Source organism: Microbulbifer maximicatervae (SeqCode) (genome assembly GCF_052467955.1).
In genome coordinates, this window is record NZ_CP174329.1 from 517593 (window position 1) to 574841 (window position 57249).

The 57249-nt window shown below is 51.9% G+C and carries 55 protein-coding genes and 1 tRNA gene (2 of these 56 running past the window's edge); 27 read left to right on the plus strand and 29 right to left on the minus strand.

Features of this window, described 5'->3' with window-relative positions; all coding sequences use genetic code 11:
- The 4 genes from metK to ACJJI5_RS02215 all read left to right on the plus strand — a co-directional run.
- Positions 1-128, plus strand: partial view of a methionine adenosyltransferase gene (gene metK, locus ACJJI5_RS02200; RefSeq protein ID WP_445355407.1) — the 3' end only. It extends 1093 nt beyond the left edge of the window; only the last 128 of its 1221 coding nucleotides appear in the window; its start codon lies beyond the left edge, outside the window; it ends in the stop codon at positions 126-128.
- Positions 129-235: 107 nt separating this feature from the next.
- On the plus strand, positions 236-1612 hold the full coding sequence (gene ahcY / locus ACJJI5_RS02205; protein WP_369974263.1) for an adenosylhomocysteinase: 1377 nt from the start codon (positions 236-238) through the stop codon (positions 1610-1612).
- A 64-nt stretch (positions 1613-1676) separates the two neighbouring features.
- Positions 1677-2516, plus strand: a complete 840-nt coding sequence (gene metF, locus ACJJI5_RS02210) for a methylenetetrahydrofolate reductase [NAD(P)H] (RefSeq protein WP_444895699.1) — start codon at positions 1677-1679, stop codon at positions 2514-2516.
- A 76-nt stretch (positions 2517-2592) separates the two neighbouring features.
- Positions 2593-3309: an RluA family pseudouridine synthase gene (locus ACJJI5_RS02215; RefSeq protein ID WP_444895700.1), complete on the plus strand. Its 717-nt coding sequence runs from the start codon at positions 2593-2595 to the stop codon at positions 3307-3309.
- A 93-nt stretch (positions 3310-3402) separates the two neighbouring features.
- Here ACJJI5_RS02215 and ACJJI5_RS02220 read toward each other — a convergent pair whose 3' ends face one another.
- Positions 3403-6324 (minus strand): TonB-dependent receptor plug domain-containing protein, encoded by a 2922-nt coding sequence (locus tag ACJJI5_RS02220; RefSeq protein WP_444895701.1) that lies wholly within the window; start codon positions 6322-6324, stop codon positions 3403-3405.
- 1205 nt (positions 6325-7529) lie between these two features.
- Positions 7530-9884, minus strand: a complete 2355-nt coding sequence (locus ACJJI5_RS02225; RefSeq protein ID WP_445356298.1) for a Tex family protein — start codon at positions 9882-9884, stop codon at positions 7530-7532.
- A gap of 294 nt (positions 9885-10178) precedes the next feature.
- Between ACJJI5_RS02225 and ACJJI5_RS02230 the strand changes: the two genes are divergently transcribed.
- The 6 genes from ACJJI5_RS02230 to ACJJI5_RS02255 all read left to right on the plus strand — a co-directional run bounded on the left by ACJJI5_RS02230 (position 10179) and on the right by ACJJI5_RS02255 (position 17172).
- Entirely contained in the window at positions 10179-11429 is a 1251-nt protein-coding gene (locus tag ACJJI5_RS02230; protein ID WP_445355408.1) for an efflux RND transporter periplasmic adaptor subunit, read from the plus strand.
- A complete protein-coding gene (locus ACJJI5_RS02235; protein ID WP_445355409.1) occupies positions 11429-14560 on the plus strand; it encodes an efflux RND transporter permease subunit in 3132 nt (1043 codons plus the stop codon). Before ACJJI5_RS02230 ends, ACJJI5_RS02235 begins: the two co-directional genes overlap by 1 nt.
- 131 nt (positions 14561-14691) lie before the next feature.
- Positions 14692-15438 carry a 16S rRNA (uracil(1498)-N(3))-methyltransferase gene (locus ACJJI5_RS02240; protein WP_445355410.1) on the plus strand — a complete coding sequence of 249 codons (747 nt, stop codon included), beginning with the start codon at positions 14692-14694 and terminating at the stop codon, positions 15436-15438.
- A 44-nt stretch (positions 15439-15482) separates the two neighbouring features.
- Positions 15483-15848, plus strand: coding sequence for a hypothetical protein (locus tag ACJJI5_RS02245; RefSeq protein ID WP_282930692.1), 366 nt, complete (start codon positions 15483-15485; stop codon positions 15846-15848).
- Between the two features lie 14 nt (positions 15849-15862).
- A complete protein-coding gene (locus tag ACJJI5_RS02250) occupies positions 15863-16510 on the plus strand; it encodes an HAD family hydrolase (RefSeq protein WP_445355411.1) in 648 nt (215 codons plus the stop codon).
- Between the two features lie 86 nt (positions 16511-16596).
- Positions 16597-17172, plus strand: coding sequence for an OmpA family protein (locus tag ACJJI5_RS02255; RefSeq protein WP_445355412.1), 576 nt, complete (start codon positions 16597-16599; stop codon positions 17170-17172).
- Between the two features lie 43 nt (positions 17173-17215).
- On the opposite strand, the gene ACJJI5_RS02260 is transcribed toward ACJJI5_RS02255, so the two are convergent.
- The gene (locus ACJJI5_RS02260; RefSeq protein WP_445355413.1) at positions 17216-18919 is read right to left on the minus strand and encodes a phytoene desaturase family protein; all 1704 of its coding nucleotides are present in this window, start codon (positions 18917-18919) and stop codon (positions 17216-17218) included.
- Between the two features lie 151 nt (positions 18920-19070).
- Between ACJJI5_RS02260 and ACJJI5_RS02265 the strand changes: the two genes are divergently transcribed.
- The 3 genes from ACJJI5_RS02265 (at position 19071) to ACJJI5_RS02275 (ending at position 21382) form a co-directional block, all read left to right on the plus strand.
- Complete coding sequence (locus ACJJI5_RS02265) at positions 19071-19277, plus strand: ParD-like family protein (protein WP_413663773.1); 207 nt, start codon at positions 19071-19073, stop codon at positions 19275-19277.
- Complete coding sequence (gene map / locus ACJJI5_RS02270; protein WP_445355414.1) at positions 19270-20055, plus strand: type I methionyl aminopeptidase; 786 nt, start codon at positions 19270-19272, stop codon at positions 20053-20055. Before ACJJI5_RS02265 ends, map begins: the two co-directional genes overlap by 8 nt.
- A 679-nt stretch (positions 20056-20734) precedes the next feature.
- Positions 20735-21382: an SOS response-associated peptidase family protein gene (locus ACJJI5_RS02275; protein WP_282930700.1), complete on the plus strand. Its 648-nt coding sequence runs from the start codon at positions 20735-20737 to the stop codon at positions 21380-21382.
- Here the strand turns inward: ACJJI5_RS02275 and ACJJI5_RS02280 are convergent, their stop codons facing one another.
- The 4 genes from ACJJI5_RS02280 to ACJJI5_RS02295 all read right to left on the minus strand — a co-directional run bounded on the left by ACJJI5_RS02280 (position 21383) and on the right by ACJJI5_RS02295 (position 25286).
- Positions 21383-22036 (minus strand): DUF6058 family natural product biosynthesis protein, encoded by a 654-nt coding sequence (locus ACJJI5_RS02280; RefSeq protein WP_445355415.1) that lies wholly within the window; start codon positions 22034-22036, stop codon positions 21383-21385.
- 106 nt (positions 22037-22142) lie between these two features.
- Positions 22143-22940 (minus strand): prolyl hydroxylase family protein, encoded by a 798-nt coding sequence (locus ACJJI5_RS02285; RefSeq protein WP_445355416.1) that lies wholly within the window; start codon positions 22938-22940, stop codon positions 22143-22145.
- A gap of 34 nt (positions 22941-22974) precedes the next feature.
- Complete coding sequence (locus tag ACJJI5_RS02290) at positions 22975-24306, minus strand: aldehyde dehydrogenase family protein (protein ID WP_445355417.1); 1332 nt, start codon at positions 24304-24306, stop codon at positions 22975-22977.
- A 65-nt stretch (positions 24307-24371) separates the two neighbouring features.
- The gene (locus ACJJI5_RS02295; RefSeq protein WP_445355418.1) at positions 24372-25286 is read right to left on the minus strand and encodes a CmcJ/NvfI family oxidoreductase; all 915 of its coding nucleotides are present in this window, start codon (positions 25284-25286) and stop codon (positions 24372-24374) included.
- Position 25287: 1 nt separating this feature from the next.
- Here ACJJI5_RS02295 and ACJJI5_RS02300 point away from each other — a divergent pair, with 1 nt between their 5' ends.
- From ACJJI5_RS02300 to ACJJI5_RS02310, 3 genes are all read left to right on the plus strand, one after another.
- On the plus strand, positions 25288-26319 hold the full coding sequence (locus tag ACJJI5_RS02300; RefSeq protein WP_445355419.1) for a LysR family transcriptional regulator: 1032 nt from the start codon (positions 25288-25290) through the stop codon (positions 26317-26319).
- A 56-nt stretch (positions 26320-26375) separates the two neighbouring features.
- Complete coding sequence (locus tag ACJJI5_RS02305; protein WP_445355420.1) at positions 26376-27356, plus strand: YHYH protein; 981 nt, start codon at positions 26376-26378, stop codon at positions 27354-27356.
- A 189-nt stretch (positions 27357-27545) separates the two neighbouring features.
- Complete coding sequence (locus tag ACJJI5_RS02310; protein WP_445355421.1) at positions 27546-28883, plus strand: dicarboxylate/amino acid:cation symporter; 1338 nt, start codon at positions 27546-27548, stop codon at positions 28881-28883.
- A gap of 37 nt (positions 28884-28920) precedes the next feature.
- Here the strand turns inward: ACJJI5_RS02310 and ACJJI5_RS02315 are convergent, their stop codons facing one another.
- From ACJJI5_RS02315 to ACJJI5_RS02370, 12 genes are all read right to left on the minus strand, one after another.
- Complete coding sequence (locus tag ACJJI5_RS02315) at positions 28921-29049, minus strand: DUF1810 family protein (RefSeq protein ID WP_445355422.1); 129 nt, start codon at positions 29047-29049, stop codon at positions 28921-28923.
- 178 nt (positions 29050-29227) lie between these two features.
- Complete coding sequence (locus tag ACJJI5_RS02320) at positions 29228-29851, minus strand: GDSL-type esterase/lipase family protein (protein WP_445355423.1); 624 nt, start codon at positions 29849-29851, stop codon at positions 29228-29230.
- A 380-nt stretch (positions 29852-30231) separates the two neighbouring features.
- On the minus strand, positions 30232-30669 hold the full coding sequence (locus ACJJI5_RS02325; protein ID WP_413663762.1) for a DUF1810 domain-containing protein: 438 nt from the start codon (positions 30667-30669) through the stop codon (positions 30232-30234).
- A 101-nt stretch (positions 30670-30770) separates the two neighbouring features.
- Positions 30771-31568, minus strand: a complete 798-nt coding sequence (locus ACJJI5_RS02330) for a hypothetical protein (protein WP_445355424.1) — start codon at positions 31566-31568, stop codon at positions 30771-30773.
- Positions 31569-31789: 221 nt separating this feature from the next.
- A complete protein-coding gene (locus ACJJI5_RS02335) occupies positions 31790-32215 on the minus strand; it encodes a hypothetical protein (protein WP_445355425.1) in 426 nt (141 codons plus the stop codon).
- 17 nt (positions 32216-32232) lie between these two features.
- A complete protein-coding gene (locus ACJJI5_RS02340; RefSeq protein WP_445355426.1) occupies positions 32233-32718 on the minus strand; it encodes a hypothetical protein in 486 nt (161 codons plus the stop codon).
- 619 nt (positions 32719-33337) lie between these two features.
- Positions 33338-33413, minus strand: a tRNA-Phe gene (locus ACJJI5_RS02345).
- Positions 33414-33539: 126 nt separating this feature from the next.
- On the minus strand, positions 33540-33815 hold the full coding sequence (locus tag ACJJI5_RS02350) for an oxidative damage protection protein (RefSeq protein ID WP_282930759.1): 276 nt from the start codon (positions 33813-33815) through the stop codon (positions 33540-33542).
- A 15-nt stretch (positions 33816-33830) separates the two neighbouring features.
- On the minus strand, positions 33831-34916 hold the full coding sequence (gene mutY, locus ACJJI5_RS02355) for an A/G-specific adenine glycosylase (protein WP_444898274.1): 1086 nt from the start codon (positions 34914-34916) through the stop codon (positions 33831-33833).
- Between the two features lie 79 nt (positions 34917-34995).
- Positions 34996-37155, minus strand: a complete 2160-nt coding sequence (locus tag ACJJI5_RS02360) for an AsmA family protein (protein WP_445355427.1) — start codon at positions 37153-37155, stop codon at positions 34996-34998.
- Positions 37156-37320: 165 nt separating this feature from the next.
- Positions 37321-39423 (minus strand): TonB-dependent receptor, encoded by a 2103-nt coding sequence (locus ACJJI5_RS02365; RefSeq protein ID WP_444940438.1) that lies wholly within the window; start codon positions 39421-39423, stop codon positions 37321-37323.
- Between the two features lie 82 nt (positions 39424-39505).
- Entirely contained in the window at positions 39506-39820 is a 315-nt protein-coding gene (locus ACJJI5_RS02370) for a hypothetical protein (RefSeq protein ID WP_413663756.1), read from the minus strand.
- Between the two features lie 101 nt (positions 39821-39921).
- Here ACJJI5_RS02370 and hisB point away from each other — a divergent pair, with 101 nt between their 5' ends.
- From hisB to hisF, 4 genes are read left to right on the plus strand one after another with little or no spacing between them, the layout of a single operon-like run.
- Complete coding sequence (hisB, locus tag ACJJI5_RS02375; protein WP_282930763.1) at positions 39922-40509, plus strand: imidazoleglycerol-phosphate dehydratase HisB; 588 nt, start codon at positions 39922-39924, stop codon at positions 40507-40509.
- Positions 40509-41162 (plus strand): imidazole glycerol phosphate synthase subunit HisH, encoded by a 654-nt coding sequence (hisH, locus tag ACJJI5_RS02380; protein ID WP_445355428.1) that lies wholly within the window; start codon positions 40509-40511, stop codon positions 41160-41162. The genes hisB and hisH overlap by 1 nt, the downstream gene beginning before the upstream one ends.
- 48 nt (positions 41163-41210) lie before the next feature.
- Complete coding sequence (gene hisA / locus ACJJI5_RS02385; RefSeq protein WP_445355429.1) at positions 41211-41942, plus strand: 1-(5-phosphoribosyl)-5-[(5-phosphoribosylamino)methylideneamino]imidazole-4-carboxamide isomerase; 732 nt, start codon at positions 41211-41213, stop codon at positions 41940-41942.
- On the plus strand, positions 41942-42703 hold the full coding sequence (gene hisF / locus ACJJI5_RS02390) for an imidazole glycerol phosphate synthase subunit HisF (protein ID WP_282930766.1): 762 nt from the start codon (positions 41942-41944) through the stop codon (positions 42701-42703). Before hisA ends, hisF begins: the two co-directional genes overlap by 1 nt.
- Before the next feature lie 47 nt (positions 42704-42750).
- Here hisF and ACJJI5_RS02395 read toward each other — a convergent pair whose 3' ends face one another.
- The 3 genes from ACJJI5_RS02395 to gpmI all read right to left on the minus strand — a co-directional run bounded on the left by ACJJI5_RS02395 (position 42751) and on the right by gpmI (position 47156).
- Complete coding sequence (locus ACJJI5_RS02395; protein ID WP_413663753.1) at positions 42751-44109, minus strand: S41 family peptidase; 1359 nt, start codon at positions 44107-44109, stop codon at positions 42751-42753.
- Positions 44110-44481: 372 nt separating this feature from the next.
- Entirely contained in the window at positions 44482-45609 is a 1128-nt protein-coding gene (locus ACJJI5_RS02400; RefSeq protein WP_445355430.1) for a murein hydrolase activator EnvC family protein, read from the minus strand.
- The gene (gpmI, locus tag ACJJI5_RS02405) at positions 45609-47156 is read right to left on the minus strand and encodes a 2,3-bisphosphoglycerate-independent phosphoglycerate mutase (protein WP_445355431.1); all 1548 of its coding nucleotides are present in this window, start codon (positions 47154-47156) and stop codon (positions 45609-45611) included. The genes ACJJI5_RS02400 and gpmI overlap by 1 nt, the downstream gene beginning before the upstream one ends.
- A 216-nt stretch (positions 47157-47372) precedes the next feature.
- Between gpmI and ACJJI5_RS02410 the strand changes: the two genes are divergently transcribed.
- The 6 genes from ACJJI5_RS02410 (at position 47373) to smrA (ending at position 50780) form a co-directional block, all read left to right on the plus strand.
- Positions 47373-47789 carry a rhodanese-like domain-containing protein gene (locus tag ACJJI5_RS02410; protein ID WP_282930770.1) on the plus strand — a complete coding sequence of 139 codons (417 nt, stop codon included), beginning with the start codon at positions 47373-47375 and terminating at the stop codon, positions 47787-47789.
- Between the two features lie 30 nt (positions 47790-47819).
- Positions 47820-48080, plus strand: coding sequence for a glutaredoxin 3 (gene grxC, locus ACJJI5_RS02415; protein ID WP_282930771.1), 261 nt, complete (start codon positions 47820-47822; stop codon positions 48078-48080).
- Between the two features lie 160 nt (positions 48081-48240).
- Complete coding sequence (secB, locus tag ACJJI5_RS02420; protein ID WP_282930772.1) at positions 48241-48732, plus strand: protein-export chaperone SecB; 492 nt, start codon at positions 48241-48243, stop codon at positions 48730-48732.
- A gap of 133 nt (positions 48733-48865) precedes the next feature.
- Entirely contained in the window at positions 48866-49318 is a 453-nt protein-coding gene (locus ACJJI5_RS02425) for an acyl-CoA thioesterase (protein WP_282930773.1), read from the plus strand.
- A complete protein-coding gene (locus ACJJI5_RS02430; protein WP_282930774.1) occupies positions 49311-50174 on the plus strand; it encodes an SDR family oxidoreductase in 864 nt (287 codons plus the stop codon). Before ACJJI5_RS02425 ends, ACJJI5_RS02430 begins: the two co-directional genes overlap by 8 nt.
- A gap of 18 nt (positions 50175-50192) precedes the next feature.
- On the plus strand, positions 50193-50780 hold the full coding sequence (gene smrA / locus ACJJI5_RS02435; RefSeq protein WP_444892318.1) for a DNA endonuclease SmrA: 588 nt from the start codon (positions 50193-50195) through the stop codon (positions 50778-50780).
- Between the two features lie 90 nt (positions 50781-50870).
- Here smrA and ACJJI5_RS02440 read toward each other — a convergent pair whose 3' ends face one another.
- Positions 50871-51431, minus strand: a complete 561-nt coding sequence (locus ACJJI5_RS02440; protein ID WP_282930776.1) for an META domain-containing protein — start codon at positions 51429-51431, stop codon at positions 50871-50873.
- A gap of 64 nt (positions 51432-51495) precedes the next feature.
- A complete protein-coding gene (locus tag ACJJI5_RS02445) occupies positions 51496-51969 on the minus strand; it encodes an META domain-containing protein (protein WP_445355432.1) in 474 nt (157 codons plus the stop codon).
- A 177-nt stretch (positions 51970-52146) separates the two neighbouring features.
- Here ACJJI5_RS02445 and pyk point away from each other — a divergent pair, with 177 nt between their 5' ends.
- Entirely contained in the window at positions 52147-53583 is a 1437-nt protein-coding gene (gene pyk, locus ACJJI5_RS02450; RefSeq protein ID WP_282930778.1) for a pyruvate kinase, read from the plus strand.
- A gap of 40 nt (positions 53584-53623) precedes the next feature.
- Here pyk and ACJJI5_RS02455 read toward each other — a convergent pair whose 3' ends face one another.
- The 5 genes from ACJJI5_RS02455 to hutU form a co-directional block, all read right to left on the minus strand.
- On the minus strand, positions 53624-53800 hold the full coding sequence (locus ACJJI5_RS02455; RefSeq protein WP_413663747.1) for a hypothetical protein: 177 nt from the start codon (positions 53798-53800) through the stop codon (positions 53624-53626).
- A gap of 239 nt (positions 53801-54039) precedes the next feature.
- Positions 54040-54540: a hypothetical protein gene (locus ACJJI5_RS02460; protein ID WP_444906914.1), complete on the minus strand. Its 501-nt coding sequence runs from the start codon at positions 54538-54540 to the stop codon at positions 54040-54042.
- A gap of 95 nt (positions 54541-54635) precedes the next feature.
- A complete protein-coding gene (locus ACJJI5_RS02465) occupies positions 54636-54968 on the minus strand; it encodes a hypothetical protein (RefSeq protein ID WP_282930781.1) in 333 nt (110 codons plus the stop codon).
- 280 nt (positions 54969-55248) lie between these two features.
- Positions 55249-56799, minus strand: a complete 1551-nt coding sequence (gene hutH, locus ACJJI5_RS02470; RefSeq protein ID WP_444915217.1) for a histidine ammonia-lyase — start codon at positions 56797-56799, stop codon at positions 55249-55251.
- 267 nt (positions 56800-57066) lie between these two features.
- Positions 57067-57249 carry the end of a urocanate hydratase gene (gene hutU / locus ACJJI5_RS02475; RefSeq protein WP_445355433.1) on the minus strand. 1494 nt of this gene lie beyond the right edge of the window, so 183 of the gene's 1677 nt are visible here — the last part of the coding sequence; its start codon lies off the right edge, out of view; its stop codon occupies positions 57067-57069.

The window sequence follows — 57249 nt, forward strand, 5'->3', positions numbered from 1 at the left end:
GCGATCCGTTTACCCACACTTACAACTGGATCGACAGCAACGGCCAGGAACGCAGTGAGAGCTTTACTGCTTTCCCATGGGAAAAAACCGATAAAGCAGATGCGCTCCGCTCCCAAGCCGGCCTCTAAGTTTCAGAAATAAATATTCATGCCCGCGCCAAAAGCGCGGGCACACAAAATATGCTGGGTACCACTCGGCAAGCTGATAATTTTTGGACTCAAAAACGATGAATCAAATGAGCACTGAATTTAAAGATTACAAAATCGCGGATATTTCCCTGGCCGAGTGGGGGCGCCGTGAAATTGAAATTGCAGAAGGTGAAATGCCGGCACTGATGACTCTGCGTGAGAAATACCGCGCAGAGCAGCCGCTGGCGGGTGCCCGTATCATGGGTTGTATCCACATGACGATCCAGACTGCAGTGCTGATCGAAACTCTGGTCGCGCTGGGTGCTGAAGTTCGCTGGTCCTCCTGTAATATTTTCTCCACTCAGGACCACGCCGCTGCCGCTATTGCTGCGCGCGGAATCCCCGTATTTGCCTGGAAAGGTGAAACTGAAGAAGAGTACGAGTGGTGCCTTGAGCGCACTATTGGTGCCGATGTTGCCGGCTGGCAACCCAATATTATTTTGGATGACGGTGGCGACCTCACCGAATTGCTGCACCGCGAATACCCGCAACTTCTCGATGCTTGCCACGGTGTGAGTGAAGAGACCACCACCGGCGTACACCGCCTGCAGGATATGCTGCGCGAAGGCACCCTGAAGATTCCTGCGATCAACGTCAATGACGCTGTGACCAAGAGCAAGAACGACAATAAATACGGCTGTCGCCACAGCCTCAACGACGCCATCAAGCGCGCCACTGACCACCTGCTCTCTGGTAAGCGAGCGCTGGTTATTGGTTACGGCGACGTAGGTAAAGGTTCCGCAGCATCCCTGCGCCAGGAAGGCATGATCGTACGGGTTTCTGAAGTGGACCCGATCTGTGCGATGCAAGCTTGTATGGACGGCTTTGAGCTGGTTTCCCCCTACATCGACGGCGTTAATACCGGTACCGCTGAGGGTATTAACAAGCAGCTGCTGGCCAATACAGACCTGATTGTTACTACAACTGGCAACGTAAACGTTTGCGATGCCCACATGCTTTCCGCCCTGAAGAGTGGTGCGGTGGTTTGTAATATTGGTCACTTCGATAATGAAATCGACACCGCCTTTATGCGTGAAAACTGGGAGTGGCAGGAAGTTAAGCCGCAGGTACATAAGGTAGTTCGCAATAGCGAAACCAATGATCACTTGCTGCTGCTGTCTGAAGGCCGCCTGGTAAACCTTGGCAACGCTACTGGCCATCCGAGTCGCATCATGGATGGCTCTTTTGCCAACCAGGTTCTCGCCCAGATCCATTTGTTCAAAGAAAAGTTTGCCGACTTACCGGCAGATCAAAAAACTTCAGCGCTGTATGTAAAAGTACTGCCCAAGCACCTGGATGAAGAAGTTGCACGCTATATGGTTGAGGGTTTTAGTGGTGTTATTACCCGTATGACCGAGCAACAAGCTAACTATATCGGTGTTTCAGTTGAAGGTCCGTTCAAACCTGAAAGTTATAAGTACTAATAGCCCCTAACTAAAAGGTGCCGGCATCGCCGGCGCCTGAATTGTGCGGGGTTGGAGAAATATAATGAAAGACTCCATTCGCATAAGTTTCGAATTTTTCCCTCCTAAAACGCCAGAGGGTCGCGAGAAGCTATACAAAACTCGCGAAGCGCTCCAGGCATTTAATCCTGAATTCTTTTCTGTTACCTATGGCGCCGGTGGTACCACGAGAGAGACAACGTCGAGTATTGTGACCAATATGCGGCGAGATGGTATTTCAATTGCCCCTCATTTATCGTTTGGTGGTGATAATGAAGAGACAATACTGGGTTTGTTAAATGAATATAAAGAGGCGGGGATTAATCGAATAGTTGCACTGCGTGGTGATATGCCGTCGGGCATGGGTGCAGTGGCGCAACTGGTTTATGCGAATGAATTAGTCGCCTTTATTCGTCGACATACCGGTGATCAATTTCATCTTGAAGTAGCTGCCTATCCAGAGATCCACCCGGAGTCGAACAGCTATGATGACGATATTCGCTATTTAAAAGGTAAATTTGAGGCAGGTGCTAATAGCGCACTGACTCAATATTTTTATAACCCGGATTCCTATTTTTACTTTATTGATCAGTGTGAAAAGGCGGGTATCGATGCGCCCATTTATCCAGGCATTATGCCGATAGCTAATTTTGCCAACCTTGTGCGTTTCTCTCGCAATTGTGGTGCGGAAATCCCAAGATGGTTGGTTAAGCGCATGGAAAGTTATCGTGACCCAGAGGATGTTAGGAAGCTTGGGTTAGAGGTTGTAACCGACCTCTGTGAGACCTTATTAGAGGGTGGCGCACCGGGCTTACATTTTTATACGATGAATCAGGTTGAAACTTCTACACATATTTTGAACGCCCTTGGTTTAGTGCCCAGATAGATTTGACTTGAAATAGGAAGATTTTTTGCCGTAGGGAGGGGCTAAAACTTATAGATATATTTTCAGGGCATTATTAATGCGTAAGTATAACCCTCCCACGGAGCCTTACCTTTCCGTGGTTTATGAAGATTCTTACCTACTGGTAATGGACAAGCCAAGCGGGCTCCTCAGTGTACCTGGCCGGGATCCTGCCAATAGGGATAGTTTGGCAAGCAGGGTTCAGGAGCGTTACCCGGAAGCACTTACAGTACACCGCTTGGATATGGATACTTCGGGGTTAATTGTAATGGCGCGCAATGCTGAAGTGCATAAATCTCTTAGCGCACTGTTCCAAACTCGCCGGGTTGATAAAACTTATTATGCTCGAGTATGGGGTGTACCAAAAAGTGTTAGCGGCGAAGTGGATTTACCCCTCATTTGTGACTGGCCAAATAGACCAAGGCAAAAAGTAGACTTTAAGGAGGGAAAACCGTCGCTGACTCGCTGGAAAAAAGTTTCAAGTTCAGGTAACAGCAGTTTAATTCAGGTAAAGCCAGTTACTGGTCGTTCACACCAAATCCGGGTGCACATGAAGGCTATAGGGCATCCTATACTGGGAGATCGGTTTTATGCTCATTCAGAGGCATTATTATCGGCGCCGAGATTACTTTTACATGCTAGTAATCTTGATTTTTTCCACCCCATTATCGGCAAGTTAATTAGCTTTAAGAGTGAGTTAGGTGAGGTTTTTGAGAGAAACCTAAAAAAAACTGATTTGAATAGTGGAGAAAGATCTAGGTTAGCTAAATCGTGATCGGGAACCTTTCGACTTTGCTTGGCGACTGATTTAAGTATTATCGAGAGAGGCCCTAAGTGAATTACTTAGGACCCCTAAATCCTCTAGGTTTTATTGTATTGAATAATTAAACCCGACATAGAAGCTGCGACCTAAGGTGTCATACATGCCTGAGCCTTCACCAGTTCCAGAGAGGCCCGAGGGTGGCTCTTTATCAGTGAGATTATTCACACCACCATATACTTCAAGATCTGAGAAGGTGTAGCGGGCCTGAATATCGTGATACCGCATACTTGGGGTCTTGTATGGACCTTGAAGGTCGGTACGATCATCCGTTTGAATCAGTAGCATATCGGCGATATAGCGACTGCGCCAATTTACCTGGAGCTCACCATAGTTGTAGGTGAGGTTCGTGATGTAAGATTGACGAGGGTCGCCTAATTCACCATCTACTTTATCGGCGGTGCTTGGGTCTTCCTGGAATGGGTAATCATCCCGATCCAATAACTTCGTGCCCACCAGGCTAAAGTCTACGGAGCCCCAGTTTGCATCGGCAGAGAAAGGTGCGGCTAAGTCAAAGCTATAATCAAGCTGATAGTCAATTCCTCGAGCGGTTAAGCTGGCGATATTCAGCCCGGTAGAAGTGATAGAAATAATTTCGCCGGTCTCTGGATCGCGAGGGGCCAGTGAGCAGTACACATTGTTGATGCTAGCGCTATCGACACAGCGGTCCACAATGTCTTGACCGGAAATGTAGGAAATAGCATCAGTAATCTCCATATCCCAGTAGTCGAAGGTCAGGGATAGGCCGGGAATAAAGCGCGGGGTTAACACCACTCCATAGGTGTAAGTATCTGCGGTTTCCTCGGTCAGTTCCGTGTTACCACCCGAATAGCCTGGGAGGCGTGCGGAATCTGTCGCTGAGTGATAATCGGCTGCAAGCCCTAGGTCCGCGCAGCGCGCGGCCCTTTGGGTTGGGTCGCTCGCATTATCGATCTTGTCGTAGCTACAGGGATCTTCGACAGGGAAGAAGTTCTGGCCCAGTGGAGAATACAGTTCTTCGATACCAGGGGCTCTTACAGACTCAGAGATTGTCGCACGGAGGCGCACATCTTCCGTGATTGTCCAGTCAAGTGATGACCCCCAGGTGGTAGTGGTCCCAACAGTGCTGTAGTCGGAGAAACGCGCCGAGCCATTCAGCACCAGGCTTTCTACTAGTGGTACATCCGATATCAGAGGGGCAGAAAACTCGCCATAGACCTCGGTGACATCATAATCGCCAGAGGTAGCAGAGAGGGCATTCATGAAAGTCTCGCCATCCTTGATTACTTGGTCGTAATCTACTTTCGAGGTCTCCTCTCGATATTCTGCACCGAAAGCCGTGGAAAATGCGCCGGCCGGTAATTCAAACAGATCTCCGGTGATATTGGCGGAGTAGATAGTTTGCGTCATTTCCTCTGTTGAGCCGGTATCTTGCAGCATAAAGTAATCGATTGCTTCTTGGCTGTTTAATCCGGAGCCGAAGAGATTGATCGGTATACAGCCGTTGGCCTGGGCCTCCTCACTGCGGCAAACCACTTCACCAGTTGCGGGATCTACGACAGCATCAACGGCGTCAAAATAGCGCTCATTATGGCGGTTGTTGGAGTAGTCGACCTCTGCATCGTAACGGCCATAAATTGCGGATAATTCATAGTGCCAGTCTCCGGCGAAGTCCCCCTCAAGGCCCAGCACATAGCGCTGTACTTCCCGTTCAGCAACGTCACCGCGCAAGCCTAAATCGACATTGTGGCGGTTGTACCAGAAGCTGTCCATACCGGCCTCATCCAGAAGGCCTTTAAGCTCAGTTGGAATAAAGGCGTTATCAGCGGAGATAACTAAATCGCCAAGGTAATCGAAGGAAGCTGTACTAAATGTGATGGCTTTACTGAAGCTGTATTTCGCTTCAGCAAAAACACGCATACTCTCATTGATATCAAAATGCGCTTTTGAGAAGAAGTTTTGCGACTCAAGCTCTGGGTACATTTGCGTACTGTTTGTGAAATTAGAGCCATCTCCTCCAATAGAAGTTGATTCTCCTAGAGGCGCTTCCCCCGGGTTAAAGGCAACAAATTGCCCGTCCTCAGTAAAGGTATAAGGCCCTGATTCCATGCCCATAATAGGTATATAGCTGTCAGGAAATTGCCAAACAGTTGTAATTGGATGGGCTCCCCAAATTACTCCGGTATCGCTCAGAAAATTGTTGGTGGTGTTATAGACAAGAACTGAGTCCGGGATACCGTCATTGGGCTCTGCATTAGGGTCATCCTGCCAGCCGGGAGATCGCGCCACCCAGGGTCTGTCTTTGCCGAAAACTTCAGCGGTCTCTGAGTGTTGGAAGCTTAGGGCCACATTACCGCGCCCATCGGCAAAGTTGCTACCCCAGGTTACGCTATATTCACTCGCCTCACCGCCGTCCAGTTCTGGCTGCATATGATGTACACTGACTTTAAGGCCTTCAAAGTCATCACGGGTAATAAAGTTAACAACCCCTGTTACAGCATCGGCACCGTAAACAGCTGATTGGCCTCCAGTAACTGTATCGACTCTTGCTAAAAGATCTTCGGGGATTGTATTAATATCGACTGCAGAGGTTCCGATACTGGAACCGACGTGGCGGCGGCCATCTTGTAATACTAGGGTACGTGAAGTGCCCATTCCACGTAAATCCAGCAAGCTTAGGCCTGAGGTGCCGATATAGCGGCCAGCATTACTATTGCTGAAAGTAGAACGCAGTGCGGGGAGTTCGTTCAGAAAATCCCCAAGGCTGATAGCTCCACTATTTTTGATATCTTCAATCGATACGGAAGTAATGGGGCTAGCAGTTTCGAGGTTCATCTTCTTGATACGAGAACCCGTAACTACAACCTCTTCTAGGGCCTCAGATTCACTAATATCAGTATCGATTTTATTTTCTTGTGCGAAAGCGGGTGCCCCACCGACGGCAAAAATAATTGCCGCACTCAGAAAGTTCAGTTTGAACTTCTGTTCCATAAATTCCTCCAAGGATCCAGTGTGTAATTGTAATTTTGTATTCCTGCATGTTTTTATTGCATCAATATGATTGCAGGATATAGGTGATAATAACGCTATCCTCTGTGAGTCTCGAGATCCTCAAGAAAAATGGAGTGTCTATCATGTTTTTTTGATATTTGTTGGTTATTTATTGCCGAGAATTTGTTTTTAGTGTGTTGTTTTTGTGGATAATTCGGTTTTTTGGGGATGTTTAGTTCTGGGTAGATTGCAAAGTAAGTTGCTTTTTTAGTGTTGTGGCCAATATTTATGTAGATGCGCTAATCTAGCATGATTAAAAATCATGTTTTAACGAGTGTTTTATTTAAAACAATATGCCGAAAGTGAATTTTATGACACTTGTGACTTTCTGAGGGGGGTAAGATCAAATTGACTTTAACAATATTTGCGTTACCCCTTTGTTGGCTGTTTAGTTACTCCTAAATCATAAGCTGCTGACTGTAGGTTGGAAGCTATACTGTACTCATGAGTATATGCACGATCCATTTGCTCTGCTTACCCGCAGATCGGGAGCAAGTGCTAAAGTTGGATTAAATCTGTGGTGTTTCTGACCCCCTAATATTTAATAGATCTCAGTATTTTATACTTCTTCAAGGTCCATTTAATCGCGTTTTTTTGAGTTAAGTGTTGAAACTTAATCGGCTCTTTCGATGATTTTGGGATGAAAATGTTTCTAGTGCTTATCTCACTTAAATTTTCTTGAAATATTATTCTGAGCAGCCAAGAAGCTCTCTTTTGGAGTTCACCTCTACATTTGTATTATGACCGATCTCAATTTTTAAGGCTTTACTTTATTTGGATATTTTTTTCTGGGGATGGTGGGGTTGGCTTGTAACTTTTTTTCTGGAAAGAAAAGTATATCGAGTGTGCTGATTTGTACTTTATTTTTCCGTGTACCCTCTTTTAGGGTGAAATTATATTTCAATATATTTTAGGGGGCTATTTAGAAAAATATTTTCTTAAGCGTCATGATCTTTATTTGGGTGGTGCTAGAAGGCAATTTTTTATTTTTCGTATAGGTTATAGTGAGTTTAGCCTAGCCATAAGTCAGACAACTATAAATTGCCTATTTGCCAGCTATTATTTTATTGGTTTACTTTGTATTTAAGTGGCTAATTTTGATATAGCAAGTTAAGGGCGACAATGTCACCCTTAACTTGCTATATTTATTTTTTATTCTTCATTGCCGCCATCAAAATATCACCCATGCTGCCACGGCTATTACCTTGGCCCCCTTTCTGAGAGCGGTTGCCCTGCTGCTTGTTATAGCGTTGGGCTTGGCGGTTTTCGCGCTGGTCACCCTTTTTAATACCGCCACTACCCTGCTCTCCGGGCTCGTCAGATAAACGCATGGAAAGGCCGATACGTTTGCGGGCAACGTCCACTTCCATCACTTTAACTTTGACAATATCACCGGCTTTTACGACTTCGTGAGGGTCTTTAACGAACTTCTCTGAAAGTGCAGAGATATGTACCAGGCCATCCTGGTGAACACCGATATCCACAAAGGCACCAAAGTTGGTGACGTTGGTAACGGTCCCCTCGAGTACCATTGCCGGGCGCAGATCTTTAATTTCCTCTACGCCCTCTTCAAATTTGGCCGTGCGGAATTCCGGGCGCGGGTCGCGACCGGGTTTTTCCAGTTCGGCGATAATATCGGTAACGGTAGGTACACCGAATTTTTCGTCGGTATAGTCTGCTGGGTTCAGTCGGCGGAGGAAGCCGGAGTCGCCGATAAGGCTGTTAATTTCACGGCTATTTTTCTCGGCAATGCGTTTAACCACGATATAGGACTCGGGGTGCACACCGGATTTATCCAGCGGGTTTTCACCGTTATTAATACGCAGGAAGCCGGCGGCCTGTTCAAATGCCTTGGGTCCTAAACGCGGAACTTCCATCAGTTGCTTGCGATTTTTGAAAGCGCCGTTCTGGTCGCGGTAGCTGACAATATTGTTGGCAATAGATGCAGTCAGGCCGGAAACCCGAGCCAGCAGCGGTGCAGAGGCGGAGTTCAGCTCAGCGCCGACACCGTTTACACAGTCCTCAACCACGGCATCCAATGAGCGAGCCAGTTGAGTCTGGGAAACGTCGTGCTGGTACTGGCCTACACCAATGGACTTGGGTTCGATCTTCACTAGCTCTGCCAACGGGTCCTGCAGGCGGCGGGCGATGGAGATAGCTCCACGGATAGTAACGTCAAGATCCGGGAATTCCCGCGCAGCAAATTCAGAGGCGGAGTAAACGGAAGCACCGGCTTCGTTAACCACAACTTTTTGAGCCGTCAGCTTATATTGCTTAATGGTTTCCCCGACAAATTTGTCGGTCTCGCGGCTGGCGGTGCCGTTGCCAATGGCGATCAGGCCCACATTGTATTTATTACACAGGGCGGCAATAACCGCTGCAGACTCCTGGTGGCGATTCTGTGGTGGGTTGGGGAAGATGGCGGTGTGATCGAGTATTTTGCCGGTGGCATCGACCACGGCGACTTTGACCCCGGTGCGCAGGCCTGGGTCGAGGCCGATGGTGGCTTTTTGCCCAGCCGGAGCTGCCAGCAGCAGATCTTTCAGGTTGCGGGAGAATACCTTGATGGCTTCCTCTTCTGCCTTCTCGCGCAGTTCACCCATCAGGTCAGTTTCCAACGCGGTCAGCAGCTTGATTCGCCAGGTCCAGCGCACTACTTCGCCGAGCCATTTGTCCGCAGGGCGGCCTTCATCGGTGATATCCACATGGCGGGCAATCATGGCTTCGCAGGGATGGCTGGCGGTTGGGGAGCCCCCCTCTTCTTCAGCGAGGCCCACGCTGATGGCGAGCACGCCCTCGTTGCGGCCGCGGAATATAGCCAGGGCACGGTGGGAGGGCACCTTGGACCAGTCTTCGGCGTATTCAAAATAGTCGCGGAACTTGGCCCCTTCCTCTTCTTTGCCTTCGAGCAGTTTGGATTTCACCTGCCCATCGCGCTTGAGGAATTCACGCAGCTTGCCCAGCAGCTCGGCATCTTCGGCAAAACGTTCCATCAGGATAAATTTGGCTCCATCCAGAGCGGCTTTGATGTCTTTGACGTGAAGGGTGGCGTCTTCGTTGTCGGTGTTGAGGTATTGCTCTGCTTCAGCTGCGGGGTCGAGGGAGGGGTTGTTGATCAGTGCATCGGCCAGCGGTTCCAGACCAGCCTCGATGGCGATTTGCCCTTTGGTGCGGCGCTTGGGTTTGTAGGGGAGGTAGAGGTCTTCGAGGCGATTCTTGGTGTCGGCACTGTTAATTTGTTGTGACAACTCTGGAGTTAGCTTGCCCTGCTCATCGATGCTTTTCAGGATGGCAGCGCGGCGCTCTTCCAGTTCGCGCAGGTAGCGCAGTCGGTCTTCCAAGGTGCGCAGCTGGGTGTCGTCCAGGGCCCCTGTCACCTCTTTCCGGTAGCGCGCAATAAATGGGACTGTGGCTCCTTCATCGAGCAGGGATACTGCGGCGGTAACCTGTTGTGGTCTGACATTGAGTTCTTCGGCGATGCGAACGTTGATATCCAGCATTTGATGTTTACATCCGTTTTCCGGGAAATTTCGTACCGTTAAGGGCGATGTTGGACCAGTAAGTAGCCTTTCAGTTTCCGTGGTATTTGGCGGGTAAACGAGAGGGCCCTTACAGGAGTAATTTTGGGTCGGCATTATGCGTTACCCGAGCGCAGCGAGGAAGGTTTGCGGCAGGACACAAACTTGTGCGGCAGTCTGCATCCAAATTGCCTCTTATGTGCGTCGAACTCCAGTAGAATGCGTACTAACTAAAATTTGACCAATTCAGGTCAGGGAACGGGGTAGAGGGTACCTGTGAAAGTCTCGAGTAAAAACAAGCTGTTATTCATTGTATTGTTAGTCGGGGTGGCTGTTATTGCTGCGGTGGTTGTATTGAAACCGAAGCCGGAGGAAAAACCGCCAGAGGTGGTGGTACCGCCAATGGCCGATGTTCTCTATATAGAGCCCCGTCGCCAGACACTATTGGTACCCAGCCAGGGAACCGTTCATGCCCGCCATGAAATCGATGTGATCGCGCGAGTCGGTGGTGTGATCGAAAGCGTGGATGAGGCATTTGTTCCCGGTGGCTTCTTCAATAAAGATGCCCGTTTATTACAGCTTGAGCAAGCAGACTATCGCTACCAGGTCACTCGCGCAGAATCGCAACTGGCAAATGCCAAGTCCGCCCTGGCTCAGGAGCAGGGCCATGCCAAGCAAGCTAAGCGCGAGTGGCGTGACCTGGGATCTGAAGCGGCCAATGCCCTGTTCCTGCGCAAACCCCATCTCGAAGCTGCCCAGGCTGCAGTGGAAGCCGCGAGAGCTGACCGCGACCAGGCAAAACTGGATTTGGAGCGCACATCACTCAAAGCCCCCTTTGCAGGTCGTGTAGTTGAGACTTTTGTCGACCTGGGACAGTACATTACCCCCGGCACTCCTCTGGCAAAAATTCACAGCACCGGTATCGCTGAAGTCCGCCTCCCTCTGACCGACCAGCAACTGGCGTTGCTCGATCTTCCCCTGGGGAAAACTATTGAGAATGGCCCCGCTGTGCGTCTGAAAGCTGTTGTGGCTGGACGTGAGCACGAGTGGCGTGCGCAATTGGTGCGAACCGAAGCGAGTATCGATCCCAACAGCCGCTTTATTTTTGCTGTTGCCCAGGTGCAAAAGCCCTATGAAGGGGATGTTCCGCTGATGAATGGCCTGTTTGTTGAGGCGGATATTGCCGGCAGAACCTTTGATGATGTTGTGGAGTTGCCCCGTCAGGCGCTGCATGAAGGGGATCATTTGTTGGTGCTGAATGACGAGAGTCAGCTGATCTACAAAACTGTTGAGCTGTTACAAACCATAGGTGACAGAATCTGGCTCCGTGGGGATATCGCAATGGGTGACCGAGTGATTGTTTCAAGCTTGGGCTACTCCCGTGAGGGTATGGTCCTTACCGCTAACCCCCTCAATGAGCGGCCAGCGGGCCTGGGGAGTCTTCATGAGGATTCAGCAGATCCCTCTACAGTATCCGCTGCTGGTGATGCCGGTGGTGTTAGCAATGCTTCCCAGGGAGGCAAGTAATGAGCGGAATCATCCCGTGGTTTGCGCGCAATAGCAAAGCCGCAAACCTGCTGATGATTATGATAATCATCGGCGGAATCTCTGGCCTTATGAGTATCGACCGGGAGGTGTTTCCCTCGCTGCAGCTGGGGATTGTAGAGGTTAATATCTCTTACCCCGGCGCCGGTCCGGCAGAGGTGGAGCAGCAGGTAACCGTTCGGGTTGAGGAAGCTATCTCCGAAGTAAAGGGTATTAAGGAGGTAAATTCTGCTTCCCGACGGGGTAGTGCCTCTATTGAAATCCAGGCGATGGATGGCTACGACGAGCTGCGATTGCTCAACGATATTAAGGTTCAGGTGGATAGTATCAACACCTTTCCCGACGGTATTGAACGTCCCGTTATTCGCTTGATTGAAGCCAACGCCGAGTTAATGATGATCGCTATCGGTGGGCCAGTTTCTGAGCGTCAGCTCAAGGAAACCACCCTGGATTTGCGCGATAAGCTCAACCTGATTTCCGGTGTGCGCAGAGTTGATGTTTGGGGTGATCGACCAGACGAGTTATCCATTGAAGTTTCCGAGCTGGATTTACGTCGTTACAACCTGAGCTTTAACCAGGTTGCCGACGCGGTACGCCGCTCCTCCCTGGATTTGCCTGCCGGCATGGTGCGCTCGGACCGCGGTGATATTCAGGTGCAAACTCGTGGCCAGGCTTATACCGCCGAAGACTTCGAGCGTATCCCCGTAGTTAGCCGTGCCGATGGTTCTGTATTGTTACTGCGCGATGTAGCGACAGTGCGCGATGGCTTTGAGGAATATAACAACGTTATTCGCTTTAATGGCAATCCAGCCATGAACCTCCGCATTATTCAGGGCGAGCCCCTGGATGTGGTGAAAACCGCTGAGCGAATCAAAGCGTTCCTGGAGGAGACTCGCGAGCAATTGCCTCCGGGTATGGAATTGGATGTCTGGTTCGACTTCTCCAAGGCATTTGAAGGCCGCATGAATCTGCTGACTATTAATGCCCTGAGCGGTTTTGCCATGGTGTTTGTCATGCTGATGCTGTTCCTGCGCCCGGCACTGGCCATGTGGGTAACCGTGGGCATTGTTGTCGCTTTCCTGGGTGCTTTCTGGCTGTTGCCGGTGACCGGCGTCAGCCTAAATATGCTGTCACTGTTCGCCTTCCTGTTAATACTCGGGATTGTGGTGGACGATGCCATCATTGTGGGGGAGGCAGTGCATGCTGCCCACGATAGAGGCGAATCTGGCTTAGCTGCAGCTGAGCAAGGGGTGAAGCAGGTAGCTTCCCCGGTAATTTTCGCCGTGACCTCCACCATGGTGTTCTTTATCCCCATGCTGTTCCTACCCGGCGTTACCGCACAGATGATGCTGGCCTTGCCGGTGGTGGTACTGCTGTGTCTGGTCTTCTCCCTGGTGGAATCCCTGTTGATCCTGCCGGCTCACTTGGTGGGCATGAAGCCAGAGAAACCTGCCAAATCGACTTTGGGAATTAAATTACAAAACGTACGTAGAAGTTTTGCCGGTGCGATGAAGACGGCCGGAGATAAGTACTACCTACCTTTACTGGAAAAGTCCCTTAGCAATAGCCGCACCACAGTGATGAGCTTTATGTTGGCACTGGGTTTGTCGATCGCTGTTTTCCAGAGTGGTTATGTGGGCTCTTCATTCTCACCCCAGGTTCCCTCCGATTTATTGCGATTGCAAATTTCTATGGCCTCGGGTGAACCCTTCAGTGAAGCTGAACGGGTAATGGAGCAGGTACTCACCGCCGTTGATAAGTTGGAAACCGATGAGGGGATGCTGGAGCAGAACAAGGGTGAGTCTTTCTTGCAGAACTCTCTGGTTTTCAATTGGCGTGGCAATATTTATGTAACCTTGCAGCTTACCGATGGAGAGATGCGCGATGTCACCTCCGAGTCTTTAGCGTTGCGTTGGCGCGAATTGATTGGCGAGCTGCCGGCTAGCGTCGAGGACATGAATATTGATGCGAGCATCAACAATAGCAGTAATGGTATGAGCCTGAACCTGAGCACTGCCTCAGGGGATATGGGTGAACTGCGCGCTGCTGCTGATTTGGTTAAGGAAAAACTGGATAGTTATGTCGGTGTTTATGATGTGCGGGATAACCTGACCAGTGCCCGTCGCGATATTGAGATCCAGCTGAAACCCTATGCCACTACGATGGGTATTAACTTGGCAGACGTGGCCAGGCAGGTTCGTCAGGGTTTCTACGGTGAGGAGGTTCAACGTATCCCACGTGGTCGTGAAGATGTTCGCGTAATGGTTCGCTACCCCATGGAGGAGCGCGCCAGCGAAGAGCAGATGGACCGCATCCGTATTCGCACCAACGATGGGGAGGTACCCTTCTCAGCGGTGGCCGAGGCAGTTTACGTGCCGGGCTATACCACGATTCGCCGCAACGATCGCGAGCGCACCGTGCGGGTATTTGCCGAAATAACGCCGAATACTTCCAGTGCGCAGGATATCCTTAAGGATATGCGCGAGACCCTGGTACCAGAGCTGGAGCGCCAGTTCCCCGGTTTCTCCCTGAGAACCGCTGGGGAAATGCAGGAAGAGGAAGAGTTTAACGGTGCTATCCTGGCCTTCTTCGTATTGTCCCTGTTCGGCATTTATGCGCTGCTGGCGATTGCTTTCCGCTCCTACTCTCAGCCGTTGCTGATCCTTACTGCTGTGCCGTTTGGGTTCTTCGGTGCTTTAGTTGGCCACCTGTTGATGGGACACAACATCAGCATTATGTCGATGCTCGGCTTCCTCGCAGCGGCGGGTGTGGTTGTGAACGACAATCTGGTATTGATGGATCGTATTAATCAGCTGCGCGCTCAGGGTATGGCGGTGATGGATGCGGTAGTACACGCGGGCCGGGATCGTTTCCGCCCGATTATCCTGACCTCGATTACTACCTTTATCGGTCTGGTACCGATTATGTTCGAGCGTTCAATCCAGGCCCAGTTCCTGATCCCGATGGTGATCAGCCTGGCATTCGGCGTTCTGTTTGCAACGGCGGTGACTTTGATTTTGGTCCCCAACCTGTACAAAGTTATTGAGAAGTTACGCCCGAAGCACAAAGTTGCAGTAGAAGACGATACCCCGGTCTCATTGGAGACTGTGTAGCGCGGGTACCCAGGCGCAATGGTGGATCGCCTTCACCATTGCGCCTTTGGGGTATAAATGCCTAAACTAACTGCCAGCAAAATGCCGACATTCCTGTCGGCTTTTTTATGGTGTTTGAATAGGATTCTCCCATGCGCATCCCGCGTATTTTTTCCAAGCAGCCTCTGGCTTCCGATCAAGAAGTAGACCTGGATGAGCTGGCTTCCCGTCACCTGGTAAAAGTACTTCGCTTGAATGCGGGCCACCCTTTAGTTCTTTTTGACGGCAATGGCGGTGAGTACACGGCGGAGTTGATCGAGACCGGCAAACGGGCGCGCGCGCGCGCGGGAGAATACTGTGCAGAGGATCGCCAGTCACCGTTGGCACTGACCCTGGCGATCGGTATTTCCCGTGGCGATCGCTTCGATTGGGTGATACAGAAAGCCACTGAGCTGGGAGTGGCGGCGATACAGCCGCTGTTTACCGAACGTTGTGAAGTGAAGCTGTCCGGGGACCGCTTACAGAAAAAACTGGGTCACTGGCGCCAAATTGCTATCAGTGCCTGTGAGCAGTGTGAGCGCAATCGGGTGCCGGAGATTGCCGAACCGATAAAGCTGGCGCAGTATTTACAGAGTGAATCTGCTGAAGCTGAGCCCCAAGCCAAGTTGGTACTGCATCACCGCACCGAGCTGGATCTGCGCCAATGGCAGGCGGAGCGCGGTACACCGGAATCCGCCCTGCTACTGGTAGGTCCAGAAGGCGGGCTATCGCAGGTGGAAATCGATGCGGCACTGGCGCAGGATTTTATGCCTCTGCGTTTGGGACCAAGGGTGATGCGCACTGAGACAGCGCCGATAGCGGCATTGTCGGTATTGCAATTTCAATGGGGTGATTTGTAAGTCACTGAAGGATTGGACTCGAGAGTATTCAGGGAGAGAAGAGCATGATAAAAGCATTTATCTGGTTGTTGGGCATTGTCATCGTTGTGTTATCACTGGCGATTATTGCCAAGCCGAAGCTGGCACAAAGCCTCAGCGAACGGCTTAACGAAACTGGCTATGCCCTCTCCGCCTGGGCGCGAATTATTATTGGCCTGATCCTTTTACTAATTGCAGACACTCGCCATTGGTATATTTTGTTCAATGCTCTCGGCGTACTGGTGCTATTGAGTGGTGCCTATATGCTGCAAATTGGTTTTGAGCGGGGCAAAGAATTAGCGGTTAAAATTTCCCGTGGCAATGAAAATTTCCTGCGTATTAGCGGCGTCATCGGTGTCATCCTCGGCCTGATGCTGCTCTCTGCGCGTTAACGATGTAGGTTCCCATGTCTTCTACCGATTTAATTATTTTTGACTGTGATGGTGTGCTGGTAGACAGCGAGAGCATCGTCTGTCGCATATTGGCAGAAGAAATGAATCGCCTGGGCTTGCAGACCACCGCCGAGGAGCTGGACGAGCAATTCAGCGGCCGCCCGGCCAGGGACTGCTTGTTGGAAATCGAGAAGCGCTTTGGCGGACCACTACCGGATAATTATTTTGGCAATACGGAGCGGCGTATCCGCGAGGCGTTCCAGCAGGAATTGCAGCCGGTTGTGGGTATCGAAGGCCTGCTCGACCAACTACAACAGCTGGGGCTGCGCAGCTGCGTGGCCTCCTCGGGCTCTCACCAGAAAATGCAGCTGACACTGAATAAGACCGGCTTATACGATTATTTCGACGGGCGGATTTTCAGTGCCGACGATGTATCCCGGGGCAAGCCCTGGCCAGAGCTATTCCTGCACGCGGCAGATGCCATGGGGGTGGCGCCGGAGCGCTGTCTGGTAGTGGAGGACTCCATTGCCGGTGTCTCTGCGGCGGTCTCTGCAGGTATGCGCGTGGTTGGCTACAGTGCCCATCCAGTAAGGGGCCCCCAGCTGGAACAGCAGGGTGCCCGGGTAGTCACTGACATGATGGCAGTTCTCAACTTTATTTAATGGCCACAGTGGCTGAGACTTCCGGTTGATCAGCGCTTTCGCTGTTCTACACTGAATTTGACGTCGAGAAACCGGAAGCTGTACCTATGGCGGGTAAATTCTTGTCTGCCAATTGTCTATTCTTATTGGCCTTTACTCTGGTGGGCTGTGACCAGTCCGAATCCTCAAAGAAATATACGCTCGAGCCTGTCGATGGAATACAGTCAGGTGACAGTGAGAAGACTGCCCGAGAAGCGGCGCCCTTTGCCGATGAGCTGGTGAGGTTTTTACGGGGAAATAATCGGTCCATCGGAGACACGTTCCGCCTGCGCCTGGAGTTCGATCCCGGCGGTTTTGCCCCCCGCATAGAAACCATTGCCGATCTGGAAGCCTTGCTGGTGATCATGCGCGATTTTTCAGAGATGCGAATCTCCATTGAGGGGCATACAGACAGTGGCGGCGATGCGAAGAAGAATCTCAGCCTGTCCCAGCGCAGAGCGGATTGGGTAAAGCATTTCCTGATAGAGCGGGGCGTCTCCGCTGACCGTATGGAAGCCCAGGGCTACGGCGATACTGATCCGATTGCGGATAATGAGACAGAGAAAGGCAAGCGGGAGAACCGCCGCCTGATGATCCGGGTACTAAATTTCGATCGTGTTCCCAGCAAACTGCCGAGGCGCTAACCCCGAGCAGCTTGCAGGTGAAGAGCTAGCTTAGGATAGTGTCTCAGCTAGAGGCATTACCCAATTCCTCACTGGAATTTACCGGCGCCTTTGGGGCTTGGTTAGAAAATATTTTCTTCATCAACTTTCCGGTTTGACGCAATCCAATAATACTCTGCGCTGTGAGCATACCGGAGATCATTGCACCGGCTACGCCGCAGCTCATCACATCCTGTCCGGTAAGGTAGAGCCCTTTGACCCGGCTTTTGGGTCTCAGCCAGGATTGCTCAAAGCGGTTGGGATCGTGATCCAGTCCGTAGATCTCTCCCCGTGGGTAGAAGCAGAAATAATCCGTGGATAACGGGGTTGAAAGCTCGTAGTAATCGATTTCCCCACGCAACTGCGGCATGTGCTTATACAAGTGCTCCAACAGACGCTGGCTAAATGCCTCCTTTAGATCCTCGTAATCATCTCCCCGCTTGCCCCAAGGCTTGTCGTGCCACTGGGCAAACCAGTCGTAATTGGCCGGTGCCACAATTTCGATGGTGGCGCGGCCCGGGTAGCGCTGGGTAAAGGTGGGGTCTTTCGCAGACGGGAACGAAATATAGACTAGCGGTATCTCCTTATCCTGATCGTCGATAAAGGCCTGCATATCCTCTTCGTACTGATCGCTGGAATAGATCCAGTAATTAGTCTTGGGCAGGTTTAATTCTTCCGCTGTTTTCTCCAAGCCAATATACAGACACAGGTGAGACATGGATCGGTTGACGGTGTCCAGGTCGCGGATATATCCCATGCGCTCACTGGTACTGCGCGGCAACAGCTTCTCGAAGGTATTAAATACCCCTGCGCCGGAGACAACTAATGGTGCTTCGATCTCATGTCCGTCAGACATTCTTACACCGCGAACCTGATCCCCATTCATCAGGATGGTTTCCACCTTGGCATAGGTAAATACATCTCCACCACTGGCCTGAATCTGGGGAATAATCGTTTCGGAGATTTTGCTGGCGCCGCCGACAGGATAGTAACCGCCATAGAGATAATGTTTGGCGATCAGGGCGTGAATAATAAAGCTGCCCTCGGATGGGGTCATGCCATTATCACCCCACTGCCCTGTCAGCACAGAGATCAGCTTTTCATTGCTGGTGATTCCACTGAGAACTTCGCGGGTGGTTTTATTGAGCCAGGCGGGTTCGCGCAGTTTTCTCCACAGGCGAATAAAAGGTCCACACCAAGAGGGCAGCATTTTTTCCATTGCCAGTCGCTGCATGGCTTTAGCAACTACATTCAGCCGTTGCAGGTACTCCTCGATATTCGCGCGCTCATCGGGGAAGTGGCTGACCAATTCTTCGATAAATTGCTGGCGGCCGGCTTTCAGGTCGTATTGTTTATCGCCAATACAGATGCGGTCATAGGTGCTGTCCATTGGCGCCCAGTGCAACTGGTTATTGGAGATAAAGTCGAAGATCTTGCGGGTCATAGTGGGGTGTTTGCCCACATCGCCGATATAGTGGACGCCGACATCCCACTCATAACCATTGCGGTCATAGGCGTGGGTGTATCCCCCGGCAGTGTAGTGTTGCTCAAGGACAAGTGCTTTCTTGCCCATGGCACTGAGCATCGCAGCACAAGTCAGACCGCCAATGCCTGAGCCAATGATAATGGCGTCGTAATTGCCTTCCAGGCGGCTCGGGCGATAGCGCCGACCAATACGCAGCCGGCTCGGTTTTGGGGCACTGCGCTTCTTCTCAGGGGTCTCTGTCATGATGGCCTCGCCACTATTGTATTTATTCCTCAACCATAGCGCCCCCTATCGAGCTATGCAATAAGTTGCATATTAATATTCTGTTTATCTACTGTGCACCTTTATATGTTTCGTATACACTACATATATAAAGTATATCAAGGTTATGGTTATGGGCATCGTCAAGATATCCGATGAGCTACACGATGAGATTCGCAAAGCCAGCACGGTGATGGCCCGCTCAATTAATTCCCAGGCGGAGTACTGGATCAAGATTGGGATGTTGGCGGAACTGAATCCGGAATTAAGCTACAGCGACTTGTGTAAGAAGTTGCTGCGCAATCAGGCATTAACCCTGGAAGAGCTGACACGTGAGTGAAATAAAAATTAAGACTCCCGATGAGCGGCAGTTAATGCGCCAATCGGGTCAATTGTTGAGCCGTGTATTTGCCATGCTGGACTCCTTTATTGAACCGGGGGTCTCGACAATGCAAATTAATGAGCGGGTAGAAGAATTTATTGTCAATGAACTCAATGCCCGCCCCGCCAGCAAAGGGCAATATGGTTATCCCTACGCCCTGAACACCTCAATCAACGAAGTAGTCTGTCACGGCATGCCAAGTGATAAGCAGCTACTGCGGGAGGGAGATATCATTAATGTGGATATTACCCTGGAGAAATCTGGCTATATCGCGGATTCCAGCAAAATGTATAGCATCGGTACCGTGACCCCTATTGCCAGAAAACTGGTAACCACCTGCTATGAAGCTATGTGGGCCGGTATTGCCACGGTAAAGCCGGGAGTTACTTTTGGTGATATCGGCAATGCAATCCAGCGCCATACCGAGCGCAACGGCTTCAGTGTCGTACGGGAATATTGTGGCCACGGTATTGGCCGGGAAATGCACGAGGCCCCGCAGGTTCTTCACTTTGGGCGGCCTGGTTCCGGTGAAGTTTTGCAGGAGGGAATGACATTTACCATTGAGCCCATGATCAATCAGGGAAATCGTAAAACCAAACTTAAGAAAGATGGCTGGACTGTAGTAACTAAGGATAAAAAGCTATCGGCTCAATGGGAGCATACGATTTTGGTAACCGGTGACGGCCATGAAGTGCTAACGCTTAGGGATGAGGAAAGACCTTCCAAGATCAAATAGATATCAATAATAACTGCTGGGTAAATAAAGAAGGGGTTGCGAGATAACAGATATCCGCACTCCCTGATGTTTTTAACAGGGTGAGTTATTTTAGGTAGTCAGGTTTGGCCATTGGCATTGCTCTGCACGACATTTTAGCGTGTTTGGGCACTCGAGGTGAGATTGATGTGATGGTAAATTCTGAACTCCTATTTCCTCTCAATATTATTTTTTTGATGTGATAAAAAATCAGCATTGCTGGATTTACCCCCCTCCCCTAACGCATTAATTTATCATCAAATGACTCCTGTCCTCATAAGCAAAAATACGATGCCGCTGATGAAGAATGGCCTTGATGCCAAGTTGTGGCCTTCTTGACATATCCGCAGGAAACCAAGATATACTGTATTTTCATACAGTATGCTAAGTGGTTGATTATGCGCCCCAGAGTTATAGTTTTTGATAGTGAACCGATTCGTATCTGCCGCTATAGGTCCAGTTATGACAATCGCCCTATGTACGCGATTAGTATTTTGAACTATGAAAAGTACGTACGTCGGTTTTCTGTTGCTGTGGGAGTGGATTTGCGCAAGGAATTGGAGTTAACCTTGTGCCAGATGAGAGGGATCGAGAGTAATTTAAGGTGGCTGTCCGAATATACTGAAAAAACCAGTTCAGCGGGATAAGTGGGAGGCTCTGGGTGTGTAGTGTCTTTGATGTCAGTGATCATGCGGGTATGGAGCGTTTTCTCGATACCTATGGCATTCGGGGTGCCGGACATATGATTTACGGTAGGCGCCGGAGGCCCACCCAGCAGGTGTCTATTGTAACTACTCGGAAGGGTTCTGCTGAAATAGAAAATGCCATTTGGCATCTCTATCTTGAAAGGCATGGTGATACTTGGCGGCCCCATAAAAAATACTGGTCCATCAACAGTAATTGGAAGAAACTGGACTCCAGACCGGAATATCGAAAATCCCGCTGCTTAATTCCGGCTACCGCCTGGGTGGAAAGCCAAGGTGGCAAGCACCCGGTGGAATTCAGTTATGGTGAGCCTTTTTTCTTTTGTGGTTTGTATAAAATCTGGGGAAATTTGCTCAGTTGCTCAATCATTACTTTGGACTCCCACCCAGCCACTAAGCGCTACCATGAAAAGTCACTTCCCATGATTGCGCCCAATCGCCCAGATTTTGTAGCATCCTGGTTAAATTGTGCGGCGGCGACAGAAGATTTTAGCCCTTTCTTAAAACCATCCATTGAGTACTCGGGGAAAATACTGACAGCCCACCCTTTGTTGCGGGCAACTTCGACTGAGTATATCGGTGATCCTATCCCCGTAATTGGATAATTATTTACTTTTTGATACAGAGCAATCTAAATTATACTTCCTGCGCGGCGTATCAATTAGCTTCTGCCTTGAACTTATACTTCTTTCGTGAGGCGCAAAATATGCGCTGGTTTCATCTAGAAGATCTACATAACGATTAAGCCGATGTATTTGTTTATGGTTTAAATTATCTTGAACAAGAATTGCATTGATTTCTATGCTAGCCAGCTCCTTTGCTGCTATATCTTCTGGCAGGCCACTGCGAGTACATAATCCATAAGTCCCCTCAATAAAGTGTTGCCATTCCTCTTCGATATGTTGAGAAATTCCGGATGAAAATTTTGGGTTGCTGGATTCGTATCCTAAATTTCGCAATAGAGCTATTTTAGCCATGTATCGATTAGCAAAGCATTGATAAATAGAGTTAAAGTCTTGCTTAGCCTCTATGATACCAATCCAGCTGGCGTAGCCTTTTGCAAAGTACTCAACTGCCTGTTTTTCGAAGTGGGGTCCAAAAAAGGATTCACACTCCCATTGAATATTGAGCTTATAGGAGGGCTTTGGCATAACACCCTCATCCTGGTAGCGCTGCAATTGTAGTTCGCTGATTTGAGTAGCCTGAATAAGCTGTTCTTTGGTTAGGAAGTGTTTATCCAGATAATTTACCAATTCCACTGAATGTGCTCCAAGGTAGAAATCGAATGAAATTCTAGCGCCTGGAGCACTTAATACTTCGATGTGAGTCGAAGCATCTTTTCCCTTTTAACAGGTCTTGGAGAATTTATTCCTGCAGGAAGAGAATATCCGTTCTAATAATATATTTGATTCCTTGGGTGATTGGAGTAGAGCTGTGAATTCTGTGTAAGGGATGCATTCCATGGGGGAAGCACAGTACGGCTCCGGCAGGTGTGCGGATATCGATGTCTAATAAAGAGTCCCGGCTGGGTTGTTTTAGGGGGTCATCTGCATTCACCCTGAATCGGGTTGCACCACCTTCAAAATCTTCACTCAGCAGTACTAAAAACGTCATTTCACTATAGCGATCGGGGTAGCCATTGGTGATCAACTGGTTGTTGTCAATGCGGTTACCGGGCCAGGCGCCATCGGTGTGGAACTGGAAGAAATCTCCCTCACCATAGCGATAAAAGCGGAAACGCCGATTGATGCCGACAGCCTCTCTTCCACCAAAGTAACCATTTAAGTCCTGCGCCAGGTCTCGGCATCGCTGCCAGATCAGCCGCTCTGTAACCTCGTCAACCACCCAGGTCAGGTTGTCGTTATGGCGGACCTCCCGGGGCAGGGAGACGGCTGCATCCGGTAAATACCCCACCGCTTCAGTGAAATCAATCAGCCGTTGGCATTCCTCTTTTGAAAAGACATTGAGCAATTGGAAGGCTCCGGGTACCTCGGCGATATCTCGTCGTGAAACCGGTTGCGGTGCTTGATCGGCCAGCGCTGCCGGGTTTTTATTGCGAGTAGCCCAGGTGGGTAGAGCCGGGTGTTCTGCTCCGGGTTCGCGGGCGATAACAAAAAAGTCATCCAAGTGGGTGACAGTATCAATACTTTCAGTCGTGGACATCTGCTGTACTTCTATAGAAAAACTTTTAAAGGACTTAGCGGTTTAAAACGGTAATTTGTGCAAACTGCCGGTGCCCTTCAGCTCCACCGTGGAAGCCAAAGCCACTTTGCTTGGCGCCCACCCAAGGTGAGCCGCCGGCTCCCTGGTTGATGCCAATCATTCCCGCTTGCAGCTGGCTGGCGACTTGCTCGGCCTGTTTGCTTTCACCAAACACAACCGCACCGAGACCGTAAACAGAGTTATTGGCCCGCTCGACCACATCGTCTACTGAGCTAAAGCGGTCGATGGCTACGATAGGCCCAAAAGTCTCATCATCTTCCACCAGCATGCCCGGTCGAATATCGCTGATAACTGTGGGCGGAATAAACGGCACCTGTGGATCGCGCTCCCCTAGAAGAAGCTTTGCGCCTTTATTCAGGGCATCGTGGATATGCTCCACTACCTTTTGATGTTGGCGGTGATTAACCAAGGGGCCGATATCCACCTGTGGCTCCTGCCACCCGCCGACACGATACTGCTTCGCCAATGCCACCACGGCATTTTCGAATTTATCGGCAATTTTTTCGTCCACATAAATACGCTCTGTGGAGGTGCACATCTGGCCAGAATTCTCAAAACTGGAGCCAACGGCAAATTGTGCAGCCTGGGGAATATTGGCGCTCTGCAACACGATCATCGGGTCATTGCCACCCAATTCCATAACCAGGCGTTTCAATGCCGGAGCGGCATTGGCCATAATTTTTTGGCCCGTTGTTCGCGATCCGGTAAAGGCGACCATATTGATGGGGGATTTCACCAGGGCTTCACCGGTGGCGCCATCGCCGTGAGCAATTTGTAAAATGTCCTGAGGCAGGGTTTGATTGAGTGTTTTCACCAATAAGTCAGCGACCAATGGCGACTCTTCTGAAGGTTTTAAAATCACAGCGTTGCCGGCGATCAGCGCGGGAACTATCAGGTTATTGGCCATGGCTAGTGGATAGTTCCAGGGGGAGATAACCGCGACAACGCCCAGTGGCCGATATTGAATTTCGCTACCGCCACTGCGTTTTGCCCGCAGGGCCTCGCCGGCATCCCCCGCTAACCAGGCACCGCCTTGGACTACGCCGCCGGCTTCATACTGTGCACGCCGGGCATCTTTGCCCATTTCACGGCTGATAAGTTGTGCCAGCTCTCCCTCTTCCGCATTCAGTTTTGTGTAAGCCTGCTGAAGTAGTTGTACCCGCTCCTGAAGAGATTTACTCGACCACACTCGCTGCGCTTTGTGGGCTTTCTCCACCATGTTCTGAATATCTTGGGGCTTGCTGACAGGTAGCGATCCGATGGCCTCTCCGGTTAGTGGATCAATCGATCGAAGTATATTTTCCATAATGAGGTCTCACTCAATCCGGCCACTTTATTGAGTGGCCGGGTGTTTTCTTAAAAGCGTTGGTGTTATTGGTCAAACAGGACAATAGTGCGAATTTCCAGGCTGGTTCTGCGTGGTGCCCCTGCACTTCCCGGCAGGTCGAAAGCGCAGTGGGGAACACCGGTTACATCACCTCGGTGCTGGCTATCGAAGACCCGCAGTAAAATGCCTTCGCCGGGCTGCATGTCGCTAAACCAAATCCAGCGGTGAACCGGGTTGAAACTCAACACCGAAATCTGCCCTTTTCGCTCTGGGTAAATTAATCGCATATTGTGGAAATCACTGGCGGCGACAGTGCGCAGGTCCACCATTGCCAACGGTGACTCCTGCACCGGGCGCAATAGGGGCAGCCAGAGATTAATAAACTGGTAGCGCGGATAATCTGATGGCTTGTATCCCCGGGCCTCCAGGGTTTCCTTTAGCTGGCGCTCTGCGGACCAGGGTGTGTAGTCGTTGTGCACCAATTTCACAGGTGATCGGCGACTGCGGCTCAGCTCCGGTGTCGCATCAGTCGATGGTTGGGCTCGCAACGTGTGATCAAAGGTCAGTACCTTTGCTGCACCCAGGTGAGCGCCTATCCAGGATTCAATAGCTGGATACCATTGGGTGCGAATCAACTGGTCGCGCTCCTCAGGGCTGGGGCTACTCCCTGAGGGTTGGTCCAGCGCGTGTAGCGCATCATCCAGCTGGCGCAGGTTTATGCCGAGCATGGGGCGTACCAGCTCAAACCCCTGGTTATCGAGACGAAAACGCTCCCCGGCGGTTTTCAGGGCGCGACCATCGTAGATGTGAACCTGCTGGGAAATAACATTCTCGACCAGATTGGCGGGCCCGGGGCCCTCTGAACGCTTGTCGTACACCAGATCGCTACTGGGATCAGCGTAGTGAATAATTGCTGTAACTAATTGATCCTGAAAGGAGGATCGGGCTGCGGTTTGCATAGTGAACTCTCCCCCCACCGAAGTGGATGCCATACGGGCCAATCTACTCACAATGCTAGGGTTACGTGGATACAATGAAAACCAAGTAACAGTTGTGAGTGATACAGGTTTGAGCAGAAATCATCGGGCGAACCCATTGGAGAGGCTGGAGTTACGTCAACTTCGCTTAATGAACGCTATCTTGCGGGAACTGAACTTATCCCGGGTGGCTGACCAACTGGGTGTGAGCCAGCAAACAGTCAGTGAACAATTGAAACGCCTGCGGGAAATCTTTGATGACCGGCTGTTTATTCGCACCAGCAACGGTGTTATTCCCACCCCCCTGGCCGAGCGCCTGGCTCCCAAATTGGATGAGATCCTGAACAATGTCGCGGCGCTGCTGCGTACGGATGAATTTGATCCGGCACAGCATCGGGGCATCTTTACCATCAGTGCAACGGACTTTGAGCAGCGGGTGGTACTGCCGGTTCTCCTCAAGCAACTACGTCAGCAGGCTCCAGATATAAAAGTCGTGGTGCTTAAGTTGGAGATTGATCGCATGGCCCAGCAACTGCAAACCGGTGAAGTGGATCTGGTGTTTAGCACGCCGGGATTTGTGCCGGATAACAGCCCCAGTATGTTGTTGTATCGAGAGCGCTACGTCTGCGTATGCTGCCAGCACACCGATATGCCGCACAGCGCCAGTCAGCCCTTGGGAATGGAAGAGTTGGCAGCTTTGCCACAGCTGGTGGTATCACCTTCCAGGGGGGATCTGCGGGGCATGGCGGATAGTTGGTTTGAGCAGTTTGGTTTGGAGCGCAATGTGGTGCTGTCTGTCCCCTCTTTTGCCGCCGCAGCCGAGTGCATTGCCTCTACCAATACCGTTGCCTTTTTGCCCTCGCGACTGTTGCCTGATCCCCGACTAAAAACACTGCCTATTGTCGAACAGCCCCCGGGGTTTGATGTGATTGCCGCCTGGCATACTCGCAGCAGTCAGGACCCTTTGCACAAGTGGATTCGCACCCTGTTAGCACAACAATTTCCCAGTAATTAGTGAGGGAGGCAGCGCTGCTAAACTTGAGCACTCCAAGGATTCAAGTGGTGATCGTCATGCGTGCAGCATTTTTTCTGCTGATATTTTTAAGCGCTTCTGTTTACGCTCATACCGATTTTACCGAGCAAATGGGTATCCCCCACTTATTTGCCAAAGACGCACTGGTTGAGGAAATTAAAAAAGTGGATTGCACCCTCTCTGAGGGGCGCAAGACCCAATGCTGGATGATTGTGGTAAAGGCTGAACCCGAACATAAAATGGGGCCCTGGTGCCCACGCAATGTTGTCGACCCAATTACGTCTGGCGGCATGATGTTTATCAAGCAGCAGATAGTGCCGATTGATGGACCTTTCGTTAAAAATGCTGCGACCTTTTTCTCTGATCCAAAATGGAGCCTATATGATCCTAAAACTGGGGCGATAAAGATTACCGATTCGAAGCAGGCTTGCGAGATGGCCGCGCGGCCTGATGTGGCACCGCAATACAACAATTACTGTGTGGAGTGCCTGGCCAGCTATATGGGCCCGGATTTTCATACCCGCTACCTGATCCCCGTACAGCCCGCCAAGGCCAAGTCAAAGCAGAATCCCGATGGTTTTTCCGGTTATGGAGTCGCTTTTAATGGGGTTAAATTTGATATTGCCGCACCCATTGGTGCAATTTTAGGTGCACACACCTTAGCGCCAGTGGATGCCTGTGGTGGTCATGTAAACCCCCACGTGGGTTATCACTACCATGCTGCCCTGGGTTGCAGCCAAGCCTACCCGTCTGCCGCAAGTCATGCTGCGATTGTCGGTGTCGCCATAGATGGCTACCTGATCTATGCGCGGGAGAATGCCGATGGCCGCGAGCCCGATGACCTGGACGAATGCCGTGGCCATGAGTTTGCCGGCCTGGGCTATCACTACCACGCCAACCTCGCTGCAGAAAACGATATCCTGCATTGCCTGAAAGGGGAGAGAGGTTGTGCCCTGACCGGCAATCAAAGCCAGTGCGATTTCTCCCACCGGGGACCTCCGGGACCACCCAGGCGTTAACTCAGGCCCGATTGTTGCTTCAAATAGTGAAAGACGAAGAGAGGCTCAGCACTCTTTTTGGTATTGATATCAATAAATGGCGTCGAATAACTGTCTTATATGCCCAGGACTTGATCTGACCGCCAGGTTTCCTTAATGGCCCTGGGACATAATGCCTCTAACTATTTCAGGTAATCCGGAATACCAACAATGAGCAATGGTACAAATTTCTATCTGATCCGAATGGTGGAATCCCTCGGTGTGCTGGTGCGCACTCGCCTATGGATGCAGATAGTGGTCGCCATGATCCTGGGGCTAACTGTCGGCCTGCTGCTATCTCCTGAGGGGGCCGCGCTGGTGAGCCAGGATCTCAGTGCGGCATTGGCCAGCTGGTTTAAGCTGCCGGGCTCCATCTTTCTGAATATGATCCAGATGGTGGTGATACCGCTGATTATGTCCTCAATCATCCTGGGGCTCAGTGGCAGCGGGAATGTCAGTCAGCTTAAACGGGTCGGGCTGCGCATCGCCCCCTACTTTGTCGGCACCACCACCGTTGCGGTGATTATCGGGATTATCCTGGTCCAGTTGATCCAACCCGGCGACTATATCGATGAGTCCCTGCTTAGCGCCGCTACCGAGTTGCAAGTTGCGAGCGCCGCCCAGGTGATGGAGTCCAAACCGCTTCCCGAGCGTATTGCTGAGTTGATTCCCGCCAACCTCAACGAAAGTATTGCCATGCGCAATATGTTGCAGCTGGTGGTCTACGCGATTTTCATTGGTGTTGCCGTGATGCTGTTGCCGCAAAAGCAGCGGGAAACAGCGGTATACGCCTTTGGCATTATTCAGGAGGTGGCACTTAAAGTGGTTGGCTGGGCCATGCTGTTTGCGCCCCTGGCCGTATTTGGCCTCCTGGCAGATATTGCTATTCGCGTGGGCCTCACTGCAATTTTGGGAATGTCTGTGTATGTGGGCACCGTGATTCTGGGACTACTTATTCTTCTCAGCTTTTACCTGATAATTGTTTCCCTGGTGACCTCCGTCGGCCCGATCACATTTTTGCAGAGAATTAGCGGAGTGCAGCTGCTGGCATTCTCCACATCCAGCTCTGCTGCGGTAATGCCGCTGTCAATGAAAGTTGCAGAAAGTCCCCTGGGAGTAAAACCATCCATCGCCAAATTTATTGTGCCCCTGGGCGCTACTGTGAATATGGATGGCACGGCGCTCTATCAGGTAATCGCAGCGGTGTTCCTAACCCAGGTATATGGCATTGACCTGACAACCGCGCAGCTAGTGGGGCTGACAGTGACTACCGTTGGCGCTTCAATTGGTTCTCCCAGTACGCCGGGCGTCGGTATCGTAATCCTGGCGACAATTCTGGCCGGTATTGGTGTCCCGCCGGAAGGTATTGCGCTGATTCTGGGGGTGGATCGGATTCTCGATATGTGCCGTACAGCAGTCAATGTGACCGGGGATCTGACAGCCTGTCTGGTGATGGACCGCTTGTTAGGCAGCGACAACCTGGAGGAGGAAGCCGCCCAAACGGCCTGACTGTTAAAGTGATGGCTTAAATGAGGGTTCCCGGTTTCTATTGCTGCATAACTAGAATTTCCAGAGTACGAGGGTCTTTTTGACCTTCGTAGTATTTCTCCTGGACTGTATCAAATAAAGTTCTGCCCTCTTCTGCCAATGCAAATAAGGCCATAGAAAATTTCATCTTAAAATCTTAATTACTTCTAGTGTATCTAAAGGAAGCTTGAAATAGAGAAAAAGTGGCATATGTAAAGTATGGGTGATCTTTATAAAATGAAAAAAACAAATATAAACTATTCAATATCGTAACAGTCATTATATTTTTTTTCAGAATTTATCTGATTGAAAAATATTTATAAATACTAAAAGTAATTTTTAGAGATAAAATCCCAAGTCTGTTCATACAGTAATTGATGTCCCTTGGGATTTGCATGGAGGCCATCCTCTGAGAGAAGAGTAATAAATTCCTGATCTCGCCATAAATTGTCAAACTCCAGTATGGGGATCATTTCGGCAGTGGCAGATTCTCTCATAGCTTGGTTATAAAGGTCCGCATCAGCCTGATAGAAATAGCTATCACTATTCCGAAAGGGAGTGGTTCGTTGCTCATCGAACGGAATACCTGTCATTAGGAAGGACGGAGCGATGGTTTTAGACGTTTGTAACAGCTGTCGCACTGTTTGACGGAAAGAGTCCAGCGCTACAGAGTTCTCAGCCTTTGGTCCCCCGATACGGCAAATATCATTGAAACCAGGATATATCCCGATTAAGTGTGGCCTTCTTGGGGGCAGTTCTCGGGAAAGTCTTATGGCTAAAGAGTTCGCGTTCTCTCCGAATATTCCCAGAGCGTAAACTATATTATAGGGATCTAAAGTTTCGAACCGAAACCGGAATCGTTGAACAAATCCGCCTAGTTCTGTATCACCTTTTCCATAGATAGAACTGGAGCCAATAAAGACAATTTTTTTGGGGACTCTTCGTGCCATAGAAAGTCACTAATTTGACTAAACTTTGGATTTTATTTGCCGTTACCATTATAGACATCGATCAGGTCCAGGTTGCATGCATTAGAATCAAATCGTGATTTCTAAAAGTTGAGAGTCCAAGGCTGGGGTAGGAATAGCCTTGTTAAAAAACAAATAGAAATTGAATGGAGAGAGTTCTAAGGTGGGCAGCAGATTTATAGTTTCTTTGGGGGAAAGAGGTGCTGATCGGTTCGGCTTAAAATGGTGGGGAAAATTTAATATGGGTAGAGTGGTAGATTCTGTGAGTATGGATACTACAGCTTATACGCCAATATAGTGGTTCAGATAATGATTGCCATCCAGCCTTTCGATCATAAAAAAAGCCCCATCCTTGCGGGCAACTAATGTTGGACAGGAACTTTCAGTATCTCGAAAGTACGAAGGTCCTTCTGTCCTTCATAGTATTTTTCCAGCACCTCTTCAAATAGCTTGTCTTTGGGATCGGCGATAGAAAATAGCGTCATGGATGACTTAAGTTTTACATCATCCGGTGAGCCGAATATCTGGTAAGCGGAGTAATTATTCAGTTGCAATAACTCCTTGCAGCACTCTTTGAGCCTGGGGCCGAGCACAGGGTGCTCCAGGTAAGCCCGGGCTTCATCCAGGTTTTTAATTGCAAAATGTTCGGATGTCGCGCTATGCCCCAGGCCGGAGATTTGGGGGAATATATACCACATCCAGTGGGAGCGCTTATGACCGCTATGCAACTCACTCAGGGCACTTTCATAAGAGCTTTCTTGCGCCGTCACAAAACGCTCAAGGTGAAATGGTTGGGCCATGCTTTGATTCCCTTTATTCTTAATCCTTTGTAGGCCCAAGGTTAGCAGTAATAAGGATGAATGCGAGAGGATGAACTGCCTGACGGCAGAACTTCCACCAATTAATTGATATTCATCATGATCTCAGCAAGGGCGGGCTCCTTGGCTCCAACAGGAGAATCTCCCAATAGTTTCTTCATATCGGCATAGGAAAGCTGAATTAGTCGATGTATGTCATTGGAAGTGTCAGCAGTACAAGGAAAACTACCGCTGACAAAGACGGAAATTGAATTTGTTCGCTGAGTATTAAAAATACGAATTTCCCGCCTGAAAAAATCATTGCCGCGACAGGATGCCGCTCTTCCTGATGGAATACTATTGCCTGCGGGAACGCTTAGCAGTACTTCTTTAGATCTTTCTTCAAAGGGGCCACGTCTATAGATCAACATTTCTCGTAGTCCTTTAGACACTGGATGGTTAAACTCCAGACCGCTAATTGCGTCGATAACCTGCAAGCTTTCAACATCGTAGTAGCTGTGAGCTTGTCGATCGAATGGACCCTTTAACCCATAGAGAAGCTCTCGCAAACGTCGGGAGACTTGCGACTTGACGGGCTGCTTTTCAATCTCTCCAATAAGTTCAGGATCGGTCGGCAAATAGAAATTACCAAATTCCTTTAATAGGGCCTTGGATTCACGACTTGCTTCCTCATTTTGGAACAGCTTATCGAGTAAGGCTCGAATTGAAACTGATTGGTTGTTATCATCAATTTGTAGTTCCAGCTCATTGTTTCCTATTTTCACCCGTAGGGAACCATTACGTTCACTTTTATAGAGTAAAAAACAAAAGCTCAAAACAATAAGAGCAATGATACTTCCATAAATAAAATGAACACTCTTATTCGGCTTCCCTGCTGGCATATATACCTCTGAAACTTAGCTATAACTTTTTTGTGGTTCACTGCTTAGGTGCAAAAAGCCGCGCATTCTACAGTAGGTAGGGTGTTGGTCCAATTAAATATCTATCTTACGCTTGATATTTGTGATTGAAATGGTATTGGCCGAAAAGTTACAGGCTGAGATGGTTAGGAAAGGAAAGGGAAGTGAAATGGTTCAAAATACTGTTAAGCTGATATTTATCTTTAAAAAATACAATTAACATCAGGGTGCCTTCTTATTGCAGAAAGTTTAACTTCGTTGAATGTTACAGCGTAATGGCGCGATTTTTCTGGGGTGTATTTTAATTGTTGAATTTTTTCAAGTTCTGTAAGCTTAGGCTCAAAGTCAGCATTGTCTTTATAAAATTTCAAGCTTACTAAAGTGGATAAGCAGTTTAGATATTTTTCTTCATCTAAACCTGGGATATTCGCTATTTTGCTTCCCATGTAGCTTTCTGCCATCAAGGTTAAATTGTTATTTTTTAATTCATTGGTTGCATGTTCTTGAGCTAGTGCTCGGGCTTCATTGAGGATGTTGTCATTGCCTTCTTTTCCGTATAGAAAGCTGTAAATTGATGAGAATAAAATAAGCATTAAAGAGGCTGTGCCAACTAGTATATAGTTCTTCATGTTGTATTCTTTTGTGGTTACAATTCTCTTGGTAAAAGACCAACGGATGTATACATATATTCTGGCTTGCCAAGAAACCTGATAGATTCTTCGGCCTCTTTAAGAGGGATTAGTATTGGGTTTTTATTTTTCTCAAAGATAGCTACATATCTTGAGTTTACTTCTATTTTTTCTGGTTTCCCACAGCTTGATCCTTGCCGGTGAACGCTAATGAATTTAGGTTGTGGATCTCCCCATCCATATAAAACTATAAAACCAGTTTGTGCGTCGTATGGATGGTTGGTGTAATGATGATCAACATGGATTTCAACAATAGCGATATTACTAGAATTTTCAATTTGCTGAATAAAATAATCTTTTTCAGGTTTTGGGTATACGTATGTAAATTCTTTATCTGGAGACAGTGGGGGAATAGCGATCTTCTTTTGAATGATTGGCGCACATGCAGTAGATAAAGAGGGGGAAGTGACAAATATAAGGAGAGATATTTCTTTGAGTGTCATTGTTCTGATCCATCCCGTCTAATTGTTGAAATATAGAGGTTGATATAAAGGCTAAGTTACTATTCTTCAGATATTTTTCTAGTTGAAAATTGATTCATTGTTAATGGTCAAAATAGGTAATATTTTCTCACAGTTTCTATTTTCAAGAGCGGAGATAATTAAACATTAATTTGCCCAGATAATACTTATTATAGGTGCTCCTTAAGTTAGATGTCACTTAGCGCTAAGGCGTGGTAGGACCTTACTAACAAAAATAATTGTCAGAATAGATGAAAAGGGGAGGGTTTCCATCAAGCATAATCCAATAATTAATGAGGTCGAGAAGAAATAAAGCAATCTCTTAAAAAGCCGCACTTTGAGGTAGAAGGGGTGAAAGGACTCATGAAGAGGGTGGGGGAAAAGGGTCGAGGGGTAAGCTTTCTAATCCTAATGAGTTAAAAGCAAAAAGAATTTTTAAGGTGAAATGGGGATTGGTGGGGTTAACAGGGCTGGATGAAAAGCAGGCAAGCGTAGCAGAAGGGTGGGTGATTAATAAGTATGCCCTAGATTTGAAAGCCGGAGTTTCGTAGTGAATCAAGCATAAAAAAAGCCCCATCCTTGCGGATGAGGCTTTTTAATATGGTGCCCGGAGGCGGAATCGAACCACCGACACGGGGATTTTCAATCCCCTGCTCTACCGACTGAGCTATCCGGGCTTTGCGATCTTGCTGGGCTTCCCCTGCGTCGCGAGGCGCGTATTAAAGCCCTTCCCCGGGTCAGAGTCAACCCCTTGATTATAAAAAAGTTTTTTTTCTTTGCCGGGGAAGCTTCGGGGCCTTGTGTTACTGCTGTTCCGGCGGAACGTAACCGTCGGCTGCGTCGTATTCCTCGCCGCTCAAGAACTTCATCATCTGCTCGCTCAAGTAGGCGCGGCTTGAGGGTTCCATCATGTTCAGGTGCTTTTCGTTAATCAGCATGGTCTGGTGGGACATCCACTCCAGCCAGGCTTTTTTGGAAACGTTCTCGAAGATATCCATGCCTTTGGGGCCGGGAAAGGGCGGTGCATCCAGACCTTCCAATTCCTCTTGGTACTTGCGGCAGAATACGGTTCTGGACATGGACTCCTCCTGGTTTTAGTCGGCAGTGGTCGGCGTGAGCAGGGGAGCCTGCAGCGCCAGTAGTTGTTTTGCCAGCTTGACGATAGGGGCGGGTAGCCCCAGTTCCTGGGCCGCACGAGGGCGGTTTAAACGCCGCAGTTTATACCAGCCAGCGCCGCTCTCCGCCACCTGTGCTGGGACTTTGCTCAGTTGTACCCACACCGGGGAAATATCCAGGTGAAAGTGAGTGAAGGTGTGTCGCAGGGTCGGCAGGGTTTGGACGTCACTGGCACGCCAGCGCTTTGCCTTGAGCCAGTCGCTGGTATTGTCGGCTTCAGGTGGGCTCCAGAGTCCTCCCCAGATACCGCTGGGCGGACGCTGTTCCAGATAGATTTCACCTTTGTGTTCAAGCAAGAGCAGGGTGGCACTGCGCACCGGCTTTTCCTTGCGCGGTTTCTTGCCGGGGTAATCCTGTGGGTTGCCCTGGGAGTGAGCCACACAGGATTTTTTCACCGGGCACTCCTCGCAGCGTGGTTTCGAGCGGGTGCACAGGGTGGCACCCAGGTCCATCATCACCTGGGTGTAGTTGTTAACGCGTTGGTTTGGGGTATAGGTCTCGGCCAGTTGCCACAGTTGATTGGCAACCGCTGTCTGTCCGGGCCAGCCCTCCACTGCGTGAAAACGGGCCAGCACCCGTTTGACGTTGCCATCGAGGATCGGCGCCCTGAGTCCCATACTGATACTGGCAATAGCACCAGCGGTGGAGCGGCCTATGCCACTCAATTCGGTCAGTTCCTCTACGTCCTGGGGAAACTCCCCGCCGTATTCCTCTAGCACCGTCTGGGCGCATTTGTGCAGGTTACGGGCGCGGGCGTAGTAGCCGAGGCCGCTCCAGTGAGCCAGGACTTTGTCCTGGGGCGCGCGGGCGAGACTTTCTAGGGTGGGGAAGCTCTGCATAAAGCGCTCAAAGTAGGGAATCACCGTGGTGACCTGGGTCTGTTGCAGCATGATTTCGGACACCCAAACCCGATAGGGGTTGATGTCTTGCTGCCAGGGCAGGTCTTTGCGCCCGTGTTTGTCGAACCATTTCAGGACGGCATTTTGGAACTGCTTTGGGGTCATGGGGATACTGCGGGCTGGAATCTGTGGTTGAACGCTGGAGTTGTGCACCGGGCGGGCCCCGGTGCACTTTAGCGGGGCCTTAGCGGCCGAAGAGATTTTTCAATTTTTCTTTCAGTTCGTCGACCTTTTCTTCAACTTTATCGCCATATTTCTTTTCGGCTTTGTGCTTCAGTTCTTCCCGCAGCAAGTCGTCGAGGCGGCGGCTGTCGGGTTTACAGGTGCTGATGTTCACATCGTCGAAGTCGCCCTTGCAGCGCAGCGGCAGCGGGCGATTGCGCCAGCGCTTGTTGCGCACGGTACAGCCGTCGGCGGAGGTGCTCTCTCCCACCAGGGCCAGGCCGAGCTTGAAGTCGAAGTCCTGTTTCTTCAGGTCCACCTCTCCGTCACCGGTCAGGGCGATATTTTCGATACCGGCGAGAATTTCGCTCACATCCACCTGGTCGCCTTTCACCGCGATGGTGGCGCGAAGGTCCTGCAGTCCGGTGCTGTTGGGCCAGTCCCGAGTGGGCATTTCGGTATTTTCCGCGTAGCTGAACAGCTGGCACATGTTTTTCTCCAGGTTGAATGGAGAAATTGACATTTCCTTGCTGGAAACCTCAACGGAGGCGCGCAGGTTTTTCTCTAAGGCTGTGGATGTTTTACCTTTGGTGCTGGCACTCCAGTTAACGCTGGCTTCCCCAGCCAGCTGGACGTCTTCACTGGGGAAGAGGGCAGCTTGGACCTTGCCGATATCGACATTGGTGAGACCGCCGCGCATTTGCGCCTCGGCGGACTGGGCGCGAGCGTTGAGCTGGCCATTCGTGTTCAGCTGGCCACCATAGATATCGGCACTCAATTTTTGCAGTCGGTAGAGGCCGTTATCCACAGTGAGTTGGATTTCCGGGCTGTCCATTTGCAGGTCAGCGGCTTGCAGTTGGTCCAGTGCCAGGCTGATATTGGCGTTGAAGCCGCGCAGGTCGCTCAGTGGCAGGGGTTCTGCCGCGGGCGGCTTGGCAGCTACTGTTCTCTTTGGTTTTTCTGCGGTTTCAGTTTGATCGCTCTGTGCCGCCTGCTCTCCCTGCTTTTTGCCTTCAGCGGCGGGAGCTTGCGCACTCTGTGCTTCCACTCCCTCGGTTTGTTTTGCCGAAGCGGCTCCAGCCTCATCTTCGTTCGAAGGGGGCAGATAGTTATCCAGGTTAAAGGCGCCGCCGCGCAGGTTCAGGTCCAGCCCGGGCATTTCTGCGTTGCGCAACTGGGCGTTGCCGCTAAAGGTGACGTCGTCCAGTTTCAATTGCAGCGGTGTCAGGTCGAGCTTTTGCTCGGTACCTTCCACGCTCGCTTCGATACTCAGCTTTTGCAGTGCCGCTTTATCGCGGGTATCGATTTCGGTGCCCGTCAGTTCAAACCAGGGGCGCAGAGGGTCGGCATTGGCGTTGACGTTTAGTTGTATACGCCAGGGTTGGGTGTTGCTGTCCCTGCGCAGGTAGCCGCGCATATGTAGGCTGGCCTTGGCGCTGTTCTCAGAGGTGAGGTCTACTTGTAGCGGTTGCAGGCGCAGCCCATTGAGGCCCTCGTCCAGGGCGAGGGTACTATCAATTTTTAGCTTCAGTGGGTGTTTGAGGTCGCTGCCGGTAAGGTCTGCTGCGGCAGTGAGTTTGCCCGGCTCGCCACCCGGTACCAGGTTAATAACGCTTACCTGCAGGTCTTGGACTTTGTACTCTTTGTTAGTCTGGGCATCGCTGTAGAGCACCACGCCCTTCTCGATACGCAGCTTTTGCAGGCTCAGGTCGACCTGTTGTTGTGATGGCTCTTCCTGTTCCTTGGGGATAGAGAGTTTGGGAGGTTGCTTGCTCTGAGCTTCCAGGGCCTCGCTAATCAGCTCCCAGTTGCCGCGCCCTTCTTTGTCGACGGTGAGCTCAATTTGCGGAGCTACCAGGACTATCTCCTCAGCCTCTACTTTGCGTTGCAGTAGTGGCTTGAGGGCCACGCCAATGGCAATTTTTTCTGCTTTCACCAGAGTTTGTTTTGGCAGCTTTAATGGTGCCAGCTGTACATCTTCAAGTTGCAGGCCGAGCTTGGGCCACAGCTGCCAGCCGATATCACCTTCCAGTTGCAGGGAGATGCCCTGTTTGGCAGCGAGTTTTTCTAACTGGGGTTTGTATTGGTTGATGTCGAGTCCTGCTAACAGCCAGGCGACGGCGCCAGCGAGTAGCAGGAAAACGATTAAAAGTGCGATAAAAGTGCGCTTTATCCAGGCCATGGAGAGCATTGTCCCTGTGTATTTGTCGTGTGGTGTCACGCATATGACGCCGCAGCGCGGCTCGATGTTCCCGCGCACTTCTACAAATAGGTTATGCCGGAATTGTAGGAGATGCAGCCCCGCGAGGCTGGGAAAGCACTGCGGGGCCATTGAAGCAGGTGTTTATTAGAAAATAAACCGCACACCGGCTTCGACGCTGCGACCAGCTTCAGGAGCGTAGTCGCGCAGTAGTGAGGTGGAGTTGCGAATTTCTTCGTCGAGCAGGTTGCGGGCGCTGGCGAAGATCACCGCGTCGCTGCTGCCGATGTTGAAGTTGTAGTGGGCACTCAGGTCCATACGGGTATAGCCGTCGGTTTCTTCTTCGTAGGCGCCGGCGCGATCCTGGTCCGCAGCTTCGACTGTGCGCCATTCCCAACCCCACTGGTCGTACTCTGCTCCCAGGGCGAGACCCAGGCGCAGGGGAGGCATGCGCGGCACATCGGAACTCTCACCGGCGATATCTTCGTCGAAGCTCGCGCGCACAACATCGCCAAACAGAGTCAGGTAGAAGTTGCTGCGCAGGGGAAATTTCACCGAGGCTTCAGCACCGTAGAAGGTGGCATCGCGGTTGCCATAGGCGTAGATGGGCAGCTCTTCTTCAAACAACTCATTGGTGTTTTGCGCGTAGATGTAATCGCCGATGCGGTTGTAGAAGACGCTGGCTTCAATCTGCGCTGCATGCCAGCCACTGGCCGCTTCGTTGTGGTGGTGATAGCCCAACTCCAGATTAATGGATCGCTCTTTGTCCAGTTCACTGTTGCCAATTAAGTATGTGCCCTCGGCTAGGTGCTCGCCGTCGGCAAACAGCTCTTCGGCTACCGGGGCGCGTTCGGAGCGGGTGGCACCGACGCTGATATGCTGGTGCTCTTGCAGGAAGTACTGCAGGGTAGCGCTGGTGCTGAACAGGTTGAAGTCACGGTCTTCTTCGTACTCAGGATCGACATCGACACGCTCAATACGCGCGCCCAGGTCCAGGTGCCAGTTGCCCCATTCGCGTTCCTTCATGGTGAAGAGGCCGGCGCTGCGGGTGCGGGAGGGCTGGATAAATGCCCCTTCGTCAGAGGTAAAGTCTTTATCGGATAACTGCAGGCCATAGGCGCCACGCCACTCGCTACCGCTGTCGTGGGTGATTTCCAAGCGCCCTTCCCAGGCTTCGTTGGCATAGCGGGTACCGGCTGCGTCCTCTTCCAACTCTACGTGCTCGTAGTCGTTATAGCCGATACGCAGGCGTAACTTGTCCCAATAGTTGCTGTTGAAGCGGTGCTCGCCTTTGAGGTCGTAGCGAGTCTGCGCCATATCGATACGCACAGCTTCGACTTCGCTCTCCTCCTCATGCTCTTCGTGTTCCTCGTGATCGTCCTCGTCGTGCTCCTCATCATCGTGGTGGTGCTCGTGAGTGCCGAGAGGAATGCCGTAGTTGTTCTCAAGCTTGTTTACTGACAGACCGATATAGCCACTTTCAGTAATCCAGGAAACTCCACCGCTGTAGCTGTGGGCGCGGGCGTTGGTGTTGCCGACGTAGCCGTCGGTGTTGAATTCTTCCTCGTGCTCGCCTTCGTCCTCGTCGTGTTCTTCGTGTTCCTCGTGCTCGACAATAGCGAGGCCGGGAATTTCCGTGTCGTCATTTTCGCGGTAGACACCGTCGAAGTACCAGGCCAGCTGCCCGGCACCGCCGGTAAAGCGGAATACCGAGGCATCCTGGTTGTTGGCAGTGTCGTGGCGCATCTCAACCGCGCCTTCAACTTTCTCGGGTACGTCAGTGGGGATGCGACCGTCGATAATATTTACCACCCCACCGATAGCGCCGCTGCCGTAGCGTAGTGCCGCCGGTCCGCGCAGTATCTCGATGCGCTCCGCCAGTAGAGGTTCGATACTGGCGGCGTGATCGGCGCTGGTGTTGGAGGCGTCAGAGACATCCAGGTTATCGTTCAGGATCTTCACCCGGTTGGCGCTCTGGCCGCGAATAACCGGTAGGCCCACGCCACTGCCAAAGGAGGCGTTGGCCACTCCCGGCTGGTTCTTCAGGGTTTCGCCCAGGGTGGCGGAAGCGGCTTTGCGCAGGGTCTCGCCGGAGAGCACCGATACCGGCGCAGCTACTGCGTCGGCGGGCTTATCCAGGGGAGATACGGTGACGTTAACTTCTTCCAGTTTGTTGCTGTCTTCTGCGGCGCAAATAGCGGGCACGGCCAAGCTGGCAATAGCCAGGGCCAAAGTATTGAACTTAGTCATTGTTTTTAATTCCTGTCACAGGCGGACAATGCCATACGCGCTCCAGCGCGGGCATTCACTAAAAAATATCGGTTTTTGGGTGTTAGCTGAGTGACAGGAAGAAGGGAGGGGCGCGCGCACTCTGGCGCTCTGGCTGGCGATCGCGCGCGGTTGGCGCAGAGGGCCGTTCATAGTGACTTTGGGGCTCAGCCTGTACGAGCAATGGCTCGCTGCCGAGTGCTGCAGGTGAATGCATGCAACACAGGTCACACATCTCTACCTGGGTATCGCCCAGGTGGAAGTGCTCCGCCCACAGCGGCTGAGCTGCTACTACGGCGAGTAACAGGAACAGGCTGGCCCAGTAATGGGATTTTCGGCGCTTTAGAGTAACCATGCGGTGCATGATAGAGCTAAACAATTACGAATCAAGTTTCATCTGACACTAGAGAACCACAGGGGGGGTCATTCATCCTATAATTTGCGCCCTCTGTCTTATCGTGCAAATAAGGATCGCTTTCGATGCGTACAGCTAGCGTCACCCGTGACACCCTGGAAACCAAGATTCAAGTCAGCGTTAACCTGGACGGCCAAGGTCATGGCAAGTTCGCGACTGGGGTTCCTTTCCTGGAGCATATGCTCGATCAAATTGCTCGCCACGGCATGATCGACATGGACATTAGCTGCGATGGCGATATTCATATCGATGACCATCATACGGTGGAAGATATTGGCATTACCCTGGGCAAAGCCATTACCGAAGCGCTGGGGGATAAAAAGGGTATGACCCGTTACGGCCACAGCTATGTCCCATTGGATGAGGCGCTTTCCCGGGTCGTAATCGACTTCTCCGGTCGACCCGGCCTGGTTATGGATGTGCCTTTCACCCAGAAGCGGATCGGCAACTTTGATACCGAACTGTTTTTTGAGTTCTTCCAGGGCTTCGTCAATCACGCGCTGGTAACCGTACATATTGACTGCCTGCGTGGCCACAACGCTCACCATCAGGTGGAAACTGTATTTAAAGCCTTTGGCCGCGCCCTGCGAATGGCGTTGACTCCGGACCCCCGTATGGCCGGCACCATGCCCTCCACCAAAGGAGTCTTGTGATGGGTAAGATCGCAGTACTCGATTACGGTATGGGCAACCTGCATTCGGTGGCCAGTGCCCTGAACAAGGTGGCGCCGGAGGCCGAGGTGGTGCTGGCGCAGACGCCGGAGCAGGCCGAGGACGCAGAGCGCCTGGTGGTGCCCGGTGTGGGTGCCATTCGGGATTGTATGGCAGGGTTTGTCGAGGCGGGTTTTTCGCCGCTGCTTCGCGAGGCTATCAGTGTGGGTACCCCGGTGCTGGGTATCTGTGTGGGTATGCAGATTATGATGCACCACAGCGAGGAGAATAATGGCGTTGATTGCCTGGGGATTTTCCCGGAGCCGGTGAAATTCTTCGGCGACAACATTCCCCCGGCGCAGAGTGCTGAACGGCTCAAGGTGCCCCATATGGGCTGGAACAGTGTTCAGCAGCGTCAGCCGCACCCCCTGTGGGCCGATATTGCCGATGGCAGCCGTTTCTACTTTGTCCACAGCTACTATGTGCCGGCTGCTGAAAATCTGGATATTGCCGGGCAAGCCGAATACGGCATTCCCCTGGCTGCCGCAGTTGCCAGGGAGAATATCTTCGCCACCCAGTTCCACCCGGAGAAGAGTGCCGAGGCTGGCTTGCAGCTGCTAAAGAACTTTGTCCACTGGAACGGCCGGGCTCAATAGACCCAGCTCACCGATCACACTGAAATTACTGCCGACGTAAGAAAAGACATGATTGTAATTCCCGCGATTGATTTAAAAGACGGCCAATGCGTGCGCCTGCGCCAGGGCGAGATGGATGACGCCACTGTATTTTCCGATGATCCCCTGGCGACAGCCCATCATTGGGTGAACGAGGGAGCCAAGCGCCTGCACCTGGTGGACCTAAATGGTGCCTTCGCCGGCAACCCGGTGAACGGTGAAGCGGTAACTGCTATCGCCAAACAGTTTCCCGATTTACCGGTGCAAATTGGCGGAGGCATTCGCGATTTGCATACTATCGAGCGCTATCTGGATGCCGGTGTGCAGTGGGGGATTATCGGCACTGCGGCGGTAAAAAATCCCAAGCTGGTGGAAGAGGCGTGTCGCGAGTTCGAGGGCCATATTATTGTTGGACTCGATGCCAAAGATGGTTTGGTCGCAACCGAGGGCTGGGCTGAGGTCTCCGAGTTGAAGGCGACAGAACTGGCCAAGCGCTTTGCCGATTGTGGTGTCAGCTCTATTGTTTATACAGATATTGCCCGCGACGGCATGATGCAGGGCGTCAATATTGAGGCGACCCTGGAAATGGCCCGCGCAGTGCAGGTGCCTATTATTGCCTCCGGCGGTGTCAGCAGCATTGAGGACATTGAACAGCTGTTGGATGCCGGTGAAATCTACGGTGCGATTACCGGCCGGGCGATCTATGAAGACAAGTTGAACCTGCGCGAAGCGCAGCAGCTTTGCGACCAACGGAACAAATAATGGCTCTGGCGAAACGTATTATTCCCTGTCTGGATGTGGACAACGGCCGCGTGGTGAAGGGCGTTAACTTTGTCGATATCCGCGATGCCGGCGACCCGGTGGAAATTGCCCGCCGCTACAACGAAGCGGGCGCGGATGAAGTCACTTTCCTCGATATCACCGCCACCCATGAGCAGCGCGATACCATCCTGCACACGGTGGAGAAAATGGCCCATGAGGTGTTTATCCCCCTCACTGTCGGCGGCGGTGTGCGCACCTTGCAAGATATCCGCAATCTGCTGAATGCCGGTGCGGACAAGACTGCAATCAATTCAGCGGCGGTGAAAAATCCCGAGTTTGTACGCGAGGCCGCCGAGCGCTTTGGCAGCCAGTGTATTGTGGTGGCCATTGATGCCAAGCAGGTGGGAGAGGGCCGCTGGGAGATCTTCACCCATGGCGGGCGCCAGCCCACTGGCATCGATGCTGTGGCCTGGGCCCGGCAGATGGCCGAATACGGTGCCGGCGAAATCCTGCTGACCAGTATGGATCGCGACGGCACCAAGAACGGTTTTGACCTGGCCCTGACCCGGGCAGTTACTGAGGCGGTTCAAGTGCCAGTCATTGCTTCCGGTGGTGTGGGAGATCTACAGCACCTGGCGGATGGCGTATTGCACGGCGGTGCGGATGCGGTATTGGCTGCGAGTATTTTTCACTTCGGCGAATACACCATTGCCGAAGCGAAAGCGTTTATGCACAGCGCAGGGATTGAAATGCGCTTGTAGGTAGGTGTAGGTCTTGCACGGCGGGCCCAGGGCCCGCCGCACTCTGCTTACTGCTGTTCGTCTGCGCGGGCAAGGCGCTCGCGCAAACCCCTGTCCCTGTGAGCGTAGAGATTGAGGCCCTTGAGTACATTGAGGGCTTCGAAGATTTGGTTGTCGCGATCCATCCAGTCTTCCCGTTCTTCCTGTTCTCTCGAGCGGTCTTCAGAAGTCCGGTCGGCACCACCGTTACCGTTGTCCAGATGCCCGGCCAAATCCGCTTCAGTGGGTCTGGGAGAGTCGTCCAAGCGGGTGACTTTCACCCGCTCTACCACGATATCCGGTGTGATGCCCTGGGCCTGGATTGAGCGGCCATTGGGAGTGAAGTAGAGCGCGGTTGTCAGCTTGATGGCGCGCTCATTATTGATAGGGATTACCGTTTGGACCGAGCCCTTGCCGAAGCTGTCGGTGCCCATCACCACTGCGCGGCGGTGGTCCTGTAGGGCGCCGGCGACAATTTCCGCTGCAGAGGCGGAGCCCGCGTTGATTAATACAACTAGCGGAGCGCCTTCGGTTAAATCGCCCGGCTCGGCGGAATAGCTCAGGTTGGCGGCTTCATTGCGGCCTTCGGTGTAGACCACCAGGCCCTCTTCCAAAAATGCATCCGCTACTTCCACCGAGGATTGCAGCACGCCACCGGGGTTGTTGCGCAGGTCGATAACCAGTCCTTTCAGCGCGCCTTTCTTCTGCAACTTGATCAGCTCGTCGGCCACATCGGCGCCGGTGTCCAGCTGGAACTGGCTGATGCGCAGATAACCGTAGCCATCATCGAGGACTTTGCTGCGCACACTGCGCACGCGCACGGTGTCCCGCTTGAGAGTGACATCGAAAGGTTCTTTAAAACCTTTGCGAGCGATGGTCAGGGTGACACTGCTTCCTTTGGGCCCGCGCATCCACTCCACCGCTTCATCCAGGCTCACGCCCTTCATGGATTTGCCCGACAGGCGCAGTATGACATCGCCGGCCTTGAGGCCAGCGCGGGAGGCGGGGGTGTCGTCCATGGGGGTGACGACGGTGATATGGTCGTTTTCGATGCCCACCTCGATCCCGAGGCCGGCAAACTCACCGGTGGTGTTGGCTTGTAAATCGTCAAAGGATCGGCGATCAAGATAGGAGGAGTGCGGGTCTAGGCCTTGCAGCATGCCCTTGATGGCGTATTCCAATAGGGTGCGGTCGTCCACTTCCTCGATATAGCCCTGGCGAATTTGCTCGAAAACTTTGGCAAAGCTGCGCAGATCTTCCAGCGGCAGGCGGGCTTCAGTGTCTGCAGCCACCTGGGAATGGCTATCGCCGTCGGTCAAACCCATTAAAGGCAGGGCTGTCAGAGCGGCTGCGCCGATCAAGGTTGTCAGCGCCTTGGGGATAAACATGTTGTTGTGACCTCTGCCTTATTTCTTCGCTGCTTTGCGAAAGTGTAGACCGCAGAGATTGGCAGGGATTCTAAGCGGACGCCAAATTCTACAGTGTCACGATCTTAGTCGTCATAAGCCCAGGGGTCTTACACCTGGGTTGGCTCCCGCTCTTATTCTCTTTTGGCGATAAAAAAGCCGATACTCCGCAGCTTTTCGTCGTGGTGCTTTCTCATTTAATTAGCACAGCGGCGGGAGTCGTGAGATGAAGTGGGGAGCATTAGGCGGGTGTGTAATCCCGATCGCTGTGATTTGCGAGGGGGCTCTATAACGGGTGCGTGGAAAATGCCCGGGATTTTACGCCTCGTATTATGCCTTCTGTGCCAGCTCCGATCAGGAGCGGCACCAAACTGTAGGGTCCTGCGCTTTACCCCGGTGGCGAATTTCGAAGTAAACACCGCTATGGCTGAGTCCACCGCTATTGCCAACCCGAGCGATGGTGTCACCACTTTCCACCCACTCGCCAATATTGCGGGTGAGGGACTGGTTGTGGGCGTAGAGACTCATGTACTCCTCTCCATGATCCAGGATAACCAGCATGCCGTGGCCGCGCAGGTAATCGGAGAAAACCACGCGGCCGCGGTGGATTGCCCGCACCGGCTCCCCTTCATTGGCGCGCAAGGTGACACCTTTCCAAGTGATGCCATTGGCGCGGCGCTGTCCATAGGCATTGGCGCGGCGGCCATCAACAGGCCACTGCATCTTGCCCCGCTGGCGCGCAAAGGGCTTTTGCTCGCTGGGGTTTACCAGTGAGGCGATGGCGCGACCTACTTCGTCGATCAATTTTTGCAGGCGTGTGCGATCTCCTTGGAGCTGCTTGAGTTCACCGCTGCCATCGGAGAGCCGCGCCGCAAGTTTATCCAGCGTGTCCTTGCGATTCTGCTGTGCGACGCGCAGTTTGCTCTGGCGTTTCTGCAGTTGCTCTCGCTCCGCTTTCAGGGTCTCGCGCTCGCGCTCAATGGAGGCGGATACGGTTTCCAGTGAGGTGAGGGTTTCAAGGTAAGTGTCTATGATGCGGCTGCGTTCTTGGAGGAAGTAATCGTGGTAGCGGAGATGGCGGGCGACGTTCTGTGGATCTTGCTGGTTGAGCAGGAGCTTGATCTGCTCCTGTCGGCCTAGTCGGTATGCGGCGGCGATCTCCTGCTCGACCCGCCGCTGCATACTTCGTCGCGACTCTTGCAGTTGCTGTTGTTCCTGCTGGAGTTCGCGCAGCTTGTCCGAGCGGCTGCGCATATCCTGTTTGATCTTGTCTATGCGCTGGTGCAGCCCAGAAATATCTTTCTCGTTCTCTTCCAAATCCTTGAGCAATTGGTCGCGCTGGCCCCGCACCTGGTTGAGTTCCTGTTGCAGGGACTCAATGCGTTGCTTGATTTGCGCCAGGCGCGCCTGCTCATCTCCCTCTGCCTGGCTCCAGGCGGGCAGGGAAATCAGTGTGATCAGGAAGAGTACGAAAGTTTTCATCAGTCCATTTTTACCAAACTTTGGCCGGTCATTTCCGCCGGTTGTGGCAGATCCATCAACGCTAACATGGTTGGTGCTACATCCGCCAGACTACCTCCGTCACACATTTGCACATTGCGCTCGCCGATATAAACAAAAGGCACCGGCAGAGTGGAGTGCTGGGTGCTAACTTGGCCGGAGTTGGCGTCGAACATCTCTTCCACATTGCCGTGGTCGGCAGTTATCAGCACTTCGCCGCCGGCAGCCAGAGCGGCGTTTACGACGCGCTCTACACACTGGTCCAGGGCTTCGACGGCTTTTACTGCCGCCTCGAAAACACCGGTATGGCCGACCATATCGCCGTTGGCGTAGTTGCAGATAATGGCGTCGTACTCGCCGCTCTCAATCGCTGCTACCAGTTTGTCAGTGACGATTGGTGCATTCATTTCCGGTTGCAGGTCGTAGGTGGCCACATCCGGTGACTTGATCAGTTCGCGGGTTTCGCCGTTGTAGGGCTCTTCGCGGCCGCCGCTGAAGAAGAAGGTAACGTGGGCGTACTTTTCTGTCTCGGCGATGCGCAGCTGGGTTTTGCCCTCTGCAGACAAGTACTCGCCGAGGGAGTTGACCAGGTTTTCTGGTGGGAAGGCACAGCTGGCGTGGATATCGGCAGCGTATTCGGTCGTCATGACAAAGTCCGCCAGCTGCGGCTTGGCTTTGCGCTCGAAGCCGCTGAAGTCCTGCTCGGTAAAAGCGCGGGTTAACTGGCGCGCGCGATCCGGGCGGAAATTCATAAAAATAAGGGCATCGCCGTCCTGGATCGGAGCGGGCTTGCCAATCACCGTTGGCGCGACAAATTCATCGTTTTCACCGCGCTCATAGGCCGAGGCCAGCCCTGCCAGGGCATCACTGGCACTGTGCTCTGCTGTACCCAGGGTCAGCATGTCGTAAACGGACTCGGTGCGCTCCCAGCGCTGGTCGCGATCCATGGCGAAGTAGCGCCCGGCCAGGGTAGCCATATGGGCATTGCCGACGGAGTCACACACCTGCATCAGGCGCGCCAGGGATGGTTCGGCACTGCGCGGTGGGGTGTCGCGGCCATCGAGAAATGCGTGTACATAAATAGCGCGGGCGCCGCGCTGTGCCGCCAGGGTTATCATGGCGACAATATGGTCTTCGTGGCTGTGTACGCCGCCTTCGGATAGGAGTCCCATAATATGGACGGCGCCGTTATTGGCGATAGCCTTATCGACCGCAGTGGTGTAAGCGGTATTGCGGAAGAAGTCGCCGTCCTGGATGGCTTTGTTGATCCGGGTAAAGTTCTGGTAGACCACTCGACCGGCACCCAGTGTCATATGGCCGACTTCCGAGTTGCCCATTTGTCCATCGGGCAGGCCCACCGCCATCCCGGACGTCTGGATCAGGGTTTTTGGGCGGGTCGACCAGATATTGTCCCAAACCGGAGACTTGGCTGCGTGAATCGCATTGTGCTCGGGATTGTCGCTGTGGCCGAAGCCGTCCAGAATCAGCAGGACCAGGGGGCGTTTTTGCGGGGCTTGCGTAGCGGCCATAGCGACAGTATTCCTCTTCCAAGGGTTAAATTGCGGACGCGGATTTTAACCTGTGGGGCTGGTATTTCACCATGTTATTTAGCTTAAGCCGGATTACAAAGAGGCTGGGGCGGAGGGATTTGGTTGATTAGAATTTCGCCATGATCGTGTATACTCCCGCCGGCATTGGGCGCCGTAGCGCCCTATTGATTACCACTTGAGGATTTTGGGGGCGAAGTGGATTTTCTCGACTTTTTAGCTGAGCAGTGGCTGTTGGTCGGCCTGCTTGTGGCATTGCTTTACGCATTTGTTTTGACTGAGCGATTCAAGTCTGGCGAGCCGGCATCACTTCATGAAGTGACCAAGCTGATCAATAGCGACGGGGCCAAGGTGCTGGATATTCGCGATCGCAGCGAGTTCACTGCCGGTCATATTGTCGACTCCCTGCATATTCCCCACGGGGATGTGGCTGAGCGCATTGCCGAGCTGGAACCGTTTAAAGACAAGACCATTATTGTCGCTGACAAGATGGGGCAGCACGCAGGTCCGGTGGGGCGCATGCTGAAACAGAAAGGTTTCCAAGTGCGTCGCCTGCAGGGCGGAATGAGCGAGTGGGCTAACCAGAACCTGCCTGTCGTTAAAGGCAAAGGTTAACCTGAAGTATCAGTTTGACGGAGTTTTGTCATGCAGAATGTTGTCATTTATACCACCCGTTTCTGCCCCTACTGTATTCGCGCCAAGCAGCTACTGGATAGCAAGGGTGTCGCTTATCGCGAAATCCCTGTGGACAATAATCCCGGCTTGCGCGCAGAAATGGCTGACAAGGCGGGGCGCCGCTCGGTGCCGCAGATTTGGATTGGCGATAAGCATGTAGGTGGTTGCGACGACCTGATGGCGTTGGAGCGCGGTGGCCGACTCGACAAATTGCTGAAAGCAGCGGGATAAGCGGAAAACTGACGCGGCCGCCAACATGCGGTCCCCAATTTTTGCTATTTATCCGGTCTGGGCCTTGAAACGTTTTATCGAGGCCCCAACTGTTGAGTTATTACCGGAGTCTTTCTCACGGAAGGCATCAATAAACTTTTTATAATGAACAGGCTGTAACATGGCTGAAGAATTAAATGGCGCAGCGGCAAACGCAGAGGCTCCACAAGTACAATTTGCGATGCAACGCATCTACCTGAAAGACCTCTCCTTCGAAACCCCGATGGGTGCCGAGGTCTTCAAAAAGCAGTGGAAGCCCCAGGTTAATCAGGAGCTGAACACCAAGACCGCGAAGATCGAAGACGATCTGTACGAAGTGGCTCTGACCCTGACTATCACCGTAAAGCTGGAAGAAGACACCGCTTTCCTGGTGGAAGTAAAACAAGCTGGCCTGTTCGGTATCAAAGGTCTGGAAGGTCAACAGCTGGCCCAGGCCCTGAATACTGCCTGCCCGCAAATTCTGTTCCCCTACGCTCGCGAAGTGATCGATAACGCAGTAGTTAAAGGTTCTTTCCCGGCACTGATGTTGCCGCCTGTGAACTTCGACGCTCTGTTCGCTGCTGCCCTCGATAAGGCACAGAAAGAAGCAGAGGGCGCTCAAGCGAACGCTTAATTCGCTTTAGCCCAGCTGGCACGATAAAAAGGTCCCTTAGCGGGGCCTTTTTTTATATCTGTAATCTCCCCGGGGATAGCTTCCGCTTTACTGACTGCCCCTTCGCAACCGCAGCACAAACCTGGAGCCGCTTATGCAGTGGGATCTGCCAAACCCATTTATCACCAAAGTGACGGTTGGCGCCGAACATGTGGATGGTCTGAGTCATGCCAACAATGCGGAATATGTGCGCTGGTGTGAGGCCACCGCCTGGGCGCACAGCGCAGCCCTGGGTCTGGATGTCACGAATTATCAGCAGCTTGACCGGGGAATGGCAATTCGTCATGGCGAGTATGACTATATACTGGCGGCCAGAGAGGGGGAGGAATTGCTGTTTGGCACCTGGCTCACTGAGGTGGACGGGCGTCTGAATATGACTCGCCGCTTTCAGGTGTTTCGCGCCGCCGATAAGGCATTGGTATTGCGGGCCGAATGGCGGATGGTGTGCATTGAGCTTTCCACTGGCAAGCCAAAACGTATGCCGGCGATCTTCAAGGAAATTTACAGTCCGGCAGTGACTGCCCCGGAGGCTGAAAAAAATGAGTGAAGAGTTTGTATCCCTGACCAACAATTCAGGGGCGCTTAAGGACAAGACCATCTTTATCACTGGTGCCAGTCGTGGCATCGGCCGGGCGATTGCCCTCAAATGCGCGGCGGATGGTGCCAATATTGTGATTGCCGCTAAGTCGGCAGAGCCACATCCCAAGCTTCCGGGAACCATCTTCTCGGTGGCGGAGGAAGTGGAGAAAGCCGGCGGCAATGCCCTGGCCCTGCAGGTGGATGTGCGCGATGAGCAGCGAGTAGAGCAGGCTATGTCGGAGGCTGCCGAAAAATTTGGCGGCATCGACGCTGTGATTAATAATGCGGGCGCGATCAACCTGACCAATGTTGAGTCGACACCACCCAAGCGCTACGACCTGATGCAGAGTATCAACAGTCGCGCGGTGTATCTCACCGCCCACTTGGCGACTCCCTACCTGAAAAAAGCTGACAACGCCCATATCCTCAGCCTGTGCCCACCGCTGAATATCCAGCCCAAGTGGTTGGGGCCCTTCGCTCCTTACGCCCTGTCAAAGTTTGGTATGACCATTCTCAGCCTGGGTCTGGCAGAAGAGCTGCGTGAGGCGGGGATCAGCGTAAACACCTTGTGGCCGCGCACACTGGTGGCCACCGCTGCGATTGAGTTTGCGGTGGGTAGTCGTGATATGTTTGAGCAGAGCCGCAAGCCCTCAATTATGGCCGATGCGGCCTATGAGATACTGACGACTAAAGATGTCGCCTTGAGCGGTCGCCAGCTAATCGATGAAGAGCTGTTGGCAGAGCGCGGTGTGAAGGATTTCACCGGTTATGCCCACAATCCAGCCAATGCAGACAATTTAACCAAGGATTTATTTCTCGACTGACGCTGGCAGGGGGTATTTGTGAGCAGCGACAGCAAATTATTTAAAGACGCTCTCGGTGAAATGGGAGACGTTAAACCGCTGGCGCAGGAGCGCCGCGTCAATTTGCGCAAGGAGCCGAAGCAATCTGAGTCTATGTTGCGGGAGCGCCGCGCCGCTGCCACGCGCCTGACAGAGCGGGAAATGAACCCCCTGTCCGGTGAATATATTGATCTGGTAGAGCCATGGGATCCGTTGGAATTCAAGCGCGATGGTGTGCAAAACGGGGTCTATCGCAATTTGCGCCTGGGCAAATACAGCATAGATGCGCGCCTGGATTTACATCGCCACTCTGTGGAGATGGCGCGCAGGGCCGTGATGGAATTTATCCGTGATTGTGTTGAAGCGGATGTGCGCTGTGCCCTGATTACCCACGGTAAGGGTGAGGGGCGTAAGCAGCCGGCGTTATTGAAAAGCTGTATCAATCACTGGTTGCCGCAGCTGCATGAAGTACTGGCTTTTCACAGTGCCCAACCCCAACACGGGGGCTTGGGAGCGACTTATCTGCTGCTGAGAAAGAGTGAACGCAAGCGGCAGGAGAATCTGGAGATACATCAAAAACGCCGTTAAGGTTCTTTTGTAACTTTTCTGTCACTTATGCAAATTAAGATGCGCCGCTGAGGCTTTCCCCTCAAGAGTGCTTTTTTAGACTCCTAAAGCTCATCTTTTTGATTCTTCTTGATTGTCATTCTGGCGACCCAATGGGTCGCCTTTTTTATAGGGTTGGGCCTGGCGGTAGCTGCGGTCTACTTGTTCAAACTCAATATAGGCACTGCCATCGGTATTGCTGATCATCATCTTGTTACCCACGATAACAATCAAATCAGACTTTCTCAGGGCATTGAGATAATCGATCTCCAGTTCATCGCTGGGGTGTGCTCCCCCCATGCGCGCAATAGCGGGAATCCGCTCCCAGGTGAAAGCACCGCTGCTAGTGAGAGAAAATCGCCCCAGGTACGGATTGGTGCCACTGTTGCCCCTAACATAACCAAATTGATCGCATTTGAAAAAGGGTCTATCCCGCCAAAACCTGCTCCAGCTCAGGGTTGAGTCATAAGTGCGCCCGGAGTAATACAAGCTCGATAGCACCCACTCGTGCTCACAGGCAGACCAAGCCGATCGTTGGAGTTGGGGAATAGGGGGATTGGGGGTGCTACAGCCTGCAAGCACCAGGTTGCATACGATAATACTCAGTAGTAAGTAAAAAGCACGACGTGGCATGATGTCGTTCTCATTGATTTTGCGACATTTAACCTAAAAATTTACAGGTCTTCTGTGGCGGCGTTCAAGGTCCGGCCTTTACGTATTCTATATAGATATCACCGGAGGGGTCACGAAGTATCAAACGATTCCCGCGCGATTTGGTAAATGCCTGGCGAGTGGCGGCGAGGGCACCGAGGTAGGCATGCTCTTGCCGCAGCAAGGGTTCGGGGCCGCCCATCTTGGTAGAGACAAAGCTGGAGGTATCCCAAAGTAACTGCCCGTTATCGGTTACCTGCACCTCTCCCCGATAGGTGTTTACGCCACTCCTCCCCATGACATTGCCTTGGAGATTGCACACAAAGGTAAAGTCCGCAGGCCTCTGGATGTCGACCACCCCACCATTGACGCGCAGGCGCACCAGCTGCCACTTCTTACCACAGACTGCTCCCATACTGCCTGAGGATTGAACAACTTGGGCTTCTTCTATTCGGTTTGTTAGACATCCGCCGACAACTAATAGGGCTCCCAGAAGCCATATTTGTACCAACCTACTCATCGACGAATAACTCCCAAACACAAACCCTTCTCCAGCCCACACCCAAGCCAGCCACTTTTCGGCTTTCACAAAAGCTTAGTTGTTGGCTGCCGTGACGAGACGACAGCAGTGACAAGCTATGCTTGCACTGATGTAAAAAAATAGTATTTGGCCATCGATTAAAGGACGGTCGTCGATATGATCAGGCGCACCAAAATTGTTGCCACCCTGGGTCCAGCTACCGATAAAGAAGAAACACTTCGGCAATTAATCAAGGCCGGTGTGGATATGGTTCGCCTGAACTTCTCTCATGGAAAAATTGATGATCACAGGCGTCGGGCAAAATTTGTCCGCGAGGAAGCCGAGCGTCAGTGCAGACATATTGCCCTGCTGGGAGATTTGCAGGGGCCCAAAATTCGTGTCGGAAAATTCACTGATGGGCGTATATATCTGCGCAAAGGTGAAGAATTTATTTTGGACCCGGATTGGGATAAAGATAGTGGCAGTCCTGAAGGTGTCTGGGTTGATTATGAAGCACTCGCAGAAGACTGTAATGAGGGAGACCGCCTGTTACTGGATGACGGCCGATTGAGTTTGCGCATCAAAAAAATTATTGGTTTGTCGTTAAAAACTGAAGTTGAAAATGGTGGCTGGTTATCTGATAGAAAGGGAATAAATAAGCAGGGAGGTGGCCTTACTGCGCCGGCACTGACAGAAAAAGACCATCGGGATATCAAAGTTGCCGCCGAGTTACAGGTAGATTATTTAGCCGTTTCTTTCCCTCGCGATGCTCGCGATATTCACAAAGCGAGAAAGTTACTCAGAGAGGCGGGTGGCACAGCACATATTATTGCCAAAATTGAAAGGGCTGAAGCGGTATCCAATGATGCTCGACTCGAGAAGCTTATCTTGGCCAGTGATGCCATTATGGTAGCGCGCGGTGATCTCGCCGTGGAGATTGGTGATGCAGAATTAATGGGAGTACAAAAACATTTAATCAGCTATGCCCGCTATCTCAATCGGGTAGTTATTACTGCGACACAAATGATGGAGTCGATGATTTCGAGCCCGGTACCTACTCGAGCAGAAGTCTGCGATGTGGCCAATGCAGTACTGGATGGTACTGATGCGGTAATGTTATCTGCTGAGACAGCGGCAGGTGAATATCCTATTGAAACCGTTAAGCATATGGCTGAAGTGATTCTTGGGGCAGAAAAACACCGTAAAATTTATTCCACGCCGGAAAGCCTTCGCGGCGATTACCCTGCGGGTGATGCGTGTATCGCCATGGCCGCCATGATCATAGCGAATCATTGCCGAGAAATTAAAGCCATTATTTGCCAGACCGAAACTGGAAATACTGCGTTATTGATGTCGAGAGTATGTGCATTAATTCCTATTTACGCTTTTTGTCGGCACCAGAAGTGCTGCAATCGTGTAGCCCTCTACAGCGGCGTTGACCCTGTATTAATGGATGTTTCTAATATGGACGGCCCGCTGCGAGATCAAAAAGCAATTTCTTATTTGCTGGATCAGGAACTGCTAATTTCAGGGGACTTCGTTTTGATATCCCGGGGTTATCAACAGGATATTGGTGGTCACACCGATACCCTGCGTATTGTCCGCGTGCCCTGATACAAACGATTAAATTACAAATTCTTACAGTGCAAATAACTTACCCCGCACGAACACATCTAACCAGTACCTTGGTCTCCAATTCCTGCTCAACACAGCGAAACTTCTGACCGTCAAGGGTTAATGACTTTGGGCTTCCCTGGGGCGCGGTTGTCGAACAACCGGCAACTCCTGTCGCCAGGGCCACGGCAAGCAGAATAAGTAGTATTTTCTGCACCGCAGTTACCTCTTTGAGTGGTGTGAGTGACGCATTCCCGAAGAACTTGTTTATTCAGGGTAGAGGTAATAGCTGTCATTGAGATGTATAGCGCGCCAATTTGTTAAAAGTGGCGACAGTGAGCTTGGATGGTGAGGCTATTTAAGTGGGCGGTTGCACTGAGGTTGGCGATTAACTTACCCCGCTGCGTCTTTTGATGGTTTGCTACAGCGGGGTTAGTTACCTAATAAAGCTTGGAGTTAGCGTCTACCGCGATGGTGTCCACCGCGAACACGATAGTGGCCTCTATGGCCCCGGTAGCCGCGATAACCGCCGCGGTGATAACTTCTATAGCCTCTGTGATGGGCCCGGTAGCGGGCGTGGGGTGACCGAGGATAATAGAAACGGTTGTAGTAGGGCATTCCGCGATAGTAGTAGCGAGCCCGGTAGCGAGGGTGGCCGCGGAATGATGCGGATCGGTAACTGGCGTAGCCACCGCGGTAATAGTAAGTATTCACCGGAGTGAAACCAACGGTTTGGTAAACCGGTGTCCTGTAGGAAGTTAAATAGATATTACTCGAAGCGTAATAGTTGGGCGTGGCATAGGGATAAGCGTAGGAGGAGGTGTAAGCGACTTGCCCTCCACTAGGGCCACCGTAACTGGTGTAGGTGGTGTAGTAACCATCGGTGGCACAGGCACCCAGGGCTAGGGCTGTGCACACCGTGGCGGTGAGAATCACCGTTTTAACAGCTCTATTCATAGTGCTTTCTCCGGTAAGTGGAATTTCCCCCCGGAGAGGCCCGGCAGGGGCCAAGCCCCTAGGCGCGCCAACTAGGCGAGCACAGAATCTCAGACTTAGTAAGGTCTTGCGCGCGGCGGTGGATCGACAATTTGATACTGGGTATTTACAACCGCAGGCGGTCTCAGGCGATAAAAGTTGCCGTCCCAGTAGAAGTTACAGTGCTGCATATTGTGACAGGTGCCATCCGGGTGGCAGTGGGCATAGCGGCCACGCAGGTTGTAATACGTCTTGTTGTAATAAGGGCTGTATCCGTAATAACTGGCGGAACAATCGTTGCCTCCGCAGGGATAGCCGGATGTTCCATTACAGGCCGATAGAGCCAGTCCTGCTGCGATGGCGAGCGCACAACCTGAGCCTCGCAGCAATCTAGTGGGCAGCGGTTTCATCAAGACCTCCACACCTATTGGCGGGTAACACTTCTACATTCAGCCTAGCATTTTTGGCGCGTGAATCATCACGAGGCAGAGTAAATGTTCTAGCAAAGCTGAATACCGAGGCAGGTCTGTATTGGTTGATGGAAACTCTTCAGTTTCGATTTGATAGACCCACTTGTTCGGAGTCAAAAAAGGTAAGGTCGGCAGGCGGGTGAAACCACTAAAAATTCACGCATTGTGAGAAAAATGGTTCTCTCGCAATGCGCAAATCAAGCCGTGAAGGCTCTTTAACTTAGTGACTGCTGGGCAGGAGATTGGGGTTTATTGACTCTAAGTAGGCGCCGCTGCTCAGCAATTGCTTCGCCTCTTCAATATCCGGGGCAAAGTAGCGGTCCTTGTCATAGAAAGGTACTCGGGCGCGCAGTTTTGCCTTGGCGGCCTCCAGTTTTTCCGTGGATTTTAACGGCGCGCGGAAGTCCAGTCCCTGGCAGGCAGCGAGTAGCTCCACCGCCAGGATGCCACAGGTATTGTCGGCCATATCCCGCAGGCGACGGCCGGCAAAGGTGGCCATGGATACATGGTCTTCCTGGTTGGCGGAGGTGGGCAGTGAGTCCACGCAGGCTGGGTGCGCCATGGATTTGTTCTCACTGGCAAGCGCCGCTGAGGTGACTTGGGCGATCATAAAGCCGGAGTTCACCCCGCCATTTTCCACCAGGAAGGGAGGCAGGCCGGATAGGTTGCTGTCGATCAACAGCGCCATACGACGCTCGGACAGGGAGCCGATTTCTGCCAATGCCAGCGCCAGGTTGTCGGCGACCATAGCAACAGGCTCCGCGTGGAAGTTACCGCCGGAAATAATGTCGGAGTTATCCGGATTTTCCTCGTCGGTAAATACCAGCGGGTTATCGGAAACACCATTTGCCTCGGCCAACAATACTTCGGCAGCGAAGCGCATCTGCTGCAGACAGGCACCCATTACCTGGGGCTGACAGCGCAGGGAGTAGGGGTCCTGCACTTTTTCACAGAACTGGTGGGAATCACCGATCTGGCTGGTTTCTCCGAGCAGGTCCCGATAAATTGCCGCTACGTCACGCTGAGCCTGTTGGCCGCGGGCGTTGTGAATACGATCATCGAAGGGGCGGCGTGAGCCTTTGGCTGCTTCCAGGGTAATGGCACCGGTTACCAGGGCGCCGGCGAACAAGTCTTCACTGGCGAACAGGCCGAGCAGGGCAAAGGCGGTAGAAGCCTGGGTGCCATTTAGCAGGGCGAGCCCCTCTTTGGGAGCCAGGGTAATGGGCTCTAGCCCCGCAGCTTTGAGGCCTTCGTGAGCACTCTTGCGCTCGCCCTTGATAAATACTTCCCCTTCACCTAGAAGTACCACGCTCATATGAGCCAGGGGCGCCAAATCGCCAGAAGCGCCGACAGAACCTTTCTCAGGGATAGCGGGATATACACCGGCATTGACCAGTTGCATTAAAGCTTCGATAACCTGCGGGCGCACGCCGGAGAAGCCGCGCGCGAGCGAGTTGATTTTCAACACCATCAGCAGGCGCACGGTGGCTTCACTCATAAAGTTGCCGGTACCGGCGGCATGGCTCAGAACAATAGCGCGCTGCAGGTTTTCCAGGTCGTGCTTTTCAATGCGGGTGTTGGCCAATAAACCAAAACCGGTATTAATTCCGTAAACCGTGCGCCCCTCGGTAATAACCTGGGCAACAGTGTGGGCAGAGGCTTCAATAGCGGGGTAGGCGCTTTTCGCCAGGGACAGCTGCACCGACTCGCGGGCTACGCGGCGCAGTTGCGCAAGGCTCAATTGACCGGGATCGATTTCCAATTGATACATAAATTCATTCACCAAAAAATATTTACTGCTTAGCAGGCTGTTGAAAAACAGCCTGCGCGGGCGGTGCGAAAGCGCCTGCCGCAAAATCAAGCACTGCAATTGCTTGATTTGAGTGCCCATCTTTGTGGACATGTGCCGCAAAGATGGCTTGAAAAAGTCGCTTGTTGGCTTTTTCAACACCCTGTTAGGCGCCGGCGGCGCAGCCCGATAAAAATTATTCGGGCTGTAAAAGATTTCCGCCGGCGGTATTTTTATTGCGGTAAAAAATCAGTCGTTCAGCATGGGCAGGTCCAAGCCCTGCTCTTTTGCACATTTTTTTGCGATCTCGTAACCGGCATCGGCGTGGCGCATTACGCCGGTGGCGGGATCATTCCAGAGAACCCGCTCAATACGTTTGCGCGCAGCTTCGGTGCCGTCACAGACAATGACCACACCAGAGTGCTGGGAGAA

Bases quoted from the DNA above. Each gene is read 5' to 3' on its own strand.
- ahcY (WP_369974263.1), top strand. From the start codon at position 236: ATGAGCACTGAATTTAAAGATTACAAAATCGCGGATATTTCCCTGGCC.
- metF (WP_444895699.1), top strand. From the start codon at position 1,677: ATGAAAGACTCCATTCGCATAAGTTTCGAATTTTTCCCTCCTAAAACG.
- ACJJI5_RS02215 (WP_444895700.1), top strand. From the start codon at position 2,593: ATGCGTAAGTATAACCCTCCCACGGAGCCTTACCTTTCCGTGGTTTAT.
- ACJJI5_RS02220 (WP_444895701.1), bottom strand. From the start codon at position 6,324: ATGGAACAGAAGTTCAAACTGAACTTTCTGAGTGCGGCAATTATTTTT.
- ACJJI5_RS02225 (WP_445356298.1), bottom strand. From the start codon at position 9,884: ATGCTGGATATCAACGTTCGCATCGCCGAAGAACTCAATGTCAGACCA.
- ACJJI5_RS02235 (WP_445355409.1), top strand. From the start codon at position 11,429: ATGAGCGGAATCATCCCGTGGTTTGCGCGCAATAGCAAAGCCGCAAAC.
- ACJJI5_RS02240 (WP_445355410.1), top strand. From the start codon at position 14,692: ATGCGCATCCCGCGTATTTTTTCCAAGCAGCCTCTGGCTTCCGATCAA.
- ACJJI5_RS02245 (WP_282930692.1), top strand. From the start codon at position 15,483: ATGATAAAAGCATTTATCTGGTTGTTGGGCATTGTCATCGTTGTGTTA.
- ACJJI5_RS02250 (WP_445355411.1), top strand. From the start codon at position 15,863: ATGTCTTCTACCGATTTAATTATTTTTGACTGTGATGGTGTGCTGGTA.
- ACJJI5_RS02255 (WP_445355412.1), top strand. From the start codon at position 16,597: ATGGCGGGTAAATTCTTGTCTGCCAATTGTCTATTCTTATTGGCCTTT.
- ACJJI5_RS02260 (WP_445355413.1), bottom strand. From the start codon at position 18,919: ATGACAGAGACCCCTGAGAAGAAGCGCAGTGCCCCAAAACCGAGCCGG.
- ACJJI5_RS02265 (WP_413663773.1), top strand. From the start codon at position 19,071: ATGGGCATCGTCAAGATATCCGATGAGCTACACGATGAGATTCGCAAA.
- ACJJI5_RS02285 (WP_445355416.1), bottom strand. From the start codon at position 22,940: ATGTCCACGACTGAAAGTATTGATACTGTCACCCACTTGGATGACTTT.
- ACJJI5_RS02290 (WP_445355417.1), bottom strand. From the start codon at position 24,306: ATGGAAAATATACTTCGATCGATTGATCCACTAACCGGAGAGGCCATC.
- ACJJI5_RS02295 (WP_445355418.1), bottom strand. From the start codon at position 25,286: ATGCAAACCGCAGCCCGATCCTCCTTTCAGGATCAATTAGTTACAGCA.
- ACJJI5_RS02305 (WP_445355420.1), top strand. From the start codon at position 26,376: ATGCGTGCAGCATTTTTTCTGCTGATATTTTTAAGCGCTTCTGTTTAC.
- ACJJI5_RS02310 (WP_445355421.1), top strand. From the start codon at position 27,546: ATGAGCAATGGTACAAATTTCTATCTGATCCGAATGGTGGAATCCCTC.
- ACJJI5_RS02315 (WP_445355422.1), bottom strand. From the start codon at position 29,049: ATGAAATTTTCTATGGCCTTATTTGCATTGGCAGAAGAGGGCAGAACT.
- ACJJI5_RS02320 (WP_445355423.1), bottom strand. From the start codon at position 29,851: ATGGCACGAAGAGTCCCCAAAAAAATTGTCTTTATTGGCTCCAGTTCT.
- ACJJI5_RS02325 (WP_413663762.1), bottom strand. From the start codon at position 30,669: ATGGCCCAACCATTTCACCTTGAGCGTTTTGTGACGGCGCAAGAAAGC.
- ACJJI5_RS02330 (WP_445355424.1), bottom strand. From the start codon at position 31,568: ATGCCAGCAGGGAAGCCGAATAAGAGTGTTCATTTTATTTATGGAAGT.
- ACJJI5_RS02335 (WP_445355425.1), bottom strand. From the start codon at position 32,215: ATGAAGAACTATATACTAGTTGGCACAGCCTCTTTAATGCTTATTTTA.
- ACJJI5_RS02340 (WP_445355426.1), bottom strand. From the start codon at position 32,718: ATGACACTCAAAGAAATATCTCTCCTTATATTTGTCACTTCCCCCTCT.
- ACJJI5_RS02350 (WP_282930759.1), bottom strand. From the start codon at position 33,815: ATGTCCAGAACCGTATTCTGCCGCAAGTACCAAGAGGAATTGGAAGGT.
- mutY (WP_444898274.1), bottom strand. From the start codon at position 34,916: ATGACCCCAAAGCAGTTCCAAAATGCCGTCCTGAAATGGTTCGACAAA.
- ACJJI5_RS02360 (WP_445355427.1), bottom strand. From the start codon at position 37,155: ATGGCCTGGATAAAGCGCACTTTTATCGCACTTTTAATCGTTTTCCTG.
- ACJJI5_RS02365 (WP_444940438.1), bottom strand. From the start codon at position 39,423: ATGACTAAGTTCAATACTTTGGCCCTGGCTATTGCCAGCTTGGCCGTG.
- hisB (WP_282930763.1), top strand. From the start codon at position 39,922: ATGCGTACAGCTAGCGTCACCCGTGACACCCTGGAAACCAAGATTCAA.
- hisH (WP_445355428.1), top strand. From the start codon at position 40,509: ATGGGTAAGATCGCAGTACTCGATTACGGTATGGGCAACCTGCATTCG.
- hisA (WP_445355429.1), top strand. From the start codon at position 41,211: ATGATTGTAATTCCCGCGATTGATTTAAAAGACGGCCAATGCGTGCGC.
- hisF (WP_282930766.1), top strand. From the start codon at position 41,942: ATGGCTCTGGCGAAACGTATTATTCCCTGTCTGGATGTGGACAACGGC.
- ACJJI5_RS02395 (WP_413663753.1), bottom strand. From the start codon at position 44,109: ATGTTTATCCCCAAGGCGCTGACAACCTTGATCGGCGCAGCCGCTCTG.
- ACJJI5_RS02400 (WP_445355430.1), bottom strand. From the start codon at position 45,609: ATGAAAACTTTCGTACTCTTCCTGATCACACTGATTTCCCTGCCCGCC.
- gpmI (WP_445355431.1), bottom strand. From the start codon at position 47,156: ATGGCCGCTACGCAAGCCCCGCAAAAACGCCCCCTGGTCCTGCTGATT.
- grxC (WP_282930771.1), top strand. From the start codon at position 47,820: ATGCAGAATGTTGTCATTTATACCACCCGTTTCTGCCCCTACTGTATT.
- secB (WP_282930772.1), top strand. From the start codon at position 48,241: ATGGCTGAAGAATTAAATGGCGCAGCGGCAAACGCAGAGGCTCCACAA.
- ACJJI5_RS02425 (WP_282930773.1), top strand. From the start codon at position 48,866: ATGCAGTGGGATCTGCCAAACCCATTTATCACCAAAGTGACGGTTGGC.
- ACJJI5_RS02430 (WP_282930774.1), top strand. From the start codon at position 49,311: ATGAGTGAAGAGTTTGTATCCCTGACCAACAATTCAGGGGCGCTTAAG.
- ACJJI5_RS02440 (WP_282930776.1), bottom strand. From the start codon at position 51,431: ATGCCACGTCGTGCTTTTTACTTACTACTGAGTATTATCGTATGCAAC.
- ACJJI5_RS02445 (WP_445355432.1), bottom strand. From the start codon at position 51,969: ATGAGTAGGTTGGTACAAATATGGCTTCTGGGAGCCCTATTAGTTGTC.
- pyk (WP_282930778.1), top strand. From the start codon at position 52,147: ATGATCAGGCGCACCAAAATTGTTGCCACCCTGGGTCCAGCTACCGAT.
- ACJJI5_RS02460 (WP_444906914.1), bottom strand. From the start codon at position 54,540: ATGAATAGAGCTGTTAAAACGGTGATTCTCACCGCCACGGTGTGCACA.
- ACJJI5_RS02465 (WP_282930781.1), bottom strand. From the start codon at position 54,968: ATGAAACCGCTGCCCACTAGATTGCTGCGAGGCTCAGGTTGTGCGCTC.
- hutH (WP_444915217.1), bottom strand. From the start codon at position 56,799: ATGTATCAATTGGAAATCGATCCCGGTCAATTGAGCCTTGCGCAACTG.